Raw genomic sequence first — 55,685 nt, 5'->3', positions numbered from 1 at the left:
CTAGCCGTGCGCTTCAAGAACTGGAAGGGCGAGATCACCTCGCTCTACCACTACGACAACGTCACCGCTGAGGACTACGCCGCGCTGCAGGCGGCCGAGTCGAAGGGCGGCCACTTCAACAAGGTGATCAAGGCCGACCCGGTGCGCTGGCCCTACCGCAAGGTCGAAGACCGTCCGCTCTCCGACGCGGCCTGATCCCAAACCCTGATCCGTGGCAGGTGTCCACGGACGCGATCGCACCGCGCATTGACTCTCGAAGGTCAGACGTTAAAGGCAGGAAGGGAACCGCACGCACCGCCGATATGTGCGCGAGAAGGAGCGGGAGGCCACAAGCCTATACAGCCGGGAAAGACCGGCCCCAGCGAAAGCTCATGGGTGAACGAGTGGTGCGGATGCAACGCCGCTGACCGCCGGGAAAGACCGGCCTCTATCCATAGCGGAGCGGCTTGCGATCAACGAGCGTCCATGTCTTGCGTATCGAAGACCAGGCCGCTCCGCTATGGAGGGAATGCGCAGTGGTGATGCGCGAATGCCTAGGCAACTGGGAGCGCCCAAAGCGGGACACCGCCCACGGGAAAGAAGGTTCCGGCCTTCTGTCAAAAACCGGGAAACAGGCGACCTGCCGGCCAAAGACGTGCGCATGAACCTAGCCGGGCGCACGCGGTAATCGGAGCCACAGCATGCGGTAGCAAGCCGGGATTACACCGCCGGCCCCTCCACCCATCGACAACACGCCGGCGGCGCCGGCAGGAGATTGCAGTGAACGCAGTTGCACAGATCAAGCCGACCGGCGGCCAGATGGTTACCGCAGAACAGGCCGAAGCGATTCGCACCGCGCTGAAGACCAGCCTGTACCCGGGGGCCACCGACGAATCCGTCGACATGGTGCTGGCGTACTGCCGCGCCGGCGCTTTGGACCCGATGACAAAGCCCGTGCACATCGTCCCGATGTGGGTACCGGAGAAGAAGCAAGGCAACCGCCTGATCAGTCCAGCGGGCATGCGTGACGTGATCATGCCCGGCATTGAGCTGTATCGCACGAAGGCGCACCGCACTGGCGAATACGCGGGTCAGGACGAAGCGACCTTCGGACCGACCATCGAAGAAACCCTCGGCGGCGTTCGCGTGCGCTATCCCGAGTGGTGCAGCGTCGCGGTGTACCGCCTGGTCGCTGGCAGCCCGGTGCGCTACTCGGCCAAGGCTTACTGGCTCGAAAGCTACGCCACGCAGAAGCGCGATAGCGATGCCCCTAACGCGATGTGGAAGAAGCGCCCTTTCGGACAGCTCGAAAAGTGTGCCGAGGCGCTAGCGCTGCGCAAAGCGTTTCCGGAAGCCGTCGGCGCGCAGCCCACTGCCGAAGAAATGGAAGGTCGGGTCCTGGAAGGCGAAGCGACCTCGGTGCGCCAAGAGCAGGCGCCCAAACAGATCGCCACCGAGCTGGCCGCCTACCCGGCCGACAAGTTCGCAGAGAACCTGCCGGCATGGGGTGAGCTGATCAAGGCCGGCAAGAGGACTGCTAGCCAGATCATCAACATGGTGAAGACCAAGGGCTCCCTCACCGAAGAACAGATGATCGCGATCGAGGCTTTCGACCAGGCTGAAGACGTGGCCGACGAAACCTCCGAAACCGGCGCAGACGCCGATGCGGGCCCGATCGATTGGGATGCCCCGGGCGAAGGAGAGAAAGCATGAAGACCGTCGACCTGATTCAGGGTTCCGCAGAGTGGCATGCCCACCGCGCAACCCACCTCAACGCCAGCGACGCGCCGGCGATGCTCGGCTGCAGCCCGTACAAGACACGCGCGCAGTTGGTGCGCGAAGTCGCCACCGGCATCGGTGAGGAACACGACGACGCCACACTCCAGCGCTTCGCCGATGGCCACCGCTACGAAGCCCTCGCGCGCCCGATCGCCGAGCAAATCATCGGCGAGGATCTGTATCCGTGCGTGGGCACCGAGGGGAAGTACTCGGCCAGCTTCGACGGCCTGACGCTGCTCGAGGAAACTGCGTTCGAGCACAAGAGCCTCAACAACGACTTGCGCGCTTGCATGCGCGATGAGGGCAACGGCTGGGGCCTGCCCAAGCATTACCAGGTGCAGATGGAGCAGCAGCTTCTGGTATCCGGAGCTGAGCGCGTGCTGTTCATGGCGTCGAAGTGGAATGGCGATGTGTTGGTCGAGGAGCGCCACTGCTGGTATGCCAGCAATCCGGATCTGCGCGCCGAGCTGGTCGCCGGCTGGGAGCAGTTCGAGGCCGATGTCGCCGCCTACGAACATGTCGAGAAAGCGGAACCGGCCGTCACCGGCCGCGCGCCCGAGACGCTGCCGTCGCTGCACATCGCCGTGACCGGCATGGTGACGGCGTCCAACCTCGCCGAGTTCAAGGCATCGGCGATGGCCGTGCTGAGCGGTATCAACCGCGAGCTGCAGACCGACGACGACTTCGCCAATGCCGAGCAGACGGTGAAGTGGTGCAAGGGCGTCGAGGATCGGCTGGAGGCGACGAAGCAGCAGATCCTCGGCCAGACCGCCGACATCGACGCGGTGTTCCGGACCATGGACGACGTCGCCGCCGAAGCGCGCCGCGTTCGACTGGAGCTGGACAAGCTGGTAAAGGTCGAGAAGGACAACCGCCGCACTCAGATCGTCGCCAACGGCGTGCAGTCGGTGCGGGATCACTACGCGTCCATCAATGCCGGTCTTGATGCGCATGCACTGGCGGTTCCGCCTTCGCTGCAGGCCGACATCGGCGCGGTGATCAAGGGCAAGAAGTCGATCAGCAGCATGCAGGATGCCGTCGGTACCGCTGCAGCAAACGCCAAGATCGCCGCCAGCCAGCAGGCCGAGCGCGTGCGCGCGAACGTGCGCGTGCTGGAAATGGAAATGGGCACGTTCGCCGGCCTGTTCCATGACCGCGTGCAGCTGTGCGCCACGAAGTCGCCAGAGGATCTGCGCAACCTGATCACCGCGCGCATCACGGAACAGCAGCGCGTCGATGAGCAGCGGCTGGAAGCGCAGCGCGAGAAGATCCGTCAGGAGGAAGCGGCCAAGCTGGCGCACGAGCAGCAGGAGCGCGAGGAAGCGCAGCGTCGCGCCGATGCACAGGCCGAGGCAGCACGTGTCGCTGCTGCTGTGCCGGCGCCCGCCGCAGAAGCTGCGCCCGCCCCGGTGGTCGCGTCGGCACCGGCACCAGTGGCGGCGGCTCCCGCTGCCCTCTCCCCTGCCCTCGCTCAAGCGGTCAAGTCATCGGCTGCGCCGGCACCGGCCCAGGTCGTGCGCATCAAGCTCGGCGACATCAACGCCAAGATCGCACCGCTCACGATCACCGCCGATGGCTTGGCGCAGCTCGGCTTCCTACCGTTGACCATCGAGCGCGCCTCGAAGCTGTACGACGAGGCGGAATTGCCGGCCATGTTCACCGCCATGCAGCAGGTCTTCGCACGTGCGGCCAACGCCAGCTACCAGCAGGCCGCCTGATGTCGCGCGTCTGCACCAGCTGCACTCGGCGTCTTGATGAATCCGAGTTCCCGACGCAGAACGGGCGCGTCGTCAACGTCTGCGTGCTCTGCCGGAACGACATCAAGCGGGCGCAGACAAGGCTCGCACCGATCCGCCGTGATCCCGAACAGATCCGGTTGAACAACATCTGCTGCACCTGGTTCGGCCCGGTGCAGCGCACTCACCTGCTGAGGAATGCGGCATGAGGACTTGGCAAACCATCGACAGTGCGCCCGACGGCGAAGTGGTCCACACCAAGATCGATGATCAGTACGGCGTTCGTAACGAGCAGATGCTGAAGCGGAGCGGAAAACTCTGGTGGTTCCCGGATGGCGGCATGTACGTCTACTACACGCCCACGCACTGGAAGCCGCGCATAGCGGCATCGGCGGCACCCAAATGAGCAAGCACCTCACCCGCCGCGCGCCGAAGCGCAAACGCGGCCTGTGCTGGGGCCGCACGTCGGACGAAAGCACCAGCGTCGTGAGATGGCAGCTGTTCCGCCGCGATCACCGCGGCGCACTGCACACGTCCACCTTGCAATTCACCTACGCCGAACCCCGCGCCTACATCGCACAGCGCCTGCGCAATGCACGCCGGAAGCTGCGCGACCGCGTGGACGAGATCGACCTGGCCGCCATGGGAGTCACCGCATGAGCTCAGTTCCTAAGCCGCGGGTACGCCGGCAGCTGCACCTCTGCAACCAACCAATCCCACCACCGCTGAATGTCTGCGAGCAAGCCAACGACAGTGACCGTGCCCCGGAACCCATCAGCTTCGCTGACCACGTGCGCGGTGCGCTGGACGGAGTGGCGAAAGTGGCCGCCATGGTTCGAAACAAAGAAGTCGAAGAAGATCGGAATGCTCAGGTTCAGTCCCCGCAGCTCTGGGTCGCTGAGGCTTACATGCTTGGTCGCGACGCAAATGGCACAGCAGTGGCGCATCTCGGGGACCTCCAGCACCCAGCTCTTCAACTCGTTCTTGTTGTTGATCGGCCTTCCCGCAAGGCGTTCGAACCGGCTCCAAAGGGCATCTTTCTCGGCGTGGAACGCAAGCCATTCCATCAAGTGCCACGCGGTCGCGAAGGCATTCGCTGCCGCGAAAAGCAGCGCTTGCTCGGCACCATCTTCGTACTCCGGGCCAATGGGCACGGGGCGACCCGCCAACGATTCGACCTGACGAACTTCCCAGGCGAGCTTTGCCCGCATGTCCCAAAACGACGCGAGTCCGAGGGTCCAGTCGCGGGAGTCACGCTTTTCGGCGGCCATAAAGCATCTCCAATGGAGACCAGAGCATGATCAAATCGCATCCCAACGACAAGCTCGCCGCGCTGCAATGGGCCGTCGAGCGCGCGCGCCAGGCCGCCGCCGGCGACGAGCTGGTCCGCCTCAACGTCCTACCTGCGCTGCAGCAGCTGCGCGACGAAGCGCGGCGGGAGGCTCGTCGGTGAATACCGTGGCCGTCCTTTTCGCAAGGCATGACAGCGTCTACAAGACTATCTCAGGCTGTGATGTCTACGACCTTGATCGCGATGCGCTCACGTTCACGGGTGGCATGCCGGTCATCGCGCATCCGCCGTGCCGTGCGTGGGGATCACTAAAGCACTTCGCAAAGCCAAGACCCGGAGAGAAGGATCTGGCTATCTGGGCTGTCGACCAAGTGCGCCGATGTGGTGGTGTTCTGGAACATCCTGCTGGCTCTCAGCTATTCCCAACGGTCGGACTGCCATCCCCCCGTGGCATGCAGCGCGATCAATGGGGCGGTTGGACCATGGCCATATGGCAATCGTGGTGGGGGCATCGCGCCGACAAGGCCACCAAGCTGTACATCGTTGGCTGTGACCCGGGTGACCTGCCCGGGTTTCCCCTGCAGCTCGGCCTTTCCACACACGTTGTTTCACCTTCGTCGAGTATCCGTGTCGGCCACCCAATGTATCGCCCGCAATTGCGAAAAGCCGAGCGCGAGCACACTCCGCGCGCATTAGCTGAGTGGCTGGTTGATGTGGCAGGTATCTGCGGCATGCGAAAGGCGGTGGCAGCGTGACCGACCCCTATCGCGATTTCCTCGAGCGCAAGGTCCGCGTCGCTCCGTCGCTCGGGTTCGACGTGTCCCCCGACGATGTGCATCCGATCCTTAAGCCGCACCAGCGCGACAGCGTGGTGTGGGCATGCTCCGGCGGGCGCCGCGCCCTGTTCCAGCGCTTCGGCCTCGGCAAGAGCATGCAGCAGTTGGAGATCATGCGGCTGGCGCGCGCGCATGCCGGTGGAGCCGTTGGCATCGTGGTGCCGCTCGGCGTGCGTCAGGAGTTCCGCCGCGACGCCGGTAAGCTCGGCCTGGAGACTCGCTTTGTGCGCACTAGCGCCGAGGTGGATCCGGACTTCGACGGGATCCACCTGACGAATTACGAGAGCGTGCGAGACGGCAAGCTCGATCCCAACCTCTTCAGCGCCGCGAGCCTGGACGAAGCGTCAGTGCTGCGCAGCTTCGGATCGAAAACCTACCAGCAGTTCCTGACCCTGTTCGATGAAGTCCGGTACCGGTTCGTCGCCACCGCCACGCCGAGCCCGAACCGCTACAAAGAGCTGATTCACTACGCCGGGTTCCTGGGCGTGATGGACACCGGCCAGGCACTCACACGCTGGTTCAAGCGTGACAGCACGCAAGCCAACAACCTCACGCTGTACCCGCACAAGGAGCGCGAGTTTTGGTTATGGGTGGCGAGCTGGGCGCTGTTCCTGCAGAAGCCGTCGGACCTGGGCTACAGCGACGAGGGCTATGACCTGCCGGAACTGACCGTGCACTACGTTGAGGTACCGGTGGACCACAACACGGCCGGCGCTGAGCGGGATGGCCAGGGCAAGTTGTTCCGCGATGCCGCAATGGGGCTGCAGAATGCGGCGAAGGAGAAGCGCGACACGCTCGGCGCGCGCGTGGCAGCCGTGCAGCAGGTGGTCGCCTCACGGCCGGATGAGCATTGGCTGATCTGGCACGACCTCGAGGCGGAGCGGCATGCGCTGCAGTCCGCAATCCCCGCTGCGGTCAGCATCTACGGCGACCAGGAGCTCGACGAGCGCGAGCAGTCGGTCATCGACTTCAGCGAAGGCCGCATCCCGATCCTGTCGGCGAAGCCGGTCATCGCCGGCAGCGGCTGCAACTTCCAGCGGCATTGCCACCTGTCGGTCTATGCCGGCATTGGGTTCAAATTTAACGATTTTATTCAATCCGTTCATCGGATCCAGCGGTACCAGCAGACGCACCCGGTGGAGGTGTGGATCGTCTACGCCGAGAGCGAGCGCGAGGTGCTGGCCAGCCTGCAGGCGAAGTGGACGCGCCACGAGGAGATGGTAGAGAAAATGAGCGAGATCATCAGGGAATACGGCTTGAGCAAGGCCGCAATGGCCCAAGTACTTCAGCGCTCGATCGGCGTGGAGCGCATCGAGGCCAGCGGTACGGGTTGGACGGTCGCGAACAACGACTGCGTGGTGGAGACGCGCGGCATGGCCGACGACAGCGTCGACCTGATCGTGACCTCCATTCCGTTCGCCAACCACTACGAATACAGCCCGAGCTACAACGACTTCGGGCACACCGACGACAACGCGCACTTCTGGGCGCAGATGGATCACCTCAGCACGCAGCTGCTGCGGATCCTCAAGCCTGGCCGCATCGCCGCCATCCACGTGAAAGACCGGATCCAGTTCGGCGCGGTGACCGGCGCCGGCGTGCCGACCGTCAGCCCGTTCCACGCCGAGGCGATCTTCCACTACCGCTCGCACGGCTTCGACTACATGGGCCTGATCACTGTCGTGACCGACGTGGTCCGCGAGAACAACCAAACCTATCGCCTGGGCTGGTCGGAACAGTGCAAGGACGGCACGAAGATGGGCGTCGGGTCGCCCGAATACATCGTGCTGCTGCACAAGCCGCAGACCGATCGAAGCCGCGGCTATGCCGACGAACCCGTGCGCAAGCAGAAGACGGATTACACGCGGGCGCGCTGGCAGGTCGATGCGCATGCGTTCTGGCGATCGAGCGGCCGCCGGCAGCTGACGGCTGACGAGCTGGCGCAGCTGGGCCCGGACAAGCTGGCCAAGCTGTTCACCGAATACTCGCTGCGCGAGGTCTACGACTACGAGACCCACGTACGCATCGGTGAGGAGCTGGAGGCTCGCGGCGCGCTGCCGTCGACCTTCATGTCGCTGGCGCCTGGCAGCCATGACCCGGACGTGTGGCACGACGTCAACCGCATGCTCACGCTCAACGGCGAGCAGACACGGCGCGGCCTGGAGAACCACATCTGCCCGCTGCAGTTCGACATCGTCGACCGTCTGATCCAGCGCTTCAGCAACGCCGGCGAGCTCGTGTTCGATCCGTTCGGCGGCCTGTTCACCGTGCCGTATCGGGCACTGAAGCTGGGCCGCCAGGGGCGCGCCGCCGAGCTGTCCACGGCCTATTTCATGGACGGGGTGAAGTACCTGCAGGCCGCCGAGCGCGAGATGTCCATGCCGGATCTGTTCGCGACGATGGAACCGCAGCCGCAGGACCGGGCCGCATGAAGTCCCAGCTCTTCCCGCGCGAGCCCCGCCGGATGAAACAGCCGGCGAAGGATCTGCTCCGGCAGCAGCTGGCCATGGCCGCCGACAACATCGAGCGGGTCACCGCCGAGAACCAGGCTCTGCGCGCCATCTGCGCAGAAGCCATCAACACATGCCAGGGCCAGGCCGAGCAGCTTCGCGCCGCGCTGGCGAAACAGGAGAAAGCAGCATGAACGAACAATCCGACAATTCCGGACAGTTGCCGCAGGCCGAGGCGGGAAGCGGTGGGGATTCGCTGGACGCGCGAGCAGTCTATGCACTTGCCACGTCCTGGAGGCGGCAAGCCTCTTCGCAGAAATCTGGTCGAAGCACTCTGATCCGCTGCGCGGAAGAATTGGAAGCCGCCCTCGCCGCCCGCCAGCCGGCCGGACAAGCCCGGGTTGAGGAGCTGCGTGATGCCCTGGGTAAGGTTCGCTTGCGTTGCATGTTCATCGGGTGGCCGGCCGAATCGATGTGGGAAGCCACCCCCGGGAACTGGATCCCTGATTGGCGTTACGAACTGCAGCTGATGGAACACGTACTGCACGGCAGCGAGATTCGCACACCGGAGAAGCCGACCGACACAGTGCCGCGCAACCAGCTCCCACGGTTGGTGGCGAATGAGCCTGTGGCGAAGGTACGCCAGGACGGCGGCAACGGACCGGTGGTTTGGTACTACCCGCACACGTTCTACGGAACAAAGATCCCGGACGGTGCCGACCTGTTTCTTGGCCCGCCCGCGCCTGCTGCTGTGCCGGCGGAGACGTTCCAGGCTGGCGTATCGAAGTGGATGGGCGAATGCTTCCTGCCGTCGCTCTACAGCAACATGACCGAACGCGGTGATCGCCTGCTGGAAGAGGTGCTGGAGCTGTTGCAGTCGCATGGCTACGACCGGACGCGCGTGGCGACGCTGGTGGATTACGTGTACGGCCGCCCCGTCGGTGAGCCGGCGCAGGAAGTCGGCGGCGTCATGGTCACCCTGGCGGGCTACTGCTGGGTGGCCGGCCTGGACATGCATGCCGAGGGTGCACGCGAGCTGGAGAGGATCACGCAGCCGGAAGTGATGGCGAAGATCCGCCGCAAGCAGGAGGCGAAGAACGCGCTGAACTTCGATACGCCGCTGCCTGGACAAGCCACCGCCCCCCAGCCGGCAGCTGCGACTGGCGTGCCGGAGCTGTTTGTGCAATGGCTGGAGCGCGAGATGCCGCCCGGCACGATCATCGGCAAGCCGGCCTGGTGGGCGCCAAAGCTAGCGCGAGCACTGCGCAGTGCCGAGCGCGGCGTGCTGGGAGGCTGCAATGGCTGATCGTCCCGACCAACGCTATCCGCTGACCTGGCCGGCTGGCTGGCCGCGCACGCCCGGCCACCTCCGCGCGCACAGTCCGTTCAAGGCGCAGACCACCGACCGCGCATTCCGCGACCTGGTGGACGAGCTTGGCCGGCTCGGCGCGCGCAACATCATCGTCAGCAGCAACCTCAAGCTGCGCCAGGACGGCATGCCGTACAGCCAGCAGCCTCGCAACGACGACGAGGGGATCGCCGTCTACTTCACCCGTAAGGGCGTGGAGATGGTTCTGGCCTGCGACAAGTTCGCCAAGCGCGAGGCGAATCTGCGGGCTATCACCCTTACGATCGGCGCGATTCGCGGCATCGAGCGCTGGGGCAGTTCCGACATGATGGAGCGGGCATTCACCGGCTTCGCTGCCCTGCCCGCGCCGGTTGCGCTGTCCTGGCGCGATGTCCTTGACCCGGCCGACCCGGAGGGCAGCTACCGCCGGCTGCGTTCGCAGCACCACCCTGACCGTGCCGGCGGCGACGCAGCTGAGTTCCAGCGCGTGCAGTGCGCGTGGGACGCCTATCTTCAGGAGCAGGGAAATGCCTGAGCAGAAAAATGGAATCCGCCTTTCGCGCTACGAAGTCAAAGGCCTGACCGGTACGCCATACATTGATCGGCAGCTTCTGTTCCTCGTCAGCAACGGTATCCGGCACTACGTCGACCTCAATGGCCGCCCAGTCGTGCTGCGATCGACGATCGAGGGCGCGCCCGCGGCGGATGCCGGTACCGAGGCAGTCGCCTGGAAACCGAACAAGGCAGCTTGATGGGACGGCGACCGATCAACCAGGGAGCCATCCCCAATTTCCGCCAGCGCAAGCGCGGCGAGAAGACCTACTACTTCTATGACCACGGAACCCGCGGCGGCACGGGCCGGCGCGAGGAATCGCTCGGCAGTGACTATGGCCTCGCGATCCAGCGCTGGGCTGAGCTGCAGGGGCAGGCGCATGCCGCGCCGGCCCCGCGAGTCATGTTTGGCTGGGTCTGCGATCAATACATGGCACAGGTGGCCAGTCGCAAGGCAACCCGGACCCTCGCCGACAATCGCAAGGAGGTGCTGAAGCTGAGGGAATTCTTCGAAGACCCACCGGCGGCCATTGAGGCCATCAAGCCGATGCATGTCCGCCAGTACCTGACCTGGCGCACCCAGGGAGGCACGGCCCACGTGCGCGCGAACCGCGAGAAGGCGCTGCTATCCCACATCTGGAACTTCGCGAGGGATCGGGGGTACACCGCCTTGCCCAATCCGTGCGCCGGGATCAAGGGATTTCGCGAGACCGGCCGGGACGTATATATAGAGGACGAACAATACCAAGCCGTGTGGGAGGCAGCTGACCCGTGCCTGCGGGATGCGATGGATCTGGCTTACCTGACAGGCCAACGCCCTGCGGACGTACTGGCCATGTCCGAAATGGATGTGCGCGGCGGCGATGTGCACGTCAAGCAGGGCAAAACCGGCAAGCGTCTGCGCGTCGAAATCGCTGATGAGGGTCAGCTGGCGACCTTGCTGGAGAGGATCCGGGAACGCAAAAGGGCATTTGCGGTCCACAGCACGATGCTAATCGTCAGCGAGCATGGACGCTCAGTCAGCGTTGCCGGCATGTCCCGCCGATGGCAGAAGGCCTGCCAAGCTGCGAAGGTGACGGGAATCCAGTTTCGCGACCTTCGGGCCAAGGCCGGTACCGACAAGACCGATTCGGCCGGCGACATCCGGAAGGCTCAGCAGCAACTGGGGCACAGCTCGGTGGTGATGACGGAGCACTATGTGCGCAACAGGCGCGGGACCAAGGTGACCCCCACTCGCTGAGGATTGCGGAAATGCCCCTCAGATTGCGGAAATGATTACGGCAGCCGAAGCTGCCGTAAGTCATTGGTGCCGAAGGTGGGACTCGAACCCACACGCTTTTAAGGGCGGCGGATTTTGAATCCGCTGCGTCTACCGATTCCGCCACTTCGGCGTGGCCGCGCAGTATAGCGACTTGCGCATGAAACGAACAGTGTCAGAACGCGCCTGACGAATTCAGGTGCAAGCAGTGGCGTCAGCGCTGCAGTGGAGCAGTGTCGATATACTGACCGACTTAGGTGAAGGAGTAAGCAATGTCGGTGTTGCGTGGAGTTCGGGTGCTGGTGGTCGAGAACGACCAGATGAATGCCATGCTGCTCGACCTGCAGCTTGTCCAGGCGGGCGCGGTCGTGCTGGGTCCGGTCGGTGAAGTTGCGCAAGCGCTGACCCTGATTCAGGCCGATGCGCCGGAGATCGCAGTGCTCGACTACCGCCTCGGCAATGGCGAGACCAGCGAGCCGGTCGCCCGGTTGCTGTCGGAGCTCGGGATTCCGTTCGTACTGGCGACCGGTGTTGCCAGTGGCACCATCCCCAGCGGCTTCGAGCGCGGCGTGATCCTGACCAAGCCCTATTTGTCAGACGAACTGATCAGCGCGCTGTCCAGGGCACGGCAGCTGAGCGGCGCCGCCAGCTGAGCAACAGCGCAAGCGGGTGCGTCGCCAGCATGTATGCGCGGCCAGTCTTCGACGCTCTTCACCGTCAGCCACAGCTGCCGACCGCCTGCCGCGCTTAACATAGACCTCTCGCGCGGCCGCGCCGGCTGCCACACCCCCTCGATCACGGCCCGCTTGCCACTAGAATCGTGCATCCAGGCATGATGGGCAGGTCACCAATGGATATCGCCGTGTCGCCGTTTGCCGGTCTATTGCCGGAGACGTGCGAGACAGCCGGGCTGTTGCTGGCGTCGTCCGCATGCGCCGCCGACCCGCAGCTGCGCGACAGCCCAGCGCTGCGGACGACGCTTTCGCTGTGCCTGCATGCACAGGTGCCGATGCTGCTGGTCTGGGGCGAGCAGTCACGCTGCATCTACAACGATGCCTGCATCGCGCTGTTGGGCGAACGCCACCCGGCAGCATTCGGCCAGCCATTGGCGGAACTTGCAGACAGCGCTGGAGGCAACCACACCACTGCCGACGCGCGTGCAGCTTTGATGCTATCGGCGTGGTCCTGCAGCCCGGTGCTGCAGGCCGGCAAACCTCTGGGCATGCTGTATGTCGCCGGCACGCCCGCCCCTGCTGCAGGGCCGCCCCGTCGCGAGGCCGCGCCCTCAGCGGCTGCCCCCGCGCTCGACCAGTCACCGGCCTTCATGGCGGTGCTGCGTGGACCCAGCTACATCATCGAAAGCGCGAACCAACGTTTCCACGAGCTGGTCGGCCAGCGTCCGTTGATTGGCCGCCCCTTGCTCGAGGCGATGCCGGAAATCGCCGACCAGGGCTATCTTGAGCTGCTCGATGAGGTGCGACGCAGCGGCCGTCCCTTCATCGGCGAGTCGATGTCCGCCTATCTGCAGCGCACGCCCGGCAATGCGCCCGATCAGACCTTCGTGGATTTCCTGTATCAGCCGATGCGCGAGCGCGACGGCCGCATTGACGCGATTTTGGTGCACGGATTCGATGTCTCCCAGCAACGCAGCATGGCAAGTCGCGACAGTTTCCTGCTGATGCTCGAAGACGCGCTGCAAAACGTTTCCGATCCGCGTCAGATCATCGACACCAGCGTGCGATTGCTGGGCGAGCATCTGCAGGTCAATCGCTGCGCGTTCGGCCTGGCAGCGGCCGACGGCAGAACCATGCATGTGATCAGCGACCATGTGCAGGACATGCCTAGCCTGCAGGGCGATTTTCCGCTGGAAGTGGCGCAGGGCCTGCGCGACGCCCTGCTGGAGAATCGCCCCTGGTTCACCACCGATGCGATGGCGCCCGGCGCACCGGACTACGTGGCGCAGCAGTACCGACGCTCCGGCATGCGCGCATCGCTGGCGATTCCGCTGCACAAACACGGCCGCCTGGTCGCGGCCATCGGCGTGCATCAGCGCGCGCCGCGGCGCTGGCTGTCCACCGAGATCGAGCTGGTCCGCCTGGTTGCGGCGCGCTGCTGGGAATCCATGCAACGCGCCAAGGCGCAGCAGCAACTGGCCGCCAACGAGGCGCGGCTACGCCGACTGGCCGACACCCTGCCACAGATCATCTTCATTGCCGACCCGGAGGGTGAGCCGCATTACTTCAATCAGCGTTGGTACGAATACACCGGACTGGATCCTGCCGACCACCAGACCACCGCGTGGCATCAGGCATACACCGCCGATGGCCTGCAGCTGTCCGCGCAGGCCTGGGTGTTGGCCATCGAGGTTGAACGCGCCTACGAAATGGAGTGCGAGCTGCAACGCCACGACGGCCAAAGGCGCTGGCACCTGGCGCGTGCCCTGCCCGTGCGCGGCGACGACGGCAGCATCAGCGAGTGGATCGGCACCTACACCGATATCCATGACCGCCGTGCGTTCGAGCAACAGCTGCGCGAAAGCGAAGTGCGCTTCCGCGCCTTATGCGAAACGGTGCCGGCAATGATCTGGATGGCCGATGCGCAGGGCGACTGCGTGTACTGGAATCCGCGCTGGTACCACTTCACCGGGCAGGCCGAAGACCAGGCCATGGATCAGGGCTGGTGGGATGTGATGCATCCGGACGATGCCGAACGCGTGCGCCACGCATTCGGCCAGCCCTTGGAGCAGCGAGGCGAGTTCCTGGCCGAGTACCGCGTACGTCGTCACGACGGGCAATACCGTTGGTGCATCGATACGGCGTCGCCGCACTTCGCCAGCGATGGACGTTTTCTCGGCCACATCGGCTCGCTGACCGATATCTCCGAACGCAAGCTGATCGAGGATGAAACCGCCTCCGATCGCGCCATCCTGAGCCTGATCACCACCGGCGCACCGCTGCCGGTAGTGCTGGACGCCATCGCAGCGAGCGTGGAAGCGCGTGGCGACATTGCGCTGTATTGCGCGGTGATGGTGCTGGATGACGTACGCAAGACGCTGAGCTTCGGCTCGGCGCCGCATTTTCCGGTCGAGTACCGCGGGCATTTCGAAGCCTCGCCGATCGGACCGAACGGGCCGCCGTGCGCGCGCTCGGCCTATCTCGGGCAGCAGGTGATCTGCGAGGACATCCAGGCCGACCCCAGCTTCAGCGACCACCACGCGATTTCGGCGGCGCTGGGCATCTTTGCCTGCTGCGTGACGCCCATCCTGGACAGCAACGGGCAGGTGCTGGGCACGCTCAACATCTATTACGACCGCGTCCACCTGCCCTCGCTGCGCGAACAGGCGATGGCGCGCTCTGCATCGCATCTGGCCGGCATCGTCATCGAGCGCACGCGCGTGGATGCCAAGCTCAAGCAATCGCTGCAGGCCGAGACCGTCGCACGCAGCCAGGCCGAGCATGCCAGCCGGGTCAAGGACGAGTTCCTGGCCACGCTCAGCCACGAATTGCGCACGCCGCTCAATGCCATCCTGGGCTGGTCGCGGTTGATGCAGTCGGAGGTGTTCGAGCCGGCCAATCTGGGCAAGGGGCTGATCATCATCGAACGCAGTGCGCGTGCGCAGACGCAGATCATCGACGACCTGCTCGACATGAGCGCGAACCTGTGCGGCAAGATCCGCCTGCAGGCAGAGCACTTCGATATCGCAGGACTGATGCGCAGCACGGTGGAGTTGATGCAACCCTCTGCACTGGCGCGCGACATCGCACTGGAACTGGATGCACCCGGCGAAGCCGAGTTGTGGTTCTTCGGCGATGCCGGGCGGCTACAGCAGGTGCTGTCCAACCTGCTCAGCAATGCGCTCAAGTTCACCTCACCCGGCGGAACGGTGCGGGTGGCGCTGGACATCGAGGACGAACGGCTGCGACTGTGCGTGCAGGACACCGGCATCGGGATTGCGGCCGAGTTCCTGCCGCATGTGTTCGACCGCTTTCGGCAGGCCGATGCCGGCACCACGCGGCGCGTGGGCGGGCTGGGGCTGGGCTTGTCGATCTCGCGCCAGTTGGTCGATCTGCACGGCGGCAGCCTGGGGGCATCCAGTGCGGGCGAAGGCAAGGGGTCGACCTTCACCATCGTGTTGCCGTTCCAGCATGGGGTCAGCGATCTGCGTCCCGCGTCGGCCGGGTCGCTGCAGGTCGGTCCGCTGCCGAGCGACTGCCTCGGGCGCCTGGATGGCGTGCGCCTGCTGCTGGTCGACGACGACCAGGATTCGCGCGAGGCGCTGGTGCAGTTTTTGATGCTTGCCGGCGCGCAGGTGCAGGCGGCCGGCTCGGTGGAAGCGGCCGAACAATGCCTGGCAGAGACTCCATTCGACGTGCTGGTCAGCGATATCGCCATGCCGGTGCGCGACGGCTACGACTTGATCCGCACGGTGCGCTCCGGGCGCGCCGACCTGCCGCGGCACATCCCCGCGATCGCCCTCACCGCCTATGTGCGCGAAGAAGACCGCGACCGCGCAGTGGTCGCCGGATTCGATGCGCATATGGGCAAGCCGGTGGAACCACCCGGCCTGGTCGACCTGATCGAACGCCTGATCTTGCCGACGCGCGCGGTACGCAGCGAAGCGTGATGTCGCGCGGGAGCAGCTAATCAAAACAGCGTCGTCAACCAAGCGCTGCTTGCAACACACCCACCGACCATCCCGCTTGGTCCTTGCCCGCCCACCGTCGCGGGACCTTACGCGGCATGGATGCCGCGTAAGAGCCTACAAGAACGTACTTGCGGCGTGTCCTGCGATGGTGGTCGGGCAAGGGCCTTGCGACCAAGCCGCAGATCAAGCGCTCTGCACACCTGATTTATCTGCCCGCTAGGCTCCCCAAAAGGCACACGCCGCAATTTTGAGCAGCGGCGTTATTTAGCTGCAGAACAATGCCTAAGCCCAAAGCTCAGTGAGTCGAGTGCGCGGTGCCCTCGCCGCTTGCGGGACATACCGTGAATCCGTCCATGGAGGCTCCTCGGCGGCATCCATACCGCCGAGGGTCCCGCAACCGGCGAGGACACCGCACCAGAAAGTTGGTCGGTAGTCATGTGGAAACCCTGCTTGTTAGCGAGATTGCGTTAGCTCGCTGAAAAGTTCGTAAGTAGCCTCTTTGAGTCTGTCTGTCACCCAGCTCGCAATGCGACGATTTCAGACGCATCACTACTCGAACAACCGCGCGCCACGCCCTGCTTGCAACCAAACTCACCGACCATCCCAACAGGTCCTTGCCCGCCCACCGTCGCGGGACCTTACGCGGCATGGATGCCGCGTAAGCGCCTACATGGACCTACTTGCTGCGTGGTCCTGCGATGGTGGGCGGGCAAGGGCCCTGCAGCAAGGCCTCAGACCAGCCGCCTTACGACTGATCGTATCTGCATAGGCGCGCCGCGGTGGTCGGAGTGCACGGACCCGCAGCCAAGTTGCAGATCAGCCTGCCCAAGCGCGATCCAATCGCAGCAGCAGACCCGCCGCCTTGCGAGCGGGTCTATCTACACTGCCCAGCCACGCCAGGGCAGCCGCCGGGCACGCTGACTCAGCCGCGCTTGGCGCGTGCGAATGCCGCGGCCAGCGCGTTGTCGGCCGGCGGCGCAGTAGTGCGCGGCTTGCTGTTGCCCTGCGCCGGGCCACGCCCACCGCCACCATCGCGCCGGCCCTGCCCCGTGCCGCCGTTGCCGCGTTGGTCGCGCGACTGGGCTGCGGCATCGGCCGGCGGTGGCGTATCGGACAGACGGCAGGTCAGTGCGATGCGTTTGCGCGCCACGTCCACTTCCAGCACCTTGACCTTGACGATGTCGCCGGCCTTGACCACATCGCGCGGATCCTTGACGAAGGTGTCCGACAACGCGGAGATGTGCACCAGGCCATCCTGATGCACGCCGATGTCGACGAACGCACCGAATGCGGCCACGTTGCTGACCACGCCTTCGAGCACCATGCCGGGCTTGAGATGCTTGATGTCCTCGATGCCTTCGGCGAACTGCGCCGCCTTGAACTCGGGGCGCGGATCGCGGCCGGGTTTTTCCAGCTCCTTGAGGATGTCGCGCACGGTCGGTACGCCGAACTGCTCGTCGGTGAACAGCTCCGGCTTGAGCCCACGCAGGAAGCTGCCATCGCCCAGCAAGGCCTTGATCGGCTTGCCGGTGCTGCCGACGATGCGCTCGACCACCGGATAGGCTTCCGGATGCACCGCTGACACGTCCAGCGGCTCGTCGCCATCGGCGATGCGCAGGAAACCGGCGCATTGTTCGAAGGTCTTGTCGCCCAGACGCGGCACCTTGAGCAGGTCCTTGCGGCGCTTGAACGGCCCGTTGTCGTCGCGATGGCGCACGATATTTTCCGCCACCGTGCTCGACAGCCCGGACACGCGCGACAGCAGCGCCGCCGACGCGGTATTGACGTACACGCCGACCGCATTGACGCAGTCTTCCACGCGCGCCTCCAGCGCCTTGGCCAACCGATACTGGTCCACGTCGTGCTGATACTGGCCCACGCCGATCGCCTTGGGCTCGATCTTGACCAGCTCGGCCAGTGGGTCCTGCAGACGCCGCGCAATCGACACCGCACCGCGCAGCGACACGTCCAGATTAGGGAACTCCTTGGCAGCAAACTCGGAGGCCGAATACACCGACGCACCGGCTTCGCTGACCACGATCTTCTGCAGCTTGCTCGCCCCGCACAGCGCGATCGCCTCACCGGCGAGCTTGTCGGTCTCGCGGCTGGCGGTGCCATTGCCGATCGCAATCAGCTCCACGTTGTGCTGCATGCACAGCTTCTTGATCGTCTGCAGCGACTGCTCCCATTGCCGCTTGGGTTCATGCGGGTAGATCGTCTCGGTGGCCACCAGCTTGCCGGTGGCATCGACCACGGCGATCTTGCAGCCGGTGCGGATGCCGGGATCGAGCCCCAGCACCACGCGCGGGCCGGCCGGCGCGGCCAGCATCAGGTCCTTGAGGTTGTCGCCGAACACGGCGATCGCCTCGGCCTCGGCCTTCTCGCGCGCTTGGTTGAACAGGTCCAGCAGCAGATGCATGTGCAGCTTGGCGCGCCAGGTCAGCCGGCAGGCATCCAGCAACCAGCGATCGGCCGGACGGTTCTGGTTGGAGATGCCGGCATTGCGCGCCACACGGCCCTCGGCGTACTGATGGCCGGCCTCGGCATCGTTGCCCGGCTCCAGATCCAGATACAGGAACTCCTCGCGGCGCGCACGAAACAGCGCCAGCAAGCGGTGCGAGGGAATCTTGGACAGCGATTCGGCATGATCGAAGTAATCGCGGTACTTGGCACCGGCCTCTTCCTTGCCTTCGGCAACGCGCGCGCGGATCACGCCGTTGTCGTTCAACCAGCTGCGCAGCTCACCCACCAGGGCGGCATCTTCGCCCCAGCGCTCCATCAGGATGGCGCGTGCGCCCTCCAGCGCTGCCTTGATATCGGCCACGCCCTTTTCTGCGTCGATGTACGCCGCAGCAGCGACTTCCGGCGCCTGGTCCGGGTTGGCCAGCAGGCCATCGGCCAGCGGCTCCAGGCCGGCTTCGCGCGCAATCTGCGCACGCGTGCGGCGCTTGGGCTTGTAAGGCAGGTACAGGTCTTCCAGCCGCGACTTGCTGTCGGCCGCCACGATCTCGGCGCGCAATTCGTCGCTGAGTTTGCCCTGCTCGCCGATGCTGGACAGGATCGCCGCGCGGCGCTCTTCCAGCTCGCGCAGATAGGTCAGGCGCGTTTCCAGATTGCGCAATTGGGTGTCGTCCAGCCCGCCGGTGACTTCCTTGCGGTAGCGCGCGATAAACGGAACGCTGGCGCCTTCGTCGAGAAGGGCGATGGCGGCGCGCGCCTGGGCGGGTTGGGCACCGATCTCGTCGGCGATGGTGCGAGCGATCTGCTGGGCAAGCTGGCTGTCGTGCATGGCGGCGCGGCCGGAGCCGCTTCACTGAAAAAAGCATTTTCGCAGTGCTGGCCCGCCGCGGGAACCCGTTGACAGGATCGCCATAACACTATGCCGGCGCGCCCTTGATGGCTGACAAGCGCTAGCGGGCGATCGTCAGGTAGTTGCAGAGGGTGCGTAAGAGCTGAAGTACCGTTGCGATACCTGCAGCCGTGGGCACTTGGCGCCCACTGACGGTGGGCGCACTCGTCCGGTCGGCTGCGCTTAGCTGGCGCGACCTGCGTAATGCGTGGCAGCGCGCTCGACCAGGATGCTTTCGTGCAGCGATTCCAGTGCCATCACGCGGATCTTGCCGACGTCCTTCAACGGCACCATGCGCTCGACATAGATCTCCGGGCCGGCGTCGGTCATCGCGCGCGACTTGCTGAACCCGTAAGGCACAACTCCCTTGTCGCCATCTTTGCTGCCACCGACGTATAGAACGATCGACATGCCCACACCCTCGTTAACAACTGTGACTACGTTAGTGGCGCGAGCATAACGACCGTGCCGTGAGGAGCTTTCCACGCACGTTAACGCCGGCTGTTTGCGGTTTGGTGACGGCAGGATCCCCTCGCCTGTCTGCACAACCGCTTCACCCTGCCTGCCGGTCCAATTGCGCTTCGCCCGCACGTACGAAACCGCATGGACCTCAAGAGTGGCTACCCGTTCTGGTCGATCCGCAACGGGTTGATGCGCGCCTATCCGCGTCTGGAGCGGGACACCGATTGCGAGGTGGCCATCATCGGCGGCGGGGTCACCGCCGCCCTGATCGCGCACGAACTGCTCAAGCACGGGCACGAGGTGGTGGTGCTCGAGCAGCGCGAGATCGGCTGGGGCAGTACCTCGGCCAGTACCGCCTTGCTGCAGTACGAAATCGACACACCGATGATCGCGCTGGCCAGGCATTACGGCATGCCGGCGGCAGCGCTGGCGTACGCTGCATGCGCGCAAGCGGTGCTCGACCTTCAAGGCCTCTGCAATACGCTGGGCGGCTGCGACTTCAGCCGTCAGGACAGCCTGTACTACGCCAGCCGGTCGCGGGATCTCGACGACCTACGCAGCGAACTGCAGGTGCGAAAAACCCACACTCTTCCGGTCGAATGGATCGAGCGCGCGCCGTTGTGGCACAACTACGGCGTACGCTCCGAGGGTGCGATCCTCAGCCGCCTGGCCGCCAGCGTCGATCCGTATCGGCTGTGCTACCGCCTGTTTGCAGAAGGCGAGCACTACGGCGCGCGCATCTACGACCGCACCGCGATCGCCACCCTCACACCCCACGACCGGCATGTCGCGTTGCGCACCCGCGATGGGGTCACGCTGCGCGCCCGGCACGTCATCATGGCCGCAGGCTACGCAAACCAGCAGTGGCTGTCGCAGCGCGTGGCACGTAACCGCAGCAGCTACGCATTCGTGACCGATCCGCTGCACGACGGCGAGATGGGCGCGCTCAAGCACACCATGATGTGGGAAACCGCGCGTCCCTATCTCTACCTGCGCAGCACGCCGGATGGACGCGTGGTGGCCGGCGGCGAAGACGACAACATCGATCTGCCCGCACGTCGCGACGCACGTGTCATGCGCAGGCTGAAGACGCTGCTGAAGAAGATCCACCAAACGATGCCGGACATCAGCCTGCGCCCGGTGTTCGCCTGGGGTGGCACCTTCGCCGAAACCGCCGATGGACTGCCGTTCTTTGGGCCGCATCCGCAACATGGGCCGCGGGTCTCGTTCGCGATGGCGTACGGCGGCAACGGCATCACCTACAGCGCGATCGGCGCAGGCTTATTGCGCGCGCAATTGGAAGGCAGGCCTCACCCGTTGTCGGACCTGTTCGGTTTCTCGCGGTTGCGCTGAGATCCCCACGGCCACCAGCCGTGGCCATGCAGCGCATATGCGTCGGCGGCCCGTTCCAGCGGATTGCGTACGTGGATGCCGCCGCACAGCAAATACACCGGCAAAAACAGCGGGCCGAGCAGCATGTACTGGTAGACATGCGCACGCTCGTGGTCGCCCAGGCGCACCAGCGGGTGCTGACAACGTCCGGCCGCATGCGCATACGTGCTGCACTGCAGATCCAGCGAGGCGCCCTTGAGCAGGATCACATTGCCCAGTGTCATCGCCCCGCCCGGTCCCCATGGCCAGGCATGGAACACCACCGCCAGTTCCTGCCCGGACCAGCGCGGACGCGCGCCGAAACAGCTGCCGGCGGCACCGATGGCAAGGCCGAGCAAAGTATTGGGCAGCGTCCACAACGCGCCCAGCACATGCAGCGCGGACCACCCGCGCCGGGCGGGCGTCAGTCGGCCTGGTTGGGGATCAGCAGCCACAGGATCAGATAGACCAGGATGCCGGGAAACGCCGCCGAGGCGATCGAAACGATCACGAACAGCACGCGCAGCAGCGTGGAACTCCAGCCGAAGCGGCGGGCGATGCCGCCGACGACGCCGGCGATCATGCGATCGTTGAGAGAACGGGACAATGCGGTGGTCGTGGCCATGGAAAGCTCCTTCGAACGTGGCGCCCAGTCTAGAAAGCGCAGCGACAGCGCGTCGTGATGGCTGCAGCGTCCGGTCTCACGTGCAGCGCAACGCGAACTCGCCTCACGCGTTGCCGCCCCGCTCCTGCAACCAACGGTGGATCGCCACCGGCACCTCGCGCTGCGCGCGCCCGGAGACATAGATGCCGATATGCCCGCCACGGAAACTCAGCTCGGTGTAGTCGTCGCTGCCGACCAGGCCACGCAATGCACGCGAGGCATCCGGCGGCACCAGATGATCGTGCTCGGCATAGATGTTGAGCACCGGCATGTCCACCACCTGCAGATCGACCGCTTCCCCGCCGATGCGTACCTGCCCGGTCACTAGGCCATTGCGCTGATAGAACTGGGTGACGAACTCGCGGAATGCCTCGCCGGCCAGGTCGGGCGAATCAAAGATCCACTTTTCCATGCGCAGGAAATCTTCCAGCGCCTGCTTGTCGTCGAGGATGTCGAGCAAGCCGACGTATTTCTGCAGATTCAGGCGGAACGGCTTGAGCATCAGGTAACTGGCGTTCATCAGATCCGCCGGCACGTTGCCCATGGTGTCCACGAACAGATCCACATCGACCATGCGCGCCCAGTTGGAGAGCATGTTGTCGGGGGTGTGGAAATCCACCGGCGTGACCATGGTGATCAGGTTGCGCACCTTCGGCCGCTGCAGCGCCGCATAGCACAGCGCAAACGTGCCGCCCTGGCAGATGCCGAGCACATCGACCGCCTCCAGCCCCGACTGCGCACGCAGGTGGTCCACCGCGCCATCGATGTAACGCAGCAGATAGTCCTCCAGCGTGAGGTAACGCTCGGAGCGGTCCGGGTAACCCCAGTCCAGCACGTAGACGTCCTGGCCGTGGCCCAGCAGGCCCTTGACCAGCGAGCGGTCGGCCTGCAGGTCGACCATGTATGGGCGGTTGACCAGCGCATAGACGATCAGCAGCGGCGTCCTGGCCACCGGCGCCTGCTCGCCGACAAAGCGGTACAGCACCACCTTGCCGTCGCGCCAGATTTCCTCGCGCTCGGTCACCCCGTAATCCACGTCTTCCACGCCGGGCAGCAACTTGAGCCCCTCGCGCAGCTTGCGCTGCATCGACAGGGTTTCCTGCATCAGGTCTTCGGCGCTGAATCCCAACGGGCCTTTCATGCCTGCGCTCCCCGTGGCTTGCGTGCGGCCGGCGTGCCGGGGGATGTTCCGCCGGAACGCCTGGAGGTGTTTTTCGACACCCTCGTGTCTTTCGTGTCTTTGGCCGGGGCGGTCTTCGCCGGCGATTTCCTGGCGGCCGGCGGCCGGGGCGCAGTATCCGCCCTGGCTGCCGGGGCGCGCTTGGCCGTGGCCGGCGCAACCGGGTCAGCCGCCGCTGCAGCGGGCTTGCCGGCCGGGCTGGCCGCGGTGCGCAGCAGGCGCCGCACCGCACGTTCCAGCTCGGCGATGCGGCGGTGCGCGGCGTCCATCTCCGAACGCGTGGGCATCCCGAAACGTTCGCTCAGCTGCTCCACTTCTTCCTGCAGCGCGGCGCGCAAGCGCATATGCGCATTGGCAAAGCCGCCGTACACCTCGCGAAACTGGTCGGATAGCGCGACGTCGGCATACGACTCTTCGGCAGCCTCGATCCACAGGTCGAACAAGGCACGCGCGCTGGTCAGCTGACTGCCGCTGCTTTCGTGCTCGCCCAGCTTGGAGGCAAACCGCCCGAATGCCTGCTCGATGGCCGACTTGAGTTGTTCGCCATAGGCCTGCGACTGCGCCTGGTATTCCTGCTGCGCACGGGCCAGCGTCTGCAGGCGCGCCTGGTGATTGCGGTTCAGGCCGAACGCCGGCATGTCCAGCCACGGCGCGTTTTCCTCCCGCCACTTTGCCAGGGCCTGCGCGGCGTCCTGCAGCCACGGGTCGAAGCCGCCCGGGCTGCCGCCACGCAGCGAGCCCAGCGTCCATTGCATCAGCTGCTCGCCCTGCCCCTGCACGGCACGGCGCCAGGCCTCGGAGACCTCGTTGGCCGAGGTGTCGCGCCCGGCAAACTGCGCGGCCACCTGCTGCATGGTGCCGAACCAGTCGCCGGCCTGATGACGAAAGCGGTCGATCGCCTCCTGCGCCTGCGGTGCGGCCTGGGTGGGCAGCAGCTGCGACCACCAGTCCATCGCCTTGCGCCAATCCTGCGGTGGCTCGGTGCCCGGCCCCATGCCGGGAACGGCGCCGGGCTGCGCAGCGGCGCCGGACTGGCCGTGGCGCATGGCATCTCCCCAGGCGCTCCAGTACTGGCGCGCCTTGTCTTCGAAGTTGCCGTTGTCCGAACCGCTGGTTGCCATGATCCCTTCCCGTGACTGTCCACCAGCCATCCTACCGCGTGCGCCCGGCTGTACCGGTCAGGGTTTGGGGATCCGCAACGTCTTGCTGATCATCAGCGAGCCGGACACCGCAAACAGCAGCACCAACGGGTGGAACTGCCACGGCCCGAGCTGCCACTGGCCCCACCACAAGGTCTGGCCGATATGGCCACTGCTGGCGGCCACCGCCAGCAGGATCACCAGCAGCAGGCTGGTGGGAATCGGGGTGCCTTCGAAGTACGGCACCTTGTCGGCCTCGCCGGCGATCTCTTCGGCGGTGACGTTGTAGCGCGCCAGCCGGCTCACGCCGCAGCAGACGAAATAGCTCAGCACCAGCCAGTCCCAGCCGCCGCGCATGCCGCAGGCATAGCCCAGTGCCGCAGGCGCCACCCCGAACGAGATCACGTCGGCCAGTGAATCCAGCTCGCGGCCCAGGGTCGAGGACGCCTTGCGCCAGCGCGCCACGTGGCCGTCCAGCGCATCGAACACGAATGCCAGCGGGATCAGCGCCATGCCCAGCAGCAGGTCGCCGCGATGGCCTTCCTGCAGGAAGCGCATCGACGCAAACACCGCGCCGGTGCCGCAGAAGGCGTTGGCCAGGGTGAACCAGTCCGCGAGTTGGAAATCGCGCAGCATCGAGAAATGGCGTTTCATGCGGAACCTGAGAGGAGCAAGGCGCAAAGGGTAACGCGCGCACGCCATGCAGGCGACCGTTTCGCGCTATCGGCTAGGCTGGCGATCAGCATGGCCGCTCCGGCCGGGCACGATCGACGACGAGGACAGCATGAAGCGCAGCATCCTGATCACCGGCGCAGGCAGCGGCATCGGCGCCGGCATCGCCACCGAGCTGGCCGCCGGCGGCCACCATCTGATCGTCAGCGATATGGACCTGGCGGCAGCCGAACGCACCGCGCAGCGCCTGCGCGATGCCGGCGGCTCGGCTGAAGCACTGGCGCTGGACGTAACCGATGACCACGGCATCACGCAGGCCTTGGCGCGCGTGACGCGCGCGCCGCAGGTGCTGGTCAACAATGCCGGCCTGCAGCAGGTTGCCGCGCTGGAAGACTTTCCGATGCAGCGCTGGGCCTTGCTGGTGGATGTGATGCTGACCGGCGCCGCACGGCTCAGCCGCGCGCTCCTGCCCGGCATGCGCGCGGCCGGCTACGGGCGCATCGTCAACATCGGCAGCATCCACTCGCTGGTCGCCAGCCCGTACAAGAGCGCGTATGTCGCCGCCAAGCACGGCCTGGTCGGCCTGGCCAAGGTTATCGCACTGGAAACCGCCGACTGCGACATCACCGTCAACACGTTATGCCCGAGCTATGTGCGCACCCCGTTGGTGGAGCGCCAGATCGCCGACCAGGCGCGCACGCGCGGCATCGCCGAAGAGGCGGTGATCCGCGATGTGATGCTCAAGCCGATGCCCAAGGGCGCCTTCATCGACTACGACGAACTCGCCGGTACGGTCGCGTTCCTGATGTCGCATGCCGCGCGCAACATCACCGGGCAGGCGATCGCCATCGACGGCGGCTGGACCGCGCAGTAAGTACGGCTGGCGAAATATTCACCACCCGGCGTGGCCGCATTGCGCCGCAAGGCGCGCGCGCAGTTGTCCACAGACTTGCGCAGGATTCATCCACAACCGGTGTGGAGAAGTGCGTGGAGGCGAATGCAGGCGGCAGGTCGCCACAGCGTGCCGCGCCGGCTTGCGGTTGCGCTCGCCAAGTCGATCGCGTGGCCTTAGCGCCGATGAAACGACATCCATGGCGAAGGGAGACGACACGCAAGTCCGGCACTGCGGTGACCGCGCCAGACAGCAGTAACGGCCGCGCTCGCCTGGGCGGCTGCGCACTCCCTCAATCCCCGCTCAGATGCGCGAATACGTCCACGACTGCATGCGCCCGTCGCGATACGGCATCACGCCATGAAACGGACGCGGGTCGCCATCGAAGACCAGCGGCAGGAAATTGCGGTCGCCCTCCCACATCGGCACCTGCTCCATACGGTCGATCGCCACCCATTCCAGCGTGCCCTCCGGGTTGGAGGCCTGCGGCTCCCCCTCGAAGCTGTGGATCAGGAATACGAAGCCCAGCCAGTCCTCGCCATGCTTGCCGAAGCCCGGCCAGCTGATGGTGCCGCGCAGTTGCATGTCGCCGCATTCCACCCCGGCCTCTTCGCGGATCTCGCGGCGCATGCCGGCCAGCACGTCTTCGTCCGGTTCCACCTTGCCGCCGAGCCCGTTGTATTTGCCCAGGTGCTGATCACCGGGGCGGGCATTGCGATGGATCATCAACACCTGTGTGCGGTCGGGCGACAACAGGTAGCCGAGCGTGGCGACGATGGGGGTATAGGGCATGGCGGGCGCGCTGGAATCGAGCGCATCAGTATGACCGATGCCGCGCGAGCGGCGTGGCGCAGCCTCAGCCGACGGCGGCCTGCGAGCCGGGACGCGGTGGCGCGACGTAGTCGGTATCCAGACGCAAGGTAGCCACGCCATGGCCGCGCTCGGCCAGATAGTCCAGCCACTTGCCCAGGAACGTGTTCATGCGCATGCGGTGGCTGATCAGCTCTGCCGGCGGCGGGAACATGCCCATCACGTCCTGCCAGCGACGGCCGACATAGCAATGGGTGGTCTCGGCCTGGCGCGCATCGCGATACAGGCGTACATAGGCCGACGGGTCAGGCTCGCCGGTGACCGGATCGCACAGGTCGTAGGTCAGCCGCAGCTCGACCGTGTAGCGGTGACACTCGATCACGTCCAGACGCAGGTCCAGCCCATCGCCGATGGACGACACATAGGAGCCGGGGGCGAGGTCGGCCGGTGCGAACAGCCGGGTCAGATGCTGAAAGTTTTCTGCGTACAAGCCCATCAGCCAGCCGAACCGGCTCAACTTGGGGATGCGTTCGAGTTTACTCAGTGCTTGCGCCATGAACCGATCCTACACGCTGCGCTGCCGCACGGGCAGCATTGACGACCGGCCACCGGCAGGCCTACCCTGGCGGAGCCCTGCCCCGCCCGCTTTATTTCCTTGACGCTCGCCGACCGGCCGTGACACGTCACGGCAGCTTCGGATCGTGGATACGCTACGCGCGTCTCCAGTCCCCAATCCCGCCAACCAGTCCCCCGCCTCAAAACATCTCGCGCTGCAGCCCCAGCGTGGACAACACCTTGCTGGAAATTTCCTCGATCGAGGTATTGGTGGTGCTCAAAGTCGGAATGCGCTCCATCTGGAACATGCGCTCGGCGGTGGCTACCTCGCGCCGGCAGGTCTCTGCCGCGCTGTAGCGTGAATTGGCGCGCCGCTCCTGGCGGATCTGCTGCAACCGCTCCGGGTCGATGGTCAGGCCGAACAACTTGCTGCGGTAATTGCGCAGGCGCGGCGGCAGACGCTCGTTTTCCAGATCCTCCTCGGTCAACGGATAGTTGGCGGCGCGGATGCCGTAATGCAATGCCAGATAGATGCAGGTCGGCGTCTTGCCGGCGCGCGACACCGCCACCAGGATCACGTCGGCCTCGTCGTAATTGAGCGCGATACCGTCGTCGTGGCTCAGCGCGAAGTTCATCGCGTTGATGCGGCGGTGATAGGTCTCGAAGTCGACCATGCCGTGCGCACGCCCCACGCGTGAATGCCGCGGCGCATTGAGCTCGCGCTCCAGCGGCTCGATGAAGGGCGCGAATACATCCAGCATCAAGGCGCCGCTTTCGGCCAGGATCATGCTCAGCTGGGGATCGACGCAGGAATTGACCACCACCGGGCGCACCTGGTACCGCTCGCCTGCCGCGCGCACCCGCAGCGCCGCATCGCGCGCTTTTTCTGCATCGTCAATGAACGACATGCGGTCGGTGACGAAGTTGAATCCACTGAACTGCGTGAGCAGGCTATGCCCAATCGTTTCAGCGGTGATACCGGTTCCATCGGAGACGTAGAACACCGGTCGAATTGTTGACATCAAGACCACCTCTTTGAACTGGTGTCCCAAACTTACGGGTTCATGCTTGTGCAGATTCCGCTGTGCACTGCATCATAGCGGCTTCTTCCTACGGACGCGGCCATCCAGCCCGCTCGGGCGATGGCCATACGGAGCATCGCGCTTGAACGAGAATATCCTGTGGTTGCATGAGCTACGCCTGGCCGATCTGGCCCGCGTAGGTGGTAAGAATTCCTCGCTCGGCGAGATGATCGGCAACCTTGCCGGGCTTGGCGTTTCGGTTCCCGGTGGATATGCGACCACTGCCGAGGCTTTCAAGGACTTCATCGCGCACAACGATCTGTCCAAGCGCATCTTCGACAAGCTGGCGACGCTGGATGTCGAAGACGTGGCTGCCCTCACCGTTGCCGGCAAGGAAATCCGCGGCTGGGTGATCGATGCTCCGCTGCAGCCGGAACTGGACCGCGATATCCGCACCGCGTACGCACAGCTGTGTGCGGAAAACGGTGGTGGCGAAGTGGCCGTGGCGGTGCGTTCGTCGGCCACTGCCGAAGATCTGCCCGATGCCTCGTTCGCCGGCCAGCAGGAGACCTTCCTCAACGTGACCGGTGCCGACGATGTCGTGCACAAGGTCAAGGAAGTGTTCGCCAGCCTCTACAACGACCGCGCAATCGCCTACCGCGTGCATCATGGCTTCAAGCACGAAGACGTGTTCCTGTCGGCCGGCGTGCAGTTGATGGTGCGCTCGGGCGTCGGTGCGGCCGGCGTGCTGTTCACGCTGGACACCGAATCGGGCTTTCGCGACGTGGTGTTCGTCACCTCCAGCTTCGGTCTGGGCGAGATGGTGGTGCAAGGCGCGGTCAACCCGGACGAGTTCTACGTCTACAAGCCCACGCTGACCGCAGGCAAGCCGGCGATCCTGCGCCGCTCGCTCGGCAGCAAGGCGATCCGCATGGTCTACTCGGATGTGCCCGGCGAACGCGTGCGCACCGAAGACACGCCGGTGGAACTGCGCAGCACCTTCTCGATCAGCGACGAAGACGTGCAGGAGCTTTCCAAGCAGGCGCTGGTGATCGAAAAGCATTACGGCCGCCCGATGGACATCGAGTGGGCCAAGGACGGTGTCAGCGGCAAGCTGTTCATCGTGCAGGCGCGTCCGGAAACCGTGAAGTCGCGCAGCCACGCCACCCAGATCGAGCGTTTCTCGCTGGAAGCCAAGGACGCCAAGATCCTGGTCGAAGGCCGTGCAGTGGGCGCCAAGATCGGCAGCGGCGTGGCACGCGTGGTGCGCTCGCTGGACGACATGAATCGCGTGCAGGCCGGCGACGTCTTGATCGCCGACATGACCGATCCCGATTGGGAGCCGGTGATGAAGCGTGCCTCGGCCATCGTCACCAACCGCGGCGGCCGCACCTGCCACGCGGCGATCATCGCGCGTGAACTCGGCGTGCCGGCCGTGGTCGGCTCGGGCAACGCCACCGATGTGATCAGCGACGGTCAGGAAGTGACGGTGAGCTGCGCCGAAGGCGATACCGGCTTCATCTACGACGGCCTGCTGCCGTTCGAGCGCACCACCACCGACCTGGGCAACATGCCGCCTGCCCCGCTCAAGATCATGATGAACGTGGCCAACCCGGAGCGCGCGTTCGACTTCGGCCAGTTGCCCAACGCCGGCATCGGCCTGGCGCGTCTGGAAATGATCATCGCCGCGCACATCGGCATCCATCCCAACGCGCTGCTTGAATACGACAAGCAGGACGCTGACGTCCGCAAGAAGATCGACGCCAAGACCGCCGGCTACGGCGACCCGGTGAGCTTCTACGTCAATCGCCTGGCCGAGGGCATCGCAACGCTGACCGCCTCGGTGGCACCGAACACGGTGATCGTGCGCCTGTCGGACTTCAAGTCCAACGAGTACGCCAACCTGATCGGCGGCTCGCGTTACGAACCGCATGAAGAGAACCCGATGATCGGCTTCCGTGGCGCCAGCCGCTACGTCGATCCGTCCTTCACCAAGGCCTTCGCGCTGGAGTGCAAGGCGGTGCTGAAGGTACGCAACGAGATGGGCCTGGACAACCTCTGGGTGATGATCCCGTTCGTGCGCACGCTGGAAGAAGGCCGCAAGGTGATCGAGGTGCTGGAGCAGAACGGGCTCAAGCAGGGCGAGAACGGCCTGAAGATCATCATGATGTGCGAGCTGCCGTCCAATGCGCTGCTGGCCGACGAGTTCCTGGAGATCTTCGATGGTTTCTCGATCGGCTCCAACGACCTGACCCAGCTGACCCTGGGCCTGGACCGCGACTCGTCGATCGTGGCGCACCTGTTCGACGAGCGGAACCCGGCGGTCAAGAAGCTGCTGTCGATGGCGATCAAGTCGGCGCGCGCCAAGGGCAAGTACGTGGGCATCTGCGGCCAGGGGCCGTCCGATCACCCGGAACTAGCCGAGTGGCTGATGCAGGAAGGGATCGAGTCGGTATCGCTGAATCCTGACACCGTGGTCGACACCTGGCTGCGTCTGGCCAAGTTGAAGAGCGAGAGCTGATGGGTATGTTGGGTGCGGTGTTGGCGGCGGCTGCGGGAGCAGTCGCCGCAAGGCCGGTGGCGGCCAAGACGGCGGAGCCGGCGTTCAACTGGGCCAATATCCCGTGGGCACAATACGCGCTCAACTGGGGGCTTGCGCTGCTGATCGTGGTGGTCGGCATGTGGCTGGCCAAGCAACTCAGCCAGTGGCTGCACCGTGCGCTGACCCGCGCACGCATCGAGATCACGCTGACCAACTTCCTGCGCAACGTGTTGTATGCGTTGCTGCTGGTGCTGGTCTTCGTCAGTGCGCTGAGCAAGATCGGCGTGCCGCCGACCTCGCTGATCGCGGTGCTGGGTGCGGCCGGCCTGGCGGTCGGTCTGGCGTTGAAGGACTCGCTGTCCAATATCGCTGCAGGCGTGATGCTGATCGTGCTGCGGCCGATGCGCGATGGCGACCATGTGGTGATTGCCGGCCAGGAAGGCATCGTCGACGAGATCCGGATCTTCCAGACCCGGATCCGCTCGTTCGACGAGCGCATGATCACCCTGCCCAACAGCACCATCACCACCTCGCCGATCGTCAACTACAGCACCCTGCCCAACCGGCGCCTGGAAGTGACCGTGGGCGTGGGCTACGGCGACGATCTGAAGAAAGCCCAGCAGCTGTTGCTGCAGATCGCCAAGGACAATCCGAACCTCCTGGAGTCGCCGGCACCGTTCGTGCAGGTCACCAACCTGGGCGAAAGCACGGTGGATCTGATGTTGTTCGCATATGCAACCAACGGCAATTTCGGCGCGGCCAAGAGCACCACGCTGGAACAGATCCGCAACCAGTTGCTGGAAAACGGGCTCAACATCCCGTATCCGCAGCGCGACCTGCACGTGTATCACCACGATGCCGACGGCAAGCCGATCTCCGACCTGCTGCTGAAAGGCATCGCCGACGACGGCGACCTGAGCAAGGGTCCGCCGCTGGCACGCTGATACATTCAATGGCGTGATGGAAAAGCAAAAGGCCGCATCGAACGATGCGGCCTTTTTATTGGATGCGTTGCAACTATGTGGCTTCTAGCCTGCCTGGTCGGCAGCAAACGTTACCGGACGTGCGCCTGCGCGTGGCCCGCAACTGGGCGCCGTCGATCAACACCCTAGTAGCGTGCAACGACGTCGTGCCAGCGCTCAGGCCGGCACGTCGGCCTGGGAATCGCCGCCCAGCGCGCCCATGAACTGGCGGTAGTGGCGCAGCTCGTCGATCGAATCGCGCACATCGCTCAACGCGGTGTGGGCCGAGCTCTTGGCAAAGCCATTGGCCACCGTCGGCGCCCAACGCCGTGCCAGCTCCTTGATGGTGGACACGTCCAGGTTGCGGTAGTGGAAGTAGCGCTCCAGGCGCGACATCTGGCGGTGCAGGAAGCGGCGGTCCTGGCAGATCGAATTGCCGCACATCGGCGAGGCGCCAGCGCGGATCCACTCGCTCAGGAAGGCCACCGTCTGCGCCTCGGCCTGGGCATGGCTAACCTGGCTGTCGAGCACGCGCTGCCACAGCCCCGAACGGCGGTGCTGATTGCGGTTCCACTCGTCCATGGCTTCAAGTGTGGCCAGCGGGTGGGCGATGGCCAGCTCCGGCCCTTCGGCAAGCACGTTCAACTGCGCATCGGTCACGATGGTGGCGATCTCGATGATGGAATCGCGATCGGTATCCAGGCCGGTCATTTCCAGATCGATCCAGATCAGTCGGTCGTTGCCTGCAAGGGTGTCTGCCATATCGCCGTCCTGTGGAGGGCCGTCGCCGGCCGGATGCTGAAGGGCGCGCATCATACCGCGGCCGCGCCGCTCAGGGCGCGAGCGGCGGCTTGCCGCGCTTGGCCCTGAAGTAATTGGTCAGGCGCAGACCGGCCTCGGCGGCCAGCACGCCACCGCTGACCTGCACGCGGTGGTTATGGCGCGGGTCGGCGGGCAGATCGAACACGCTGCCGCAGGCGCCGGTCTTGGGGTCGCTGGCGGCGAACACCACCCGCGCGATGCGTGCGTGGATCATCGCCATCGCGCACATCGCGCATGGCTCCAGCGTGACATACAGCGTGCAGCCGATCAGCCGGTGGTTGGCCAGGCGGCGGCCGCCTTCGCGCAGCGCCATGATCTCGGCATGCGCGCTGGGATCGTGGCTGGCGATATTGAAGTTCCAGCCCTCGCCCAGCACGGTGCCCCCGGCATCGACCAGCAGCGCGCCGACCGGGATCTCGTCAAAGTCGCGTTCGGCACGCTCGGCCAGTTGCAGGGCGCGTTGCATCCACCGTTGGTCGATCAGCGCCTGCGCCGCGTCTACCGACGTTTCCACCGGCATGCTCACGCGGCGCTGCCGCCCTGGCGATCCAGGAAGGCGGCGAACGCGGCCACGGTGGCTTCGCTGACATGGTGCTCGATGCCTTCGGCGTCGCGGCGCGCGGTGGCCTCGTCGATGCCCAGGGCAAGCAGGAAACGCTCGACGATCTGATGGCGCTGCCGGCTGGACGCCGCCAGCGCCTCGCCGGCCGGGGTCAGGAACACGCCGCGGTACGGGCGCTGCACCACCCAGCCGTCGCGCACCAGCCGCTTGAGCATCTTGGCCACGGTCGGCTGCGCCACGCCCAGGCGCGCGGCGATATCGACCTGACGCGCCTCGCCGCCGTCGACCAGCAGGTCGGAGATCAGCTCCACATAGTCCTCGACCAGCTCGGCGCGGCGCGCTTCGCGCACCTGACGGAAGCTCTCCATATGCACCTGCGCGTCGATCAGCGCCGGCGCGGCTGCTTCCAGCTTTTCGCTCTTGCCCACCCTCATCCCCGTCATCACGTCCGGCGCCAGTGCCGGGATGCGTAGTTTGAAGCACGCAGCCGATCATTACGATTTAAATTGCCAATGCTCAACAGCATAGCACTTGCTATATCATCGGTGTGACTCCTTGCCAGCCTGCTCCGCATGTCCGTCGATCTCCGTCCTCACCCGACCTCGCCCCTCCCCTTGCCGGCCGCGGCCAATGGCGGGCTGGGCGATCACCACGCCAGCGTCGCCGTACCCAAGGGCGGCCACTGGTGGTTCCGGCTGCTGGCGTTTCTGGGCCCGGGCTACATGGTGTCGGTCGGGTACATGGACCCGGGCAACTGGGCCACCGACCTGGCCGGCGGCTCGCAGTTCGGCTATCTGCTGCTGTCGGTGATCCTGCTGTCCAACCTGATGGCGATCGTGCTGCAGAGCCTGTCGGCGCGGCTGGGCATCGCGACCGGGCTGGACCTGGCGCAGGCCTGCCGGGCGCGCTACCCGCGCGGAGTGAACCTGGCGCTGTGGGGCATCTGCGAACTGGCGATCATCGCCTGCGATCTGGCCGAGGTGATCGGCACCGCCATTGCGTTGAAGCTGTTGTTCGGCATTCCGCTGACCGTGGGCGCCATCATCACCGCGGTGGACGTGGTGCTGGTGCTGTTGCTGATGAACCGCGGTTTCCGTGCGCTGGAAGCGTTCGTGATCGCGCTGCTGTTGATCATCTTCGTCTGCTTCGGCATCCAGATCGCGCTGGCGGCACCACCGATCGCCGCCGTGCTGGGCGGCTTCATTCCGCGTGCGCAGGTTGTCACCGACCCGCGCGCGCTGTGTCTGGCGATCGGCATCATCGGTGCGACGGTGATGCCGCACAACCTGTACCTGCATTCGTCGATCGTGCAGACACGTGCGTATCCGCGCACCGATGCGGGCCGCAAGTCGGCGCTGCGCTGGGCGGTGACCGACAGCACCGTGGCGTTGATGTTCGCGCTGTTCATCAACGCCTCGATCCTGATCCTGGCGGCGGCGGTGTTCCATGCGCAGGGCCGCACCGATGTGCAGGAAATCGAACAGGCCCACGCCCTGCTCGCGCCAATGCTGGGCGTGGGCCTGGCCTCGACGCTGTTCGCAGTGGCGCTGCTGGCCTCCGGCGTCAATTCGACCGTCACTGCCACGCTGGCCGGGCAGATCGTGATGGAAGGCTTTCTGCAACTGCGTTTGCCGCCGTGGCTGCGGCGCCTGCTGACGCGCGGCATCGCCATCGTGCCGGTGGTGATCGTGACCTGGTTGTATGGCGAGGCCGGTACCGCGCGGCTCCTGGTGCTCAGCCAGGTGGTGCTGTCGATGCAGCTGCCGTTTGCGGTGATCCCGCTGGTGCGCTTCGTGTCGGATCGTGAGTTGATGGGCGCGCTGGTGACACCGCCTTGGCTGGTGCGCATCGCCTGGTTCATTGCGGCGGTGATCGTCGGCTTGAACCTGAAGCTGCTGTGGGATACCGCCCTGCAGTGATCCGTCTGGGCGATCTGTCGCAGCCGTCAGCTTGCGGTCGAGGCTGATGCGTTGTTGGCCCCGCGCGTACCGCGTGCGCAACGACCAATTCGACGCGTGTTCTCCCGACCGCATCACGCCAGGCCCGTGATCACGACGTCCGGATTGCATGCCCTCGCCTGCGGCAGCGCCCATGCCTCCGTTCGAGACGCGCCCGGTCGACGCAGCTTTCTCATCTCTGCAACGGCCGCTCTGGCAGCGTTAGCGCTGCCGAGCTTGGCCAGTGCTGTCCCGGCGCTACGCGCTCATCCCACCACGCCGCCCCACCCGACCAATAACGGAGTCAACCCGATGTCCAATTTCGTCACCCGCCCCGACGGCGCCAACATTTTTTACAAGGACTGGGGCAACGGCCAGCCGGTGGTGTTCTCGCACGGCTGGCCGCTCAGCGCCGATGCCTGGGACGCGCAGATGCTGTTCATGGGCCAACACGGCTTCCGCGTGATCGCGCATGACCGCCGCAGTCATGGCCGCTCGTCGCAAACCTGGGACGGCAACGACATGGACACCTACGCCGACGATCTGGCGGCAGTGATCGAGCAGCTGAACCTACAGGACGCGATCCTGGTCGGCCATTCCACCGGCGGTGGCGAAGTGGCGCATTACATCGGCCGCCATGGCAGCAAGCGCGTGGCCAAGGTGGTGCTGGTCGGCGCGGTGCCGCCGCAGATGGTCAAGAGCCCGACCAATCCCGGTGGACTGCCGATCAGCGTGTTCGACGGCATCCGCGAAGGTGTGGCCAAGGACCGTTCGCAGTTCTACCAGGAGTTGACCACGGCGTTCTTCGGCGCCAACCGCGACGGCCACAAGGTCACCCAGGGCATGCGCGATGCGTTCTGGCTGCAGGGCATGCTGGGCGGCCACAAGGGCCAATACGACTGCATCAAGCAGTTCTCCGAAGTGGACTACACCCCGGACCTGGAGAAGATCGATGTGCCGGCATTGGTGGTGCATGGCGACGACGACCAGATCGTGCCGATCGATGCATCGGGCAAGCTGTCGGCCAAGATCATCCAGAACGCCGAACTGAAGATCTACGCCGGCGCTCCGCATGGCCTGCCCGTCACCCATGCCGATCAGTTCAATCAGGACCTGTTGGCCTTCGCGAAAGCCTGATCCGGTTCGATCCGGGACACCAAGCCGGCTCGCGAGAGTCGGCTTTTCTATGCGCTTCTCCTTCGCGCTGCCGGCTTCCAGGCGCGCAAAGGCCATCGCGCCGTTCGTCGGCCACGCCCATCGCGCCCCAAGCCTGTGACGTTCTCGACCGTTCTTGAACGCCACGCCACTTGACGCAGCCGCCGCGCTTCCAAAACGATCGGCTTGAGCTATCGTATGCACCGCCAGCGGCGTGGGGGCCGCTTCAGCATCATGCGCAACAGCCGATAACGGCTAGGTCCGACCGCTGCCGGGGGGCTGCGACGGCGTTCGATCCAATCACTAAACGCGTTCAGGGGAATTGCGATGCTTCGTCACTCTTTGCGGGTGCGCCTGCTGTTGCCGGTGCTGGCCTTGGTGCTGGTCGTGGTGGTGGCACTGACGGTCATTCTGGCCATTACCGAAGCGAACCGGGTCAAGTTCGAGACCGGCGACGCGATCGAGCGCCAGTCGGTGTCCTTGCAGACCCTGTTCTCGGTCACCCGCGCGATGATGCTCGATCGCGTCAATTCCTCCATGCGCCAGCTGCGCAAGGAAGCCAACGCACACGGCGCCGCCAGCGTCGGCAACGAAGTGCGCGTGGGCGAGCGCAGCGCCAACGACCTGCTGCTGGGCCAGAAGGCGCAGGCCAACGTCTTCGACATGCTCGACGAGGTCACCGCCATCCACGAAGGCACCGCCACGCTGTTCTCGCGCACCGGCGATGACTTCGTGCGCATCTCCACCAACGTCAAGAAGGACGACGGCAGCCGCGCCATCGGCACCGTGCTCGATCCCAACGGCCAGGCCGCCGCCAAGCTGCGCAACGGCGAAAGCTTCTACGGCGTGGTCGACATCCTCGGCAACCCGTACGTCACCGGCTACGAGCCGATCTTCGCAGGCAACGACAAGCGCGTGATCGGTGCCTGGTACGTCGGCTACAAGGCCGACACCCAGGCGCTGGAAAACGTGGTCAGCAGCCGTCGCGTGCTCGACTCCGGCTTCATCGCCGTGTTCGACAGCAAGAACAAGCTGCGCTTCCAGTCCACCACCGGTGCCACCACCGACACCGCCACCATCGAGCGGATCGTCAAGGAAACGCCCAACGACTGGGTCGTCACCAAGCAGGAAGTGCCCGATTGGGGCTTCACCCTGGTGTCGGCCTACCCCAAGAGCGACGTCAATGGCGTGATCGTGCGCCAGTCGCTGTGGATCGCCGGCATCGGCCTGCTGGTGTGCGCGCTGTTGCTCGGCCTGCAGTGGGCGTTGATCTGGAGCCGCGTGCTGCGCCCGATCCAGCACCTGACCACCGTGGCCGAAGAGCTGAGCCTGGGCAAGTGGAACCACACCATCGAGGAGGTCAACCTCAAGGATGAAATTGGTACCTTGGCGCGCGCCATCTCCCGCCTGTCCAACAGTGTCCGGCTGGCCATGGAGCGGCTCAGCAAACGCTGAGCTGCGCGCACCCATTCCGTACCAGATGATGCAAGGAAGACGCCATGTCCACTGAATTCCGTCCGCTGATCGAGGTCCTGCGCGAGCTCAAGGCGCTGGCACTGAAGAAGGCGTCCGGCTTTCTGTTCATCGTCACCGAGGAGAACCACTCCTGCATCATCCGCCTCAACGCCGGGCAGATCGAAGAGGTGGTGTTCCGCATGCTGCGCAATGACGAGGCGGTGCAACGCCTCACCATGGTCAATGCGGCCAAGGCCCGCTTCCAGGCCGATCCCGGCGCCGGCATGGGCAAGCCCTCGCTGCTGAGCGATGACTCGCGGCAGTGGTTGATGGGCGGCTTCGAACAGGATCTGGGTGGTACGCCGGCACCGCCGCGGGCAGCGGTTGCAGCGGCTCAGGCACAGGCCGCAGCAACGCCGCTCGCCGCACCGAACGCAGCACCTGCAGGCGCTGGCTCCCCACCCGACGAGCGCGTCCGCGATGCGCTGGAAAAGGTCGCGCTGAATTATCTTGGCCCGATCGCCGGCATGCTCTGCGACGAAGCCTGGGACGCATCGAGCGACATCGAACAAGTGCTCAATCAGCTGGGCGCCAACCTCTCCACGCCGCAGGAAACACAGAAGTTCATGGCCGATGCGCGCGTGGCGCTGGCCAAGCTGCGCTGACGGGCAACTGCAATAGATCAAGGATCAAGCCGCGCATTGCGCGGTTTTTTTTGCGCCCACTCGTGCGGAGATAGCGGAATTATCGGTGGCTAACCGGGACTTTTCACGCTTATGCCATTCAAGAACAAGTCGACGAAATGCCCGATACGCGATTCCGATGAATGGTCATTTTCGACTGCAAGGGAAATGGCAGTCACCACGCAAATGAAATCCTCATACGTGACGTCGCCACGGATCGCACCCGCGTCCTGCCCGCGCCGAAGCAGCCGGCGCCCTTCTGCGGTGATCGCATGACAGCCGGGCGTCCCGCATTGGATAACAGCCCCGATCGAAGCAGCAAGGCTCTGATAAATGCTCGTGTTCCTGGCAAGTTCTTCCAGGTACGCGCGTACCGCCTCGCCTGGAGCAAGGTCTCGGTCGCGCGCACGGCTGGCTTGCGCCAGCGACAGGAAACGCTCGTTGCTGGTCGCGGCTAACAGTGCCTCGCGCGTGGGAAAGCGACGATACAGCGTACCGATGCCGACACCTGCGCGCTTGGCAACTTCCTCCAGCGGGACACCAGCTCCTTTTTCCAGAAAAAGCGCTTCAGCTGCAGAAAGGATGAGTTCCCGATTTTTCTGCGCGTCGGCCCGAAGGGCAGGTTCATCACTCACGCTTTTTCCTCCTCACTCTTGTCAAGTGGAGGCTACCTCCATATCATAAGTGGAGCAATCCTCCACATTTGAAGAAGGCACCGGCAAATGACGAACCGTTTCGAAGACAAAGTGGTGGTGATCACAGGGGGCAGCGACGGCATCGGCCTGGCAACGGCGAAGCTGTTCGCGATAGAAGGCGCGCAGGTGTACATCACCGGGCGTCGGCAAGAAGCACTTGCCGAGGCCGTAAAGGAGATCGGCTACGGAGCAGTCGTGTGCAAGGCGATGTCACCAACTCCGGTGACGTCGCCCGGCTATACGAACGGATCCAACGCGATCACCACAAGGTCGATGTCGTGTTCGCCAATGCGGGCATCTACGAGGTCGTCCCACTCGACGCGATCGACGATACGCATTTCGACGCGACCTTCGACGTCAATGTGAAAGGCATGGTGTTCACCGTGCAAAAAGCGCTACCGCTGATGACTGCAGGCAGCGCTATCGTCCTCAACGGCTCCATCGCAGGAAGCAAAGGACTGCCAGGCCAGTCTCTTTACAACGCCAGCAAGGCCGCGGTGCGCTCGTTTGCCCGAAGCTGGACCACTGACCTCAAGGAGCGAGGCATCCGCGTAAACGTCGTCTCGCCTGGTGGCACGCAAACGCGCCTGATACGCAGCTACCTCGACTCACAACCGGAAGTTGAAGAGGCGCTGAGTAAAAGTGTTCCACTTGGGCGGTTGGCCGAACCGAACGAGGTAGCACGGGCAGTCCTCTTCCTGGCATCCAGCGAGAGCAGCTTTGTCGCCGGCCATGAGCTTTTCGTCGACGGTGGTGTCGCTGCGGTTTAGGCCTTGGGCGAGGCGCGTGCGGTGCATGGCGATCACTGCGCGTCGAAGCCGTGCGGATCGTGCAGGCATGACTGCGTCTCTGATCGGAACGCTTCGTCGAGCGCAGGGTATCCCGCTGTGCGGTCTTGTTTGACACAAAGGCTCGATGCAGCAAGGGATTACAGTTCGCCCAGGAAGTCCCCGACCACGGCGACGCAATGATCGAAGCTGGGCGTGTAATCCAGCATGGCGATGGCGTTGAACGCGGCGCGCAGGCCGGCATGCGGCGCCTGGATCTGGGACAGAAACGCCTCCCGATAGCGTAGGAGAAACGGCGTCGCCGCCAGAAGCTGCTGAGGCTCGCGCTCGATCACGAGCGCCAGGTCGAAAAGATCACGCGCCGTGACCCGATCGCCACGGTGGTACATCCTTCTTGGCAATGATTTCGGCAGCTGTCTCCACCTTCACGGCGCGACCGCCGATATCCCAGGTGTCCCAGGCGTCGTTCAGCAGATTGGGAGCGGCAACGAAGTCGACCTCGCCCTCCTCGAACTGCAGTTTGACGAAGGCGCCTGGCTGCTCAGTGTAGTCCTGCGTCAAGTCCGCCGCCGAGTCGCTCAAACGAGGCGTGACAAAGCCGAGGTACTGCGGATCGGGCACGAAAATGTCGATATCCTTGCTCAGCCGATGGCGGTGACGGAACATCAGCACGGTTCCACCGCCCAGGGTCCAGAACGGGTCCGTGATGCCGCCGTACTGGCTGATCTCGTCGATCAGCGCCAACGCCCGCGGGAAAAGCTTCTCCCATGAACCGCCGGGCAGTGCCACGGGCTTCATGCCCACAGCGCCCGACGGTGCACGGACAAGGACCCGGCCAGCTTCGCCACGTTGCGCCAGACCTGCCTTGGCGGCAGGTGCGCACGCGAGGCCGCCTCTTCCACGGCCATCACGACGATGGGCACAGGCGCCTCGTCGAGTAAATGTGTCAGGTGAGGGGCAAATGGAGCAGGCACTTCGCCACTCGCCAGGGCCTGCTCCAGCGCCTCGGGCGCCAGTTCTCGTGCATAGCTGACGCTCACCGTCTTGGCCGCCATCCACAGGCCGCGCTTCTTGCGCCTCGCTTGCGTATCGAGCTTGGGACTATCCAAGCCCAGTACCGCCGTCACCTGCCCCACACGGTTGACGCCAAGATCGCTCAGCGTGCCATTTTCCAGGCCGACCAGGGTCTGGCGAGACAGTCCGCTCAAGTGTGCCAACTGCGCTTGGGACAGGCCCAGCTCAGTGCGCCGGGTTCGCACGACATGGCCGATATCGATGAGGTTCATGGCAGGCGCGCTAGTTAGGCTAAATGTCTAATATTTTTTACACAATACACCCGCCTATCACCACCTGCAAGAAGGCAGATGTGCAGGCCGTCCTCCCTATTTCGCTGCGATGGCTCTTATCTAGCCGATATCTCTGCCAGCTGGCGCTAATATCCTGGCAGGGCGTAACAGGGCGTAATGCGCGTTATGACAGGGCACTGCAGGGGATTCCATGGACGAGACACAACTGAAAGATTCGGCCACCGCTGCCGAATTGAAAATCGACGTTACCCTGATCGCCAAATTGAACTTGGCGGACTTTCAGAATGCGGTCCCGCTGTTGCGGGATCTCTGGCTGGTCAACGAGACCGATCAGAAGCATGAGCAGGTCGAGTTGGTCCTGACGTCCGATCCGCCCTTTCTGAAGCCGCGCCGTTGGCGGATCGACGCGCTGGCCGCGGGCTCCCGCTATCCGATCCGCGACCTGGACATGAATCTGGACGGCGGATTGCTGGCGCGGCTGACCGAGGCCGAGACGGCCACGGTCTCGCTGGCCTTGCGCTCCGTGGGCGCGGATACGTCCACCCCGGCCCTCGCGCAGCGCGACAGCCATCTGGAGCTGCTGCCACGCAACCAATGGGGCGGCATCTCGCATCTGCCGGACTTGGTCGCCGCCTTCGTCCAACCCAACGATCCGGCCGTGGATCGGCTGCTCAAGCGAACCGCCGAGGTGTTGCGTCAGAACAATCGCAACCCCGCACTGGATGGCTATACCGGCGGCGCCAAGCGCGCCTGGGAACTTGCCTCGGCCCTCTGGGGGGCCACGGCTGACATGCAACTGGACTATGCCCTGCCCCCCGCCAGCTTCGAGCAATCGGGCCAGAAGGTGCGCAGCCCCAGCCAGATCGAAAGCTCGGGCCTGGGAACGTGTTTCGACCTCACGTTGCTGTTCTGCGCCGCACTCGAGCAGGCAGGCTTGAACCCCCTGCTGGTCTTCACCGAGGGCCATGCCTTTGCAGGCGTCTGGCTGCAATCGGAGGAGTTTTCAAATACGGTCGTCGACGACGTGACCGCATTGCGCAAGCGCCTCAGGCTCAAGGAACTGGTGCTGTTCGAGACCACTCTGATCACCCAGCGCCCCACCGTTCCCTTCAGCTATGCCACCGACCGCGGTGCCCAGCAGGTTGACGAATCTCAGGATGCGGGATTCCGCCTGGCCGTGGACATCCGCCGGGCGCGGCTGCAGCGCATCAAGCCATTGGCCAGTGCGGAGGCGGCAGTTGCTACGGCGTCGGACACCGAAGGGTCACCGTCCACGCCCGCCGTGCCAAAGATCGAAGACGCGCCTGACCTGCCCGACAACGCGCCGGCCAATGCGGAAGATGCCAGCCAGCTCGATCCCAAGGACCGGCTGCTTCGCTGGCAACGCAAACTGCTGGATCTGTCGCTTCACAACAACCTGCTCAACTTCAAGGCCGGCAAGAAAGCACTCAAGCTGGAAGCACCGGACCCTGGCGCGCTGGAAGACCTGCTGGCCAGCGGCCAGTCCCTGAAGCTGCGCCCGCGTCCGGACCTGATGGACGGTGCCGATCCGCGCGATCAGGCCATCTACGAAGCCCGCGAACGCGAGAACGTGCGCCGTGCGCACGCGCTGGAAGCCCTGCAGAAAGGCGAGGTTTTCGTTGGCGTTCCCGAGATCGAACTCGATTCACGCCTGGTCGATTTGTTTCGCAGCGCTCGCACGACTTTGCAGGAAGGCGGTGCCAACACGCTTTATCTCGCCCTGGGCTTCCTGTCCTGGACCCGCGAAGACCGTGACGGTCAGCGCTACCGCGCGCCCTTGATACTGGTGCCGGTCAGCCTGCAGCGCAAGAGCGCCCGCTCGGGCTTCACGCTCAGCCTGCATGACGACGAGCCCCGCTTCAATCCGACCTTGATCGAGATGCTGCGCCAGGACTTCGAACTGAGCCTGGGCACGCTCGAAGGCGAACTGCCGCGGGACGATGCCGGCCTGGACGTCGCTGCGGTATGGAAGGCTGTCGGCCACGCCATCAAGGACATCAAGGGCTGGGAAGTGACCGAGGACGTGGTGTTGTCCATGTTCTCGTTCGCCAAGTATCTGATGTGGAAAGACCTGGCCGAGCACAGCGAACAGTTACGCGAGAACCCGGTCGTGCGCCACCTGCTGGACACCCCGCGCGATACCTATCCACTGGGCGCTCCGTTCCCGCAAGTGCGCGAACTGGACCAGCACTTCGACCCCAGGCAGGTGTTCTGCCCCTTGCCGGCGGATTCCTCGCAGTTGTCAGCCGTGCTGGCCGCCTCGCAGGGCAAGGACTTCGTCCTGATCGGTCCACCGGGGACGGGCAAGAGCCAGACCATCGCCAACCTGATCGCCCAATCCCTGGCACAGGGCCGACGCGTCCTCTTCGTATCCGAGAAGATCGCGGCGCTGGATGTCGTCTACCGGCGCCTGCGTGAAATCGGCCTGGGCGAGTTCTGCCTGGAGCTGCACTCGAGCAAAGCCCGAAAGCTCGACGTGCTGGCGCAGTTGCAATCGGCTTGGTCCAGCAGTGGCCAGGCCGATGCCGAGCAATGGCGGGCCGAGGCCGAGAAACTCAAACGCCTGCGCGATGCGCTGAACATCTATGTGGAACGCCTTCACCAGCGTCGCCGCAACGGCTTGAGCCTGTTCGATGCCATCGGCACCGTCAGCGCGGGACACGACGTCCCGACACTTCACTTGGCCTGGCCCTCGGCCGATCAGCACGATCATGCTGGCATCGAACAGTTGCGCAGTGCCGTGGACCGCCTGGAAGTCAACGCACAGGCCATTGGCCATGCCGCGCTGGCGCAGCACCCCTTGGCCCTGGTCGGCCAGGGAGACTGGTCGCCCACCTGGCAGCAGCAACTGATCGCCACTGCGCGTGATGTGCTTCCCGCCGCCCAGGCGACGATCGAATCCGCCCAGGTGTTTGTCCAGGCCATCGGCCTGCCCTCGCCCACACTGACGCCCGAAACCTGCGAAGCGCTGCTGCTCCTGGCCCAACGCCTGCCTCTGGCGGCGGGACATGATTGGCGCTTTGTCCTGCGGCCCGACGCACGCAGCCTGAGCCAACGCCTTCAGGAAGGCGCGGCACTGGTGCGCCGCCATGCGGAACTGAACATACAGCTGTCCACGCCGTGGCCCGCTTCTGTCATGACCGCCTGCGCCGACGGGCTGGCCCTGCTCGCCGAGCACCGGCAGACTCGCGCAGAACTCGGCGAGCCCTGGCCGATACGCATCACCGTGCAGCTCAACCAAGGGCTGGGCCTGCTGGCCCAACTCGTCGAGCACCACTCGGCACTATCGGCTCCCTACGGCAAGGCGATCGAACAGCTCGACGTCGCCCAGTTGCAGCAAATGTGGGAACAGGCCGAGCAGACGTTCTGGCCAAAGTCGTGGCTGGGCAAACGCAAGGTCACAACTCAACTGTCCAGCGCCACCACAGGCGGCTCGCAGCCTGACGTCGCCAACGATCTGCAGCATTGGAATGCCATCCGCGCCTTGCGCCAACGGATCCAGGCAATCGATCCAGGCCAGCAGTGTGCGGACGTCTGGGCAGGACTTGACACACAACAGGACAAGGTGCGCACGGCCCTGCGCTGGCAAATCGCCCTGGCTGCCGTACTCGAAGGCCAGGCCTGGGAAGACGACGGCTTCGACGCCATCGCCGGTGGCCAATGCGGAGCCACCCTGCAGGCCGATCTGCAACGGGCACGACGACTGCGCCAGCTCGACCAGGACATTGCTGCACATGCATCGCTGGAAACGGCGACCGACGGCCTATGGGCAGGCCACGCCACACCAGTCGACCGCCTGCGTGCCGCACTCGACTTCCTGAGCGACTGGCGCAGCCATGCCCAGCTAGGTGCATTGGAGGCCCACACCTTGGTTGAGGAAGGCGCTTGCGGCCCCACGCTGGCACGCGACCACCAGACGCTTCGCCAGCGGGCCGATACGGAACAGGCGCTGGCTGCCCTGGACGACTTGCGCGAGTCCACCGCAGGCTTGTGGAAAGGTCTCGCGACCAACCTGGATGACCTCGAACAGGCCTGCCAGCTCCGAGAGGATCTGGCTGCCGTGCTGGCCCGCCTGGCCACCACGCCCGAACATATCTCTACCTGCAAGGCACCGCTGCATACGTTATTGGGCGATGCCAATGCACTGCTGGAGCCCGGTGGTCGAATCGCGCTGGCCGGCGCCCGATACGTGGAGAAATGGGAACAGCTGCTACCCCGGCGCGAGGCACTCGCGACAACCGGACATTTTGCCGAGGCCGCCCAGGCGCAGTGGCAGTCCATGTCACTCGACGGGCTGATCGAGCAAAGCCAGTCCATCGTGCGCGCCGAGCACGGACTGCGCAGCTGGTGCGCATGGCGCCAGGCGCGCGACGAGGCGCTGGCACTCGGGCTGGCCACGCTGGTCCAGGGCATCGAGCAGGGTCAGGTCGGCCCAGGCCAGGCACGCCGAACCTTCGAGACCAACTACGCGCGCTGGTGGCTCAACGCCGTGGTCGATCACGAACCGGTCATCCGCGGTTTCGTCAGCGCCGAGCACGAACAGCGCATCCGCGATTTCCGCGAGCTCGACGAGCGCTTCACCGTCCTGACCCGGGACTGGCTGCGCGCCCGCCTGTGCGCCCACCTGCCCTCGCAGGACAACGTCAGCCGCAACTCCGAATGGGGGCTGCTACGGCACGAGATGGGCAAGAAACGCGCGCACCTGCCCTTGCGCGAACTGATGGCCCAGATTCCCGAGGCGCTGACCAAGCTTACGCCCTGCCTGCTGATGAGCCCCCTGTCCATCGCGCAGTACCTCCAGGCGGGGGCAAACGCCTTCGACCTGGTGATCTTCGACGAAGCCTCGCAGATCCCAGTCTGGGATGCGATCGGCGCCATCGCCCGCGGCCACCAGGTCGTCATGGTCGGCGATCCCAAGCAGTTGCCGCCGACTTCCTTCTTCGACCGCGCCGAATCCGGGCTTGACGACGAAGACGTCGAGGCCGACCTGGAGAGCATCCTCGACGAGTGCATCGGCGCCAATCTGCCGACAAGGAATCTAAACTGGCACTACCGCTCCCGCCATGAAAGCCTGATCGCCTTCTCCAACCATGCCTACTACGACGGCGGACTGGTCACCTTTCCTTCCCCCGTAACCAATGATCGCGCTGTCAGCTTGCAATTGGTGTCGGGTGCCTATCAGAAGGGAGGCACACGGACGAACCCCGCAGAGGCCAAGGCGCTAGTCGCCGATGTCGTGGCGCGGCTGACGACCCCCGGTTTCCGAGAAAGCGGGCTGACGATCGGCGTGGTCACCTTCAACGCCGAGCAGCAGAAGCTGATCGAGGACCTGCTCGACAACGCACGACGCAAGGATCCACGTCTGGAGCCCTACTTCGCCGAGGACGAATTAGAGCCGCTGTTCGTCAAGAACCTGGAGAGCGTACAGGGCGACGAGCGCGATCTTATCTATTTCTCCATCACCTACGGTCCGGACCCCGCAGGCCAATTGACCATGAACTTCGGCCCGCTCAACCGCCAAGGCGGCGAGCGCCGGCTCAACGTGGCCATTACCCGTGCACGTCACGAACTGCGCGTGTTCGCCAGCTTCCGGGCCGAACAGATGGACTTGGCGCGAACCCAAGCCATCGGCGTGCGCGACCTCAAGCACTTCCTGGAATTCGCCGAACGCGGTGCCCGTGCGCTGGCAGAAGCCAACCGCGGCAGCCTGGGCGGCTTCGAAAGCCCCTTTGAACAGGCCGTGGCCACAGCCCTGGCCCGGCGCGGCTGGCACGTCCAGCCGCAGATCGGCGCCTCCTCGTTCCGCATCGACCTCGGCATCGTCGATCCCGACGCGCCTGGACGCTACTTGGCCGGTGTGGAATGCGATGGCGCCACCTACCATCGCAGCGCCACCGCGCGCGACCGCGACAAGCTGCGCGAGCAAGTCCTGCGCGGCCTGGGATGGGATATTGTTCGCGTCTGGTCCACCGACTGGTGGATCGATCCGGCCGGCACGCTCGACCGGATCGATGCCCGGCTGCAAGCCTTGCTCGCGGCCCAGCACGAGCGGCGCGCCGAAGAGGCCGAGCGCGCAGCCGAGGCCGACCGCCTGGCGCAGGCGGCCATCGCGCAAGCCATGGCATCGGTGACGAAGCCAGACGAGGAAACGGCGCCCCCAGTCCATAACGCGGACCCGATCGCACCGGAAGTCTCGGCGACCTCTCCATCAGAGCAAGTCGAGGAAGTCTTTGCTCGTCAGGTCTCCGCAGTAGCAGCCGATGCCGAGCAAACAACGCCACGGGAAGCCTCGCTCTATCGGGTCACCGATCCCACCGGAGCGGTCGCCGGCGCCAATCCCGATCGTTTTTTCGATGGTGCGTACAACGACATCCTGTCGGCCATGATCGCCCACGTCGTCGATCACGAGGGGCCCGTGCTCGACGCCCTGCTGGCCCGTCGCATTGCCCGTGCCCACGGCTGGCTGCGCACGGGCGGACGGATTCGCGAGCGCGTGTTCCAACTTGCTCGGGCCCGTTATCGGACGACAGATGAAGAGGTTGGCACGTTCTACTGGCCCGAGCACCGTGATCCTGCAACGGAGCCGCCTTTCCGGGCGCCTGCCGACGAGGACAGCGTGCGGGCAGCCGACGAGATCAGCTTGCAGGAACTAGCTTCGCTGGCCCGTGCCATGATCGCACGCGGCGCTCAAGGCGAATCGATCTACACCGCGATGGCACGCGAACTGGGACTGCAGAAGTTGGGCGCCGCGAGCCGAGCGCGTTTGGCGCTGGCCTTGCAATCCATATCGCCCAGCCCGTGAGATGACGCTCCCAGCAACAGCCCAAGCCGATCTGTTTCGCCACGTCAGTGCGGAAAAGGCCGCGCTGTATCGCTGCGTCATGGATTGCTTCGCCGCTGCCAAGCGGCAGTTCCGGCTGCATCTTCGCCCCGACGAAGTATTGGAAGACGGCGACTGGTCGACGTTGGTCAGCTCGGCTACGCCCCGGATGGAAGAAATCCAGGCGGCGCTGGCGCAATTGGCCGAATGGGGCAACCTCGAATCCCAGCCGGACACCGCCCGTGTCGCCAGCATCAGCGACTTCTATCGCGCGCGCTTCGTCTACCGGCTCTCGCTGGGTGGCGAGGCGGTGGAAGCCGCGCTAGCAGCCTTCAGCCGCGTGCTGCGCCGGCGCGCCGAGTTGCAGAGCGTCGCACTTGAGGACATCGCCCTGCGCCTGAAGGCGTTGCTGGCCCTGGCCGACAGCGCCGAACCCGATGCCGTCAAGGTGCACGAAACCCTGCGCGACCTAGTTCGCGTGTTTGAGAGCTTGGCCGACAACGCTCAGGCCTTCATGGCTGGCGTCGGCCGCGGCATCGAATTGCAGCAGGCCGACGCCGCAGCCGTGCTCGCATACAAAAAGCGGCTGATCGACTACTTGGAGCGTTTCATCGGCGATCTGGTCGCGCGTTCCGGCGGCATCGCCCAGCACATCCTCTCGCTGCAGCCGCGCATCGAATCGCTGCTGTGGCTGGCCGCCCAGCGCCAGGCCCGCGACAGCGCGCCGGGGGACGAAGCAGAGCAACTCGATGCAGTCACGCGCGGCTGGCAGGCCTGGCGCGAACGCTGGACCGGGCTGCGCCGCTGGTTCCTAGCCACCGGACACGCGCCCGCGCAGTCCGAATTGCTGCGCGCCAAGGCACGCGCGGCGATCCCGCAGCTGCTGTCAGCCGTGGCCACAATCAATGAGCGCCGCAGCGGACGCAGCGACCGCTCTGCGGACTTCCGCATGCTTGCGGGCTGGTTCGCAGCCTGCGAGGACGATGCCCAGGCCCATCGCCTGGCGCGCGCAGCATTCGCGCTCAACCCGGCCCGCCACTTCTCGTTGAACCCCGAACTGGCGTCCGGGGCGCAGGACTTGCCCGCCAGCACGCCTTGGGCCGACGCGCCGCCGTTGCGCATTCATCCGCGCCTGCGCGAATACGGCCAGGCATCGCCACGCGGCGCACTGCCACGGGTGCAGGCGCGCGATGCCGAGCGCCAATTGCTCGCCGCTCGGCTACACGAGGAACATGCGCAAATCGAAGCCGCTCGCCAGCGCCTGGCCAACGGCCGCAGCACGCGCCTGTCCGAGTTCGGCACACTCGACCCGCATGCCTTCGCCCTGTTCCTCGGGCTGCTGGGCGAGGCGCTGACCGCGCAATCCTCGCCCGACGCCGAGGTGGACGTGCCCAGCGGCGACGGCCTGCTGCGCATCCGCATGCAGCCGCTGGCCGCGGACAGCCGGGCCAGCATCCACACCGCCACCGGCACGTTCAGCGGCCGCGACCACCTGATCACCATCACCCGCACGGACGCAGCACCATGAGCCCCAGCGACAGCCGCGCGAACAGCCGCAGCATCGGCCGCCAGCAGGCCCGCCACCGCGACGACGAACGCCGCCAGGCGCTGCGCGCCCTGCTGATGTCGCCGCTGATGAACCCGGCGCACGAGGGCTTCGCCGCCGTGCGCCGCCACGCCGACGAGCTACGCGCCTGGTTCGCGCGCGAGACCGGCTGGACGCTGCACATCGAGCGCGACTGCGCGCGCCTGTACAAGCGGCCGGCCGACCTGCGCGACGCCAGCCGCGGCCTGCCGGGTTACGACTACAGGCGCTACGTGCTGCTGTGCATGGCCTGCGCAGTGCTCGAACGCGCCGACCCGCAGATCACCCTGCGTGTCCTCGGCGAGCGGCTGCTGACGCTGGCCGCCGACCCCGCGCTGGAATCGCGCGGCTTTCGTTTCACCCTCAGCGCCGCGCACGAGCGCCGCGAACTGGTCGCCGTCTGCCGCAGCCTGCTGGAGATCGGCGTGCTGCAGCGTGTCGCCGGCGACGAAGAAGGCTACGTACGCAGCAGCGGCGAGGCGGCCGAGGGCGCGGACGCCTTGTACGATGTGCGCCGCCGCGTACTGGCTGCGGTGCTCTCAGCGGTCCGCGGCCCGTCCACCTGGCCCGCCGAGCAGGCCCCGGTGGACCTGGACGCACGCCTAGCCTCGCTGGTAACCGAGCACCAGCCCGACAGCGAGGAAGGCCGGCGCACGGCCCTGCGCCACCACCTCGCACGCCGCCTGCTAGACGACCCCGTGGTCTACCTGGATACCCTCGACGCCGAATTGCGCGCCTATTTCGTCAACCAGCGCGGCGCGATGGCCAGCCGCCTGTGCGAGGCCACCGGCCTGGTCGCCGAGCAGCGTGCCGAAGGCCTGGCTCTGGCGGACGAGGATGCAGAACTGACCGACATCGCCATGCCCGCCGAAGGCACCGAGGCCCATGCCACCCTGCTGGTCGCCGAGTTTCTGTCCCGGTCGCGGGAAACCACCGATGCGATCAACCGCGACGACGTCATCGCCTTCCTCGCCACCGCCCGTGAAGCGCACGGCAGCTACTGGCGCAAATCGGCGCGCGAACCCGGTGCCGAACGCGAACTGGCCGACCTGGCACTTGAGCGCCTGCAGAAACTGCAACTCGCGGCATGCGACGAGACCCACGTCCAGCCCCTGCCCGCACTGGCGCGCTTCGCCCTGGGCGAGGCCGATATCCGCCAGCCAGCCGCGCCCGCGACCGCGGCCGCCCATCCGTCCCTGTTCGAATGACCGACACCACCTCCCCGTCCTTGCCCATCCCCACCCTCGCACGCTGGCAGCCACTGCGGCTGGGGCTGGTCGAGCTGTTCCACTACGACAGCGAGGAGTTCTGGTTCCGCGACGGCCACCTGCTGTTGCGCGGCAACAATGGCACCGGCAAGTCCAAGGTGCTCTCGCTGACCCTGCCGTTCCTGTTCGACGCCCAGCTCAAGCCCTCGCGCATCGAACCCGACGGCGACGCCAGCAAGAAGATGGCCTGGAACCTGCTGCTGGGCCGCCTCGACCGCCGTATGGGCTATGCCTGGCTGGAGCTGGGCCGGCTCGGCGCCGACGGCCAGCCGCACTACCTCTCGCTGGGCTGCGGACTGCTGGCGGTGGCCGCGCGCCCCCAGGTCGACAGCTGGTTCTTCGTGCTCGAACAGCAGCGCATCGGCCAGGACATCTGGCTGATGAGCCCCGCGCGTGCGGTGCTCACGCGCGAGCGCCTGCGCGACGCGCTGCATGACCATGGGCAGGTGTTCGATACCGCGACCGCCTACCGGCGCGCGGTCGATGAGCGTCTGTTCCACTTGGGGCCGCAGCGCTACACCGCGCTGATGGATACGCTGATCCAGCTGCGCCAGCCGCAGCTCTCCAAAAAGCCGGACGAGGCCAACCTCTCTAACGCGCTGACCGAAGCACTGCCGCCGATATCCACCGACCTGCTGGCCGACGTCGCCGACGCCCTGAACCAGCTCGAGGAATACCGCCGAGAGCTGGAGGAGTACGAGGCCTTGGAGCGCGCCGTCGGCCAGTTCAACCAGCGTTACCAGCGCTACGCCGCCACCCAGGCCCGGCGCCGTGCACGCAGCCTGCGCAGCGCGCAGACCGGCTTCGACAACGCCAGCCGCGACCTCAACGACGGCCGCCTCGCCCTGGGGGCCGCACGCGCCGCCGAAACCGGAGCGACACAGGCGCAACAGCGGGCGGAAAATGCGCTGGCCGGCCACCGCAGCCGGCTCGACGAGTTGCAGAACGACCCGGCCATGACCGACGCCAAAGCCCTGGACAAGGCGGCAGCCGACGCCGAGCGGCAGCAACGCGACGCGGGCGCCGCCCGCACTGAACGCCAGCGCCGACAGACCCGCTTCGAGCAGGAACAGCAGGCCACACGGCAGCGCGCCCAGCGTGCAGAGGATGCGGGCCACGCACTGGCCGAGGCCCGCACACAGGCCAGCGCAGCGGCCGAAACCGCTGGCCTGGTGTCCAACTACGGCGCCAGCCCGCTGGCCCACGGCGAGGCGGCCACCCTGACGCCAGCGGCGCTGGCATCGGCACAGCAGGACCTGCGCCACACCGCTGCCGCCCGTCGCGAACAGGTCGCCCACCTGCAGCGTCGCTGCGACGAAGCCGAGCAGGCGGCCCACGAGCGGGCACGCGCGCAGGACTTGCGCGACGAACGTGCCGACGAGGCAGAGGCCGCGGCCGCCCGCCGCGAAGAGGCCGACGCGGCCGTCGAAAGGCAAGGCCAGCACCTGTTCGAAGCCTGGCAATCCCATCTGGATGCTGCGCAGCAGTTGCAGGTGCCCGACAGCGGCGACGTCCTCGAAACGCTGGCCGCCTGGACCGCGAGCCTACACGGCGACAACCCCGCGCGCGCCGCCCTGCACCGCGCCCAGCAGGCCGCCAGCCTGCGGCTGGCCCAGCGCCAGGCCATGTTGCAGACCGAACAACAAGCCCTGGAACAAGAACAAGCCACGCTGCACGCGGAGCGCACGCGCCTGCAATCCGGCGAAGACGCCCTGCCCCCGCCACCGGCATGGCGCGCGCCCAGCGCGCGCGAAGGTCGGGGCGGCGCGCCGCTGTGGCAACTGGTCGAATTCGCGCCGGCAGTGCCGGCCGATCTGCAGCCCGGCCTCGAAGCCGCACTGCAAGCCTCGGGTCTGCTCGACGCCTGGGTGACGCCCGACGGACAGTTGCTGGATGCTGGCGGCGCGCCGCTGCCGCACGATGCCCAGTGGCTTGGCCGGCCAGCGCGCCCGGATTCGCTGGCCGCGTGGCTACAGCCGGCGCCCCCGGCCGAGGCCACGCCGATGGTCGCCCCCGCCGTGCTGCAACGCCTGTTCGAAGGCGTCGCCTGCGGCGAGCAGGACGACCCGGGCGCCGAAGCCTGGATCGGACCCGGCGGCCGCTTCCGGCTGGGCGCATTGGCCGGCGCCTGGCACAAGCCCCGCGCCGAGTTCATCGGTTACGCGGCACGCGCTGCCGCCCGCGCGCGCCGCCTGGCCGAGATCGCCCAGCGACTGGAGGAACTCGACCTAGCGCATGCGCAGCTGCAGGCCGGCTCCGCCCAACTCGCTGCCGATCAGCGCCAGGCTGCCAGCGAATGGCAGTCCGCGCCCACCGACGACACCCTGCGCGCCGCGCACCTGCAAGCCAGCACGCGCGTGCGCGAGCTCGATGCGGCCAGGCTGCGCCTGGACCAGGCCGAGCACGCCCTGCGCAGTGCCATCCAGCAATGGGAAGCGGCCAGCCAGACCCTGGAACAGGACGCCCGGGATCTTGCGCTGCCGCCAGCGCGCGACGCCCTGCACACCATCGATCGGGCGCTGCTCGCCTTCGGCGATCGGCTGCATGCGCTGACCAGTGCCGCGCGCGCCTGCCACGACGCCTTGGCCGAACACCGCCAACAAGTCGAACGCGAACAGCAAGCACGGACCGATGCCGAACACGCGACCGAGCAAGCGGCCGAACGCGACCTCCTGGCCGAAGAAGCCCGTATCCGCCTGCAGACGCTGCGTGAATCCGTCGGCGCCAAGGTCGAAGAACTGCAGCAGCGCATCCGCGATGCCCGACAGGCCGTCAGCAGTGCAGATCTGGAACTCAAGTCGAGCAACGAAGCGCTTCGCCTTGCAGGCGAAACGCGGGCCCGGGCCGAACAGAAGGTCGAGGCGGCCGACGCCATCCTGAGCGAGCGCATCGCCTCGCGCCAGCAAGCCATCGAGCACTGGCAGGCCTTCGCCGCCACCGGCCTGCTCGAAATCGCACTGCCCGATGCCGAACTGCCGCCGCAGGCCGCGCCCTGGACCATCGAACCCGCCCTGGCCCTGGCACGCCGCGCCGAACAGGCGCTGCTGCAGGTCAAGGACGACGACGACGCCTGGAACCGCGTGCAGAACCAGGTGTCGCAGGACTACACCGAACTCGGCCGCGCGCTGGCCGCGCTCAGCCACCGCGCCCAGGCCGAAACCAGCGATTTCGGCCTGATCGTCAGCATCGTCTACCAGAACCGGCCCGAGCGCCCCGACCAACTGGGCACGCGCCTGGCAAGCGAAATCGCGCAGCGCCGGGAACTGCTAACCGCCGGCGAACGCGAGGTGCTGGAGAACCACCTGCAGGCTGAAATCGCCAGCGCCATCCACAAGCTGCTGCGCGACGCCGAGCAACAGGTGCTGGCGATCAACGCAGAACTGGCCAAGCGTCCGACCTCCACCGGCGTGCGCTTCCGGCTGCTGTGGGAGACCCTGCCCGAAAGCGGCGAGGGCGGCGCCCCGGTCGGCCTCAAGGCCGCCCGCCAGCGCCTGCTCAACACCAGCACCGATCTGTGGAGCGCCGAGGACCGCCGCGTGGTCGGCGAAATGCTGCAACAGCGCATCGCCGCCGAGCGCAGCCGCGCCGACGCCGACCAGGGCGGCAGCCTGCACGAACAACTGGCGCGCGCACTCGACTATCGCCGCTGGCACCGTTTCCGCGTCCAGCGCTGGGATGGACAATGGCGCCCGTTGTCCGGCCCGGCCTCCAGCGGCGAACGCGCCCTGGGCCTGACCGTACCGCTGTTCGCCGCCGTCTCCAGCTACTACTCCCAGGCCGGCCACGCGCATGCGCCGCGACTGGTCCTGCTCGATGAGGTCTTCGCCGGCATCGATGACGCCGCACGCCATCACTGCTGGGCGCTGATCCGCGAATTCGACCTCGACTTCGTGGTCACCAGCGAACGCGAATGGGCCTGCTCGGCCGAGTTGCCCGGGGTGGCTATCGCCCAATTGCAACGCCACGAAGGCATAGACGCCGTGCACGTCTCGCGCTGGACCTGGGACGGCCTCGCCAAGCGCCAGGAACCCGACCCCGATCGCCGATTCCCGCCTGCCGCCTGATCTGCCCCACTTGAACCCGAGCTGCATGCGCGCCGACGCCACGCTCCCCTCCGATCCGCGCTTGCAACGCCTGCTGGGCGACGATGCCCTCGCCCCACTGCGCCAGCGGCTGCGCCGATACTTCGAGCGCATCGGCCCCAATGCCACCGCATCGACACTGCGGCTGGACCGACTCGCCCCCGACGCGCACCAAGCGCTCTGCCAGATGACCGGCAGACCCTTACGACCCGCGCGCTCGATCACCCTGGACATCCGCCAACTGGACACGGCATTGCGCGAAGCCGGCCTAGCGAACTCACTGCGCGACGCGCTGGAACGCCTAGACGGTCCCATCGTCGACAAGACGCGGCAGCGCCTGGAACTGCAGGCACGCTGGGCCGCCGCGACCGACTCGATCGATGCGTGCCCGCTGCTGCAGGATTGGTTGAACACATCGTCAGCCCCGCCGCTGCTCAAGCGCCTGAGTCGTGCCCCGGAAAATGCCATGCCATTATTGAACGCCGCCGACAGCGTGCTGCGCGCTCTTCCAGCGCAGGGGCAACCCCGCGCACAATTGGCAGCCAGCCTGCTCGGCGACGCCCATGCCCTCGACGCTGGGCGACCGGTGGCCACCCTCGTACTCGCCGCTTGGCGGCATTACGAGCGGCAACACCCAACAAACCACGAAACCGGGGAGGATCCAGAAGATGCTCCAAAGGGAGAAGGCACGGAGGAGCGTCAACGCGACATCTGGGCACGTGCTGGCATCCTGGTCAACGAATTGGCCAGGCCCGCACTCTTCCTCAATTTGCCGGTGGCCACCTCCCAAGGAGCGCTAGGGCATCCAGGCGAACCGTCGTACATTTCGCTGCGGCAATTACTTCGAGCCAGCAAGATCTGGTCCGTCGCCGATCGCGTCGTCCATGTCTGCGAGAACCCCAACGTCCTCGCCATCGCAGCCGATCAGTTGGGCGCCAGCTGCGCTCCACTGGTCTGCACGGATGGCATGCCATCGGCTGCGCAACGTATCCTGCTAGATCAATTGCAGGC

General features: G+C 65.8%; 46 protein-coding genes, 1 tRNA gene and 3 pseudogenes (2 of these 50 only partly in view). 31 read left to right on the top strand and 19 right to left on the bottom strand.

Going from position 1 to position 55,685, the window contains the following annotated elements; translation table 11 throughout:
- The 6 genes from XARJCFBP2528_RS04650 to XARJCFBP2528_RS04625 form a co-directional block, all read left to right on the top strand.
- Nucleotides 1-195 carry the 3' portion of a KTSC domain-containing protein gene (locus XARJCFBP2528_RS04650; RefSeq protein WP_047124363.1) on the top strand. The gene continues 84 nt to the left of window position 1, outside the view, so 195 of the gene's 279 nt are visible here — the last part of the coding sequence; its start codon lies beyond the left edge, outside the window; the stop codon is at nucleotides 193-195.
- A gap of 564 nt (nucleotides 196-759) precedes the next feature.
- The gene (gene bet, locus XARJCFBP2528_RS04645; protein ID WP_047124362.1) at nucleotides 760-1,692 is read left to right on the top strand and encodes a phage recombination protein Bet; all 933 of its coding nucleotides are present in this window, start codon (nucleotides 760-762) and stop codon (nucleotides 1,690-1,692) included.
- Nucleotides 1,689-3,476, top strand: coding sequence for a lambda-exonuclease family protein (locus XARJCFBP2528_RS04640; protein ID WP_047124361.1), 1,788 nt, complete (start codon nucleotides 1,689-1,691; stop codon nucleotides 3,474-3,476). Before bet ends, XARJCFBP2528_RS04640 begins: the two co-directional genes overlap by 4 nt.
- Nucleotides 3,476-3,703 carry a hypothetical protein gene (locus XARJCFBP2528_RS04635; RefSeq protein ID WP_047124360.1) on the top strand — a complete coding sequence of 76 codons (228 nt, stop codon included), beginning with the start codon at nucleotides 3,476-3,478 and terminating at the stop codon, nucleotides 3,701-3,703. Before XARJCFBP2528_RS04640 ends, XARJCFBP2528_RS04635 begins: the two co-directional genes overlap by 1 nt.
- On the top strand, nucleotides 3,700-3,900 hold the full coding sequence (locus XARJCFBP2528_RS04630) for a hypothetical protein (protein ID WP_047124359.1): 201 nt from the start codon (nucleotides 3,700-3,702) through the stop codon (nucleotides 3,898-3,900). The genes XARJCFBP2528_RS04635 and XARJCFBP2528_RS04630 overlap by 4 nt, the downstream gene beginning before the upstream one ends.
- The gene (locus tag XARJCFBP2528_RS04625) at nucleotides 3,897-4,154 is read left to right on the top strand and encodes a hypothetical protein (protein ID WP_047124358.1); all 258 of its coding nucleotides are present in this window, start codon (nucleotides 3,897-3,899) and stop codon (nucleotides 4,152-4,154) included. Before XARJCFBP2528_RS04630 ends, XARJCFBP2528_RS04625 begins: the two co-directional genes overlap by 4 nt.
- Before the next feature lie 2 nt (nucleotides 4,155-4,156).
- Here the strand turns inward: XARJCFBP2528_RS04625 and XARJCFBP2528_RS04620 are convergent, their stop codons facing one another.
- A complete protein-coding gene (locus XARJCFBP2528_RS04620) occupies nucleotides 4,157-4,765 on the bottom strand; it encodes a hypothetical protein (protein WP_047124357.1) in 609 nt (202 codons plus the stop codon).
- A 26-nt stretch (nucleotides 4,766-4,791) separates the two neighbouring features.
- Between XARJCFBP2528_RS04620 and XARJCFBP2528_RS23205 the strand changes: the two genes are divergently transcribed.
- Genes XARJCFBP2528_RS23205 through XARJCFBP2528_RS04590 form a run of 8 tightly spaced genes read left to right on the top strand, consistent with a single transcriptional unit; the run spans nucleotide 4,792 to nucleotide 11,211 of the window.
- Nucleotides 4,792-4,947 (top strand): hypothetical protein, encoded by a 156-nt coding sequence (locus tag XARJCFBP2528_RS23205; RefSeq protein WP_155410694.1) that lies wholly within the window; start codon nucleotides 4,792-4,794, stop codon nucleotides 4,945-4,947.
- Nucleotides 4,944-5,540, top strand: coding sequence for a hypothetical protein (locus tag XARJCFBP2528_RS22065; RefSeq protein ID WP_231103894.1), 597 nt, complete (start codon nucleotides 4,944-4,946; stop codon nucleotides 5,538-5,540). Before XARJCFBP2528_RS23205 ends, XARJCFBP2528_RS22065 begins: the two co-directional genes overlap by 4 nt.
- A complete protein-coding gene (locus tag XARJCFBP2528_RS04615; protein ID WP_047124356.1) occupies nucleotides 5,537-8,053 on the top strand; it encodes a DNA methyltransferase in 2,517 nt (838 codons plus the stop codon). The genes XARJCFBP2528_RS22065 and XARJCFBP2528_RS04615 overlap by 4 nt, the downstream gene beginning before the upstream one ends.
- Nucleotides 8,050-8,265 (top strand): hypothetical protein, encoded by a 216-nt coding sequence (locus tag XARJCFBP2528_RS04610; protein WP_047124355.1) that lies wholly within the window; start codon nucleotides 8,050-8,052, stop codon nucleotides 8,263-8,265. Before XARJCFBP2528_RS04615 ends, XARJCFBP2528_RS04610 begins: the two co-directional genes overlap by 4 nt.
- Complete coding sequence (locus XARJCFBP2528_RS23200) at nucleotides 8,262-9,377, top strand: hypothetical protein (protein ID WP_144422094.1); 1,116 nt, start codon at nucleotides 8,262-8,264, stop codon at nucleotides 9,375-9,377. Before XARJCFBP2528_RS04610 ends, XARJCFBP2528_RS23200 begins: the two co-directional genes overlap by 4 nt.
- Nucleotides 9,370-9,954 carry a J domain-containing protein gene (locus XARJCFBP2528_RS04600; protein ID WP_047124354.1) on the top strand — a complete coding sequence of 195 codons (585 nt, stop codon included), beginning with the start codon at nucleotides 9,370-9,372 and terminating at the stop codon, nucleotides 9,952-9,954. Before XARJCFBP2528_RS23200 ends, XARJCFBP2528_RS04600 begins: the two co-directional genes overlap by 8 nt.
- A complete protein-coding gene (locus XARJCFBP2528_RS04595; protein ID WP_047124353.1) occupies nucleotides 9,947-10,171 on the top strand; it encodes a DUF4224 domain-containing protein in 225 nt (74 codons plus the stop codon). The genes XARJCFBP2528_RS04600 and XARJCFBP2528_RS04595 overlap by 8 nt, the downstream gene beginning before the upstream one ends.
- Nucleotides 10,171-11,211, top strand: a complete 1,041-nt coding sequence (locus XARJCFBP2528_RS04590; protein ID WP_047124352.1) for a tyrosine-type recombinase/integrase — start codon at nucleotides 10,171-10,173, stop codon at nucleotides 11,209-11,211. Before XARJCFBP2528_RS04595 ends, XARJCFBP2528_RS04590 begins: the two co-directional genes overlap by 1 nt.
- A gap of 64 nt (nucleotides 11,212-11,275) precedes the next feature.
- On the opposite strand, the gene XARJCFBP2528_RS04585 is transcribed toward XARJCFBP2528_RS04590, so the two are convergent.
- Nucleotides 11,276-11,362, bottom strand: a tRNA-Leu gene (locus XARJCFBP2528_RS04585).
- Nucleotides 11,363-11,501: 139 nt separating this feature from the next.
- Between XARJCFBP2528_RS04585 and XARJCFBP2528_RS04580 the strand changes: the two genes are divergently transcribed.
- The 3 genes and pseudogenes from XARJCFBP2528_RS04580 to XARJCFBP2528_RS04575 all read left to right on the top strand — a co-directional run.
- Nucleotides 11,502-11,882 (top strand): response regulator, encoded by a 381-nt coding sequence (locus XARJCFBP2528_RS04580; RefSeq protein WP_026064880.1) that lies wholly within the window; start codon nucleotides 11,502-11,504, stop codon nucleotides 11,880-11,882.
- A gap of 179 nt (nucleotides 11,883-12,061) precedes the next feature.
- Nucleotides 12,062-12,865 (top strand): annotated as a pseudogene (locus XARJCFBP2528_RS24405) (PAS domain-containing protein); the annotation flags it as partial.
- Nucleotides 12,863-15,853, top strand: a pseudogene (locus tag XARJCFBP2528_RS04575) (PAS domain S-box protein); the annotation flags it as partial. The pseudogenes XARJCFBP2528_RS24405 and XARJCFBP2528_RS04575, both read left to right, overlap by 3 nt.
- Nucleotides 15,854-16,796: 943 nt before the next feature.
- Here the strand turns inward: XARJCFBP2528_RS04575 and XARJCFBP2528_RS04570 are convergent.
- Nucleotides 16,797-19,163, bottom strand: a complete 2,367-nt coding sequence (locus XARJCFBP2528_RS04570; protein WP_016904405.1) for a Tex family protein — start codon at nucleotides 19,161-19,163, stop codon at nucleotides 16,797-16,799.
- A 243-nt stretch (nucleotides 19,164-19,406) separates the two neighbouring features.
- Nucleotides 19,407-19,634, bottom strand: coding sequence for a hypothetical protein (locus tag XARJCFBP2528_RS04565; RefSeq protein ID WP_016904406.1), 228 nt, complete (start codon nucleotides 19,632-19,634; stop codon nucleotides 19,407-19,409).
- Nucleotides 19,635-19,826: 192 nt separating this feature from the next.
- On the opposite strand from XARJCFBP2528_RS04565, the gene XARJCFBP2528_RS04560 reads away from it, so the two are divergent.
- A complete protein-coding gene (locus XARJCFBP2528_RS04560) occupies nucleotides 19,827-21,038 on the top strand; it encodes an NAD(P)/FAD-dependent oxidoreductase (protein ID WP_016904407.1) in 1,212 nt (403 codons plus the stop codon).
- On the opposite strand, the gene XARJCFBP2528_RS04555 is transcribed toward XARJCFBP2528_RS04560, so the two are convergent.
- The 5 genes from XARJCFBP2528_RS04555 to XARJCFBP2528_RS04535 all read right to left on the bottom strand — a co-directional run bounded on the left by XARJCFBP2528_RS04555 (nucleotide 20,996) and on the right by XARJCFBP2528_RS04535 (nucleotide 24,741).
- Entirely contained in the window at nucleotides 20,996-21,484 is a 489-nt protein-coding gene (locus tag XARJCFBP2528_RS04555; RefSeq protein ID WP_026064799.1) for a hypothetical protein, read from the bottom strand. The two genes, XARJCFBP2528_RS04560 and XARJCFBP2528_RS04555, sit on opposite strands and share 43 nt — an antisense overlap.
- Nucleotides 21,481-21,681, bottom strand: a complete 201-nt coding sequence (locus XARJCFBP2528_RS04550; protein ID WP_016904409.1) for a PspC domain-containing protein — start codon at nucleotides 21,679-21,681, stop codon at nucleotides 21,481-21,483. The genes XARJCFBP2528_RS04555 and XARJCFBP2528_RS04550 overlap by 4 nt, the downstream gene beginning before the upstream one ends.
- Before the next feature lie 103 nt (nucleotides 21,682-21,784).
- Entirely contained in the window at nucleotides 21,785-22,861 is a 1,077-nt protein-coding gene (locus XARJCFBP2528_RS04545; RefSeq protein WP_016904410.1) for a class III poly(R)-hydroxyalkanoic acid synthase subunit PhaC, read from the bottom strand.
- Nucleotides 22,858-24,024 (bottom strand): class III poly(R)-hydroxyalkanoic acid synthase subunit PhaE, encoded by a 1,167-nt coding sequence (gene phaE / locus XARJCFBP2528_RS04540; RefSeq protein WP_026064800.1) that lies wholly within the window; start codon nucleotides 24,022-24,024, stop codon nucleotides 22,858-22,860. The genes XARJCFBP2528_RS04545 and phaE overlap by 4 nt, the downstream gene beginning before the upstream one ends.
- A 54-nt stretch (nucleotides 24,025-24,078) precedes the next feature.
- Nucleotides 24,079-24,741: a CDP-alcohol phosphatidyltransferase family protein gene (locus tag XARJCFBP2528_RS04535; protein WP_026064801.1), complete on the bottom strand. Its 663-nt coding sequence runs from the start codon at nucleotides 24,739-24,741 to the stop codon at nucleotides 24,079-24,081.
- A gap of 82 nt (nucleotides 24,742-24,823) precedes the next feature.
- Here XARJCFBP2528_RS04535 and XARJCFBP2528_RS04530 point away from each other — a divergent pair, with 82 nt between their 5' ends.
- On the top strand, nucleotides 24,824-25,585 hold the full coding sequence (locus tag XARJCFBP2528_RS04530) for a 3-hydroxybutyrate dehydrogenase (protein ID WP_039511930.1): 762 nt from the start codon (nucleotides 24,824-24,826) through the stop codon (nucleotides 25,583-25,585).
- Nucleotides 25,586-25,906: 321 nt separating this feature from the next.
- Here XARJCFBP2528_RS04530 and XARJCFBP2528_RS04525 read toward each other — a convergent pair whose 3' ends face one another.
- The 3 genes from XARJCFBP2528_RS04525 to ppsR form a co-directional block, all read right to left on the bottom strand.
- Nucleotides 25,907-26,395, bottom strand: coding sequence for an NUDIX hydrolase (locus tag XARJCFBP2528_RS04525; protein WP_016904414.1), 489 nt, complete (start codon nucleotides 26,393-26,395; stop codon nucleotides 25,907-25,909).
- A 64-nt stretch (nucleotides 26,396-26,459) separates the two neighbouring features.
- A complete protein-coding gene (locus XARJCFBP2528_RS04520; RefSeq protein WP_016904415.1) occupies nucleotides 26,460-26,969 on the bottom strand; it encodes a DUF1249 domain-containing protein in 510 nt (169 codons plus the stop codon).
- Nucleotides 26,970-27,168: 199 nt separating this feature from the next.
- Entirely contained in the window at nucleotides 27,169-27,990 is an 822-nt protein-coding gene (ppsR, locus tag XARJCFBP2528_RS04515) for a posphoenolpyruvate synthetase regulatory kinase/phosphorylase PpsR (RefSeq protein WP_024939184.1), read from the bottom strand.
- A gap of 142 nt (nucleotides 27,991-28,132) precedes the next feature.
- On the opposite strand from ppsR, the gene ppsA reads away from it, so the two are divergent.
- Nucleotides 28,133-30,511 (top strand): phosphoenolpyruvate synthase, encoded by a 2,379-nt coding sequence (ppsA, locus tag XARJCFBP2528_RS04510; RefSeq protein ID WP_039815786.1) that lies wholly within the window; start codon nucleotides 28,133-28,135, stop codon nucleotides 30,509-30,511.
- Nucleotides 30,511-31,476 carry a mechanosensitive ion channel family protein gene (locus tag XARJCFBP2528_RS04505; protein ID WP_016905101.1) on the top strand — a complete coding sequence of 322 codons (966 nt, stop codon included), beginning with the start codon at nucleotides 30,511-30,513 and terminating at the stop codon, nucleotides 31,474-31,476. The genes ppsA and XARJCFBP2528_RS04505 overlap by 1 nt, the downstream gene beginning before the upstream one ends.
- Before the next feature lie 195 nt (nucleotides 31,477-31,671).
- Here XARJCFBP2528_RS04505 and orn read toward each other — a convergent pair whose 3' ends face one another.
- The 3 genes from orn to mntR all read right to left on the bottom strand — a co-directional run bounded on the left by orn (nucleotide 31,672) and on the right by mntR (nucleotide 33,306).
- Nucleotides 31,672-32,256, bottom strand: a complete 585-nt coding sequence (orn, locus tag XARJCFBP2528_RS04500; protein WP_039511924.1) for an oligoribonuclease — start codon at nucleotides 32,254-32,256, stop codon at nucleotides 31,672-31,674.
- Nucleotides 32,257-32,326: 70 nt separating this feature from the next.
- Nucleotides 32,327-32,836, bottom strand: a complete 510-nt coding sequence (gene tadA, locus XARJCFBP2528_RS04495) for a tRNA adenosine(34) deaminase TadA (protein ID WP_102596269.1) — start codon at nucleotides 32,834-32,836, stop codon at nucleotides 32,327-32,329.
- A gap of 2 nt (nucleotides 32,837-32,838) precedes the next feature.
- Nucleotides 32,839-33,306, bottom strand: coding sequence for a manganese-binding transcriptional regulator MntR (gene mntR / locus XARJCFBP2528_RS04490; RefSeq protein ID WP_024939187.1), 468 nt, complete (start codon nucleotides 33,304-33,306; stop codon nucleotides 32,839-32,841).
- Between the two features lie 144 nt (nucleotides 33,307-33,450).
- Here mntR and XARJCFBP2528_RS04485 point away from each other — a divergent pair, with 144 nt between their 5' ends.
- The 4 genes from XARJCFBP2528_RS04485 to XARJCFBP2528_RS04470 all read left to right on the top strand — a co-directional run bounded on the left by XARJCFBP2528_RS04485 (nucleotide 33,451) and on the right by XARJCFBP2528_RS04470 (nucleotide 38,090).
- On the top strand, nucleotides 33,451-34,797 hold the full coding sequence (locus tag XARJCFBP2528_RS04485) for an Nramp family divalent metal transporter (protein WP_026064583.1): 1,347 nt from the start codon (nucleotides 33,451-33,453) through the stop codon (nucleotides 34,795-34,797).
- Between the two features lie 330 nt (nucleotides 34,798-35,127).
- Entirely contained in the window at nucleotides 35,128-35,952 is an 825-nt protein-coding gene (locus XARJCFBP2528_RS04480; protein ID WP_016903531.1) for an alpha/beta fold hydrolase, read from the top strand.
- A 345-nt stretch (nucleotides 35,953-36,297) separates the two neighbouring features.
- Nucleotides 36,298-37,425 (top strand): Cache 3/Cache 2 fusion domain-containing protein, encoded by a 1,128-nt coding sequence (locus tag XARJCFBP2528_RS04475; RefSeq protein ID WP_047124350.1) that lies wholly within the window; start codon nucleotides 36,298-36,300, stop codon nucleotides 37,423-37,425.
- 44 nt (nucleotides 37,426-37,469) lie between these two features.
- Nucleotides 37,470-38,090, top strand: a complete 621-nt coding sequence (locus XARJCFBP2528_RS04470) for a DUF8082 domain-containing protein (protein WP_016903529.1) — start codon at nucleotides 37,470-37,472, stop codon at nucleotides 38,088-38,090.
- An 89-nt stretch (nucleotides 38,091-38,179) separates the two neighbouring features.
- Here XARJCFBP2528_RS04470 and XARJCFBP2528_RS04465 read toward each other — a convergent pair whose 3' ends face one another.
- On the bottom strand, nucleotides 38,180-38,743 hold the full coding sequence (locus XARJCFBP2528_RS04465) for a TetR/AcrR family transcriptional regulator (protein WP_016903528.1): 564 nt from the start codon (nucleotides 38,741-38,743) through the stop codon (nucleotides 38,180-38,182).
- Nucleotides 38,744-38,830: 87 nt separating this feature from the next.
- Between XARJCFBP2528_RS04465 and XARJCFBP2528_RS04460 the strand changes: the two are divergent.
- Nucleotides 38,831-39,573, top strand: a pseudogene (locus XARJCFBP2528_RS04460) (SDR family NAD(P)-dependent oxidoreductase).
- Between the two features lie 158 nt (nucleotides 39,574-39,731).
- Here XARJCFBP2528_RS04460 and XARJCFBP2528_RS24055 read toward each other — a convergent pair.
- The 3 genes from XARJCFBP2528_RS24055 to XARJCFBP2528_RS04450 are packed head-to-tail and all read right to left on the bottom strand — an operon-like array spanning nucleotide 39,732 to nucleotide 40,877.
- Entirely contained in the window at nucleotides 39,732-39,926 is a 195-nt protein-coding gene (locus XARJCFBP2528_RS24055; RefSeq protein WP_230673841.1) for a hypothetical protein, read from the bottom strand.
- A 19-nt stretch (nucleotides 39,927-39,945) separates the two neighbouring features.
- Nucleotides 39,946-40,389 carry a nucleotidyl transferase AbiEii/AbiGii toxin family protein gene (locus XARJCFBP2528_RS04455; RefSeq protein ID WP_230673838.1) on the bottom strand — a complete coding sequence of 148 codons (444 nt, stop codon included), beginning with the start codon at nucleotides 40,387-40,389 and terminating at the stop codon, nucleotides 39,946-39,948.
- Nucleotides 40,386-40,877, bottom strand: coding sequence for a helix-turn-helix domain-containing protein (locus XARJCFBP2528_RS04450; protein ID WP_016903526.1), 492 nt, complete (start codon nucleotides 40,875-40,877; stop codon nucleotides 40,386-40,388). The genes XARJCFBP2528_RS04455 and XARJCFBP2528_RS04450 overlap by 4 nt, the downstream gene beginning before the upstream one ends.
- A 211-nt stretch (nucleotides 40,878-41,088) precedes the next feature.
- On the opposite strand from XARJCFBP2528_RS04450, the gene XARJCFBP2528_RS04445 reads away from it, so the two are divergent.
- The 5 genes in view from XARJCFBP2528_RS04445 to XARJCFBP2528_RS04425 are tightly spaced (at most 25 nt apart) and all read left to right on the top strand, a layout consistent with a single transcriptional unit that may run on beyond the window.
- Entirely contained in the window at nucleotides 41,089-47,721 is a 6,633-nt protein-coding gene (locus tag XARJCFBP2528_RS04445; protein WP_047124349.1) for a DUF3320 domain-containing protein, read from the top strand.
- 1 nt (nucleotide 47,722) lies between these two features.
- Nucleotides 47,723-49,267: a TIGR02677 family protein gene (locus tag XARJCFBP2528_RS04440; protein ID WP_016903524.1), complete on the top strand. Its 1,545-nt coding sequence runs from the start codon at nucleotides 47,723-47,725 to the stop codon at nucleotides 49,265-49,267.
- Nucleotides 49,264-50,532, top strand: a complete 1,269-nt coding sequence (locus XARJCFBP2528_RS04435) for a TIGR02678 family protein (protein WP_047124348.1) — start codon at nucleotides 49,264-49,266, stop codon at nucleotides 50,530-50,532. The genes XARJCFBP2528_RS04440 and XARJCFBP2528_RS04435 overlap by 4 nt, the downstream gene beginning before the upstream one ends.
- Nucleotides 50,529-54,656 (top strand): TIGR02680 family protein, encoded by a 4,128-nt coding sequence (locus XARJCFBP2528_RS04430; RefSeq protein ID WP_047124347.1) that lies wholly within the window; start codon nucleotides 50,529-50,531, stop codon nucleotides 54,654-54,656. Before XARJCFBP2528_RS04435 ends, XARJCFBP2528_RS04430 begins: the two co-directional genes overlap by 4 nt.
- A gap of 25 nt (nucleotides 54,657-54,681) precedes the next feature.
- Nucleotides 54,682-55,685, top strand: the 5' portion of a protein-coding gene (locus tag XARJCFBP2528_RS04425; protein ID WP_026064922.1) for a TIGR02679 family protein. Its footprint extends 295 nt past the window's final position; the window shows 1,004 of its 1,299 coding nt (coding positions 1-1,004); the start codon lies at nucleotides 54,682-54,684; its stop codon lies beyond the right edge, outside the window.

It is taken from the genome of Xanthomonas arboricola pv. juglandis (genome assembly GCF_001013475.1).
GTDB classification, from domain to species: Bacteria; Pseudomonadota; Gammaproteobacteria; order Xanthomonadales; family Xanthomonadaceae; genus Xanthomonas; species Xanthomonas arboricola.
Note: the sequence above shows the minus strand (reverse complement) of the source record. Positions and strands in the feature narration are given on the sequence as shown.

Excerpts from the sequence above, each read along its gene's own strand:
- XARJCFBP2528_RS04640 (WP_047124361.1), top strand. The coding sequence starts at position 1,689 with ATGAAGACCGTCGACCTGATTCAGGGTTCCGCAGAGTGGCATGCCCAC.
- XARJCFBP2528_RS04635 (WP_047124360.1), top strand. The coding sequence starts at position 3,476 with ATGTCGCGCGTCTGCACCAGCTGCACTCGGCGTCTTGATGAATCCGAG.
- XARJCFBP2528_RS04630 (WP_047124359.1), top strand. The coding sequence starts at position 3,700 with ATGAGGACTTGGCAAACCATCGACAGTGCGCCCGACGGCGAAGTGGTC.
- XARJCFBP2528_RS04625 (WP_047124358.1), top strand. The coding sequence starts at position 3,897 with ATGAGCAAGCACCTCACCCGCCGCGCGCCGAAGCGCAAACGCGGCCTG.
- XARJCFBP2528_RS04620 (WP_047124357.1), bottom strand. The coding sequence starts at position 4,765 with ATGGCCGCCGAAAAGCGTGACTCCCGCGACTGGACCCTCGGACTCGCG.
- XARJCFBP2528_RS23205 (WP_155410694.1), top strand. The coding sequence starts at position 4,792 with ATGATCAAATCGCATCCCAACGACAAGCTCGCCGCGCTGCAATGGGCC.
- XARJCFBP2528_RS04610 (WP_047124355.1), top strand. The coding sequence starts at position 8,050 with ATGAAGTCCCAGCTCTTCCCGCGCGAGCCCCGCCGGATGAAACAGCCG.
- XARJCFBP2528_RS23200 (WP_144422094.1), top strand. The coding sequence starts at position 8,262 with ATGAACGAACAATCCGACAATTCCGGACAGTTGCCGCAGGCCGAGGCG.
- XARJCFBP2528_RS04600 (WP_047124354.1), top strand. The coding sequence starts at position 9,370 with ATGGCTGATCGTCCCGACCAACGCTATCCGCTGACCTGGCCGGCTGGC.
- XARJCFBP2528_RS04595 (WP_047124353.1), top strand. The coding sequence starts at position 9,947 with ATGCCTGAGCAGAAAAATGGAATCCGCCTTTCGCGCTACGAAGTCAAA.
- XARJCFBP2528_RS04590 (WP_047124352.1), top strand. The coding sequence starts at position 10,171 with ATGGGACGGCGACCGATCAACCAGGGAGCCATCCCCAATTTCCGCCAG.
- XARJCFBP2528_RS04580 (WP_026064880.1), top strand. The coding sequence starts at position 11,502 with ATGTCGGTGTTGCGTGGAGTTCGGGTGCTGGTGGTCGAGAACGACCAG.
- XARJCFBP2528_RS04570 (WP_016904405.1), bottom strand. The coding sequence starts at position 19,163 with ATGCACGACAGCCAGCTTGCCCAGCAGATCGCTCGCACCATCGCCGAC.
- XARJCFBP2528_RS04565 (WP_016904406.1), bottom strand. The coding sequence starts at position 19,634 with ATGTCGATCGTTCTATACGTCGGTGGCAGCAAAGATGGCGACAAGGGA.
- XARJCFBP2528_RS04560 (WP_016904407.1), top strand. The coding sequence starts at position 19,827 with ATGGACCTCAAGAGTGGCTACCCGTTCTGGTCGATCCGCAACGGGTTG.
- XARJCFBP2528_RS04550 (WP_016904409.1), bottom strand. The coding sequence starts at position 21,681 with ATGGCCACGACCACCGCATTGTCCCGTTCTCTCAACGATCGCATGATC.
- XARJCFBP2528_RS04545 (WP_016904410.1), bottom strand. The coding sequence starts at position 22,861 with ATGAAAGGCCCGTTGGGATTCAGCGCCGAAGACCTGATGCAGGAAACC.
- XARJCFBP2528_RS04535 (WP_026064801.1), bottom strand. The coding sequence starts at position 24,741 with ATGGCGTGCGCGCGTTACCCTTTGCGCCTTGCTCCTCTCAGGTTCCGC.
- XARJCFBP2528_RS04530 (WP_039511930.1), top strand. The coding sequence starts at position 24,824 with ATGAAGCGCAGCATCCTGATCACCGGCGCAGGCAGCGGCATCGGCGCC.
- XARJCFBP2528_RS04525 (WP_016904414.1), bottom strand. The coding sequence starts at position 26,395 with ATGCCCTATACCCCCATCGTCGCCACGCTCGGCTACCTGTTGTCGCCC.
- XARJCFBP2528_RS04520 (WP_016904415.1), bottom strand. The coding sequence starts at position 26,969 with ATGGCGCAAGCACTGAGTAAACTCGAACGCATCCCCAAGTTGAGCCGG.
- ppsR (WP_024939184.1), bottom strand. The coding sequence starts at position 27,990 with ATGTCAACAATTCGACCGGTGTTCTACGTCTCCGATGGAACCGGTATC.
- XARJCFBP2528_RS04505 (WP_016905101.1), top strand. The coding sequence starts at position 30,511 with ATGGGTATGTTGGGTGCGGTGTTGGCGGCGGCTGCGGGAGCAGTCGCC.
- orn (WP_039511924.1), bottom strand. The coding sequence starts at position 32,256 with ATGGCAGACACCCTTGCAGGCAACGACCGACTGATCTGGATCGATCTG.
- tadA (WP_102596269.1), bottom strand. The coding sequence starts at position 32,836 with ATGCCGGTGGAAACGTCGGTAGACGCGGCGCAGGCGCTGATCGACCAA.
- XARJCFBP2528_RS04485 (WP_026064583.1), top strand. The coding sequence starts at position 33,451 with ATGTCCGTCGATCTCCGTCCTCACCCGACCTCGCCCCTCCCCTTGCCG.
- XARJCFBP2528_RS04480 (WP_016903531.1), top strand. The coding sequence starts at position 35,128 with ATGTCCAATTTCGTCACCCGCCCCGACGGCGCCAACATTTTTTACAAG.
- XARJCFBP2528_RS04475 (WP_047124350.1), top strand. The coding sequence starts at position 36,298 with ATGCTTCGTCACTCTTTGCGGGTGCGCCTGCTGTTGCCGGTGCTGGCC.
- XARJCFBP2528_RS04470 (WP_016903529.1), top strand. The coding sequence starts at position 37,470 with ATGTCCACTGAATTCCGTCCGCTGATCGAGGTCCTGCGCGAGCTCAAG.
- XARJCFBP2528_RS04455 (WP_230673838.1), bottom strand. The coding sequence starts at position 40,389 with ATGAAGCCCGTGGCACTGCCCGGCGGTTCATGGGAGAAGCTTTTCCCG.
- XARJCFBP2528_RS04450 (WP_016903526.1), bottom strand. The coding sequence starts at position 40,877 with ATGAACCTCATCGATATCGGCCATGTCGTGCGAACCCGGCGCACTGAG.
- XARJCFBP2528_RS04445 (WP_047124349.1), top strand. The coding sequence starts at position 41,089 with ATGGACGAGACACAACTGAAAGATTCGGCCACCGCTGCCGAATTGAAA.
- XARJCFBP2528_RS04440 (WP_016903524.1), top strand. The coding sequence starts at position 47,723 with ATGACGCTCCCAGCAACAGCCCAAGCCGATCTGTTTCGCCACGTCAGT.
- XARJCFBP2528_RS04435 (WP_047124348.1), top strand. The coding sequence starts at position 49,264 with ATGAGCCCCAGCGACAGCCGCGCGAACAGCCGCAGCATCGGCCGCCAG.
- XARJCFBP2528_RS04430 (WP_047124347.1), top strand. The coding sequence starts at position 50,529 with ATGACCGACACCACCTCCCCGTCCTTGCCCATCCCCACCCTCGCACGC.